General features: G+C 63.0%; 55 protein-coding genes (1 of these 55 cut by a window edge). 23 read left to right on the forward strand and 32 right to left on the reverse strand.

Annotated elements, in window-relative coordinates:
* Positions 1-136: 136 nt before the first annotated feature.
* Positions 137-2284 carry an ATP-dependent helicase gene (locus R2N11_RS25095; protein WP_316682798.1) on the forward strand — a complete coding sequence of 716 codons (2148 nt, stop codon included), beginning with the start codon at positions 137-139 and terminating at the stop codon, positions 2282-2284.
* 6 nt (positions 2285-2290) lie between these two features.
* Here the strand turns inward: R2N11_RS25095 and mdtD (R2N11_RS25100) are convergent, their stop codons facing one another.
* Positions 2291-3727 carry a multidrug transporter subunit MdtD gene (gene mdtD, locus R2N11_RS25100; RefSeq protein ID WP_316682799.1) on the reverse strand — a complete coding sequence of 479 codons (1437 nt, stop codon included), beginning with the start codon at positions 3725-3727 and terminating at the stop codon, positions 2291-2293.
* Positions 3728-3917: 190 nt separating this feature from the next.
* Here mdtD (R2N11_RS25100) and fumC point away from each other — a divergent pair, with 190 nt between their 5' ends.
* Positions 3918-5303, forward strand: a complete 1386-nt coding sequence (gene fumC, locus R2N11_RS25105; RefSeq protein WP_199032801.1) for a class II fumarate hydratase — start codon at positions 3918-3920, stop codon at positions 5301-5303.
* Positions 5304-5336: 33 nt separating this feature from the next.
* Here the strand turns inward: fumC and R2N11_RS25110 are convergent, their stop codons facing one another.
* From R2N11_RS25110 to R2N11_RS25140, 7 genes are all read right to left on the reverse strand, one after another.
* A complete protein-coding gene (locus tag R2N11_RS25110) occupies positions 5337-6629 on the reverse strand; it encodes an ATP-binding protein (protein WP_316682835.1) in 1293 nt (430 codons plus the stop codon).
* A 29-nt stretch (positions 6630-6658) separates the two neighbouring features.
* Positions 6659-7912: an alpha-hydroxyketone-type quorum-sensing autoinducer synthase gene (cqsA, locus tag R2N11_RS25115; protein WP_316682800.1), complete on the reverse strand. Its 1254-nt coding sequence runs from the start codon at positions 7910-7912 to the stop codon at positions 6659-6661.
* 127 nt (positions 7913-8039) lie between these two features.
* On the reverse strand, positions 8040-8459 hold the full coding sequence (gene speD / locus R2N11_RS25120; RefSeq protein ID WP_316682801.1) for an adenosylmethionine decarboxylase: 420 nt from the start codon (positions 8457-8459) through the stop codon (positions 8040-8042).
* A complete protein-coding gene (locus R2N11_RS25125; RefSeq protein WP_199032805.1) occupies positions 8456-8641 on the reverse strand; it encodes a hypothetical protein in 186 nt (61 codons plus the stop codon). Before R2N11_RS25125 ends, speD begins: the two co-directional genes overlap by 4 nt.
* Positions 8638-10089: a DUF4178 domain-containing protein gene (locus R2N11_RS25130; protein WP_316682802.1), complete on the reverse strand. Its 1452-nt coding sequence runs from the start codon at positions 10087-10089 to the stop codon at positions 8638-8640. The genes R2N11_RS25125 and R2N11_RS25130 overlap by 4 nt, the downstream gene beginning before the upstream one ends.
* Positions 10090-10177: 88 nt before the next feature.
* On the reverse strand, positions 10178-11221 hold the full coding sequence (locus R2N11_RS25135; protein ID WP_316682803.1) for an SPFH domain-containing protein: 1044 nt from the start codon (positions 11219-11221) through the stop codon (positions 10178-10180).
* Positions 11222-11259: 38 nt separating this feature from the next.
* A complete protein-coding gene (locus tag R2N11_RS25140) occupies positions 11260-11658 on the reverse strand; it encodes a DUF350 domain-containing protein (protein WP_316682804.1) in 399 nt (132 codons plus the stop codon).
* A gap of 187 nt (positions 11659-11845) precedes the next feature.
* On the opposite strand from R2N11_RS25140, the gene R2N11_RS25145 reads away from it, so the two are divergent.
* Positions 11846-13423: a polyamine aminopropyltransferase gene (locus R2N11_RS25145; protein WP_316682805.1), complete on the forward strand. Its 1578-nt coding sequence runs from the start codon at positions 11846-11848 to the stop codon at positions 13421-13423.
* On the forward strand, positions 13423-15045 hold the full coding sequence (locus R2N11_RS25150) for an NAD(P)-binding protein (RefSeq protein ID WP_316682806.1): 1623 nt from the start codon (positions 13423-13425) through the stop codon (positions 15043-15045). The genes R2N11_RS25145 and R2N11_RS25150 overlap by 1 nt, the downstream gene beginning before the upstream one ends.
* A 16-nt stretch (positions 15046-15061) precedes the next feature.
* Here R2N11_RS25150 and R2N11_RS25155 read toward each other — a convergent pair whose 3' ends face one another.
* A complete protein-coding gene (locus R2N11_RS25155; RefSeq protein ID WP_316682807.1) occupies positions 15062-15778 on the reverse strand; it encodes a dienelactone hydrolase family protein in 717 nt (238 codons plus the stop codon).
* 216 nt (positions 15779-15994) lie between these two features.
* Between R2N11_RS25155 and R2N11_RS25160 the strand changes: the two genes are divergently transcribed.
* From R2N11_RS25160 to R2N11_RS25175, 4 genes are all read left to right on the forward strand, one after another.
* Positions 15995-16369: a GIY-YIG nuclease family protein gene (locus R2N11_RS25160; RefSeq protein WP_316682808.1), complete on the forward strand. Its 375-nt coding sequence runs from the start codon at positions 15995-15997 to the stop codon at positions 16367-16369.
* Complete coding sequence (locus R2N11_RS25165; RefSeq protein ID WP_316682809.1) at positions 16366-16800, forward strand: helix-turn-helix domain-containing protein; 435 nt, start codon at positions 16366-16368, stop codon at positions 16798-16800. The genes R2N11_RS25160 and R2N11_RS25165 overlap by 4 nt, the downstream gene beginning before the upstream one ends.
* 79 nt (positions 16801-16879) lie before the next feature.
* Entirely contained in the window at positions 16880-17242 is a 363-nt protein-coding gene (locus R2N11_RS25170; RefSeq protein WP_064809001.1) for a DUF1304 domain-containing protein, read from the forward strand.
* A gap of 171 nt (positions 17243-17413) precedes the next feature.
* Positions 17414-17893: a YbhB/YbcL family Raf kinase inhibitor-like protein gene (locus R2N11_RS25175; protein WP_316682810.1), complete on the forward strand. Its 480-nt coding sequence runs from the start codon at positions 17414-17416 to the stop codon at positions 17891-17893.
* A 3-nt stretch (positions 17894-17896) separates the two neighbouring features.
* Here the strand turns inward: R2N11_RS25175 and R2N11_RS25180 are convergent, their stop codons facing one another.
* The 4 genes from R2N11_RS25180 to R2N11_RS25195 all read right to left on the reverse strand — a co-directional run bounded on the left by R2N11_RS25180 (position 17897) and on the right by R2N11_RS25195 (position 21281).
* Positions 17897-18424 (reverse strand): BON domain-containing protein, encoded by a 528-nt coding sequence (locus R2N11_RS25180; RefSeq protein WP_199029572.1) that lies wholly within the window; start codon positions 18422-18424, stop codon positions 17897-17899.
* A gap of 74 nt (positions 18425-18498) precedes the next feature.
* Complete coding sequence (locus R2N11_RS25185; protein WP_316682811.1) at positions 18499-19284, reverse strand: hypothetical protein; 786 nt, start codon at positions 19282-19284, stop codon at positions 18499-18501.
* Between the two features lie 122 nt (positions 19285-19406).
* Entirely contained in the window at positions 19407-20297 is an 891-nt protein-coding gene (locus R2N11_RS25190; RefSeq protein WP_316682812.1) for an NmrA family NAD(P)-binding protein, read from the reverse strand.
* 105 nt (positions 20298-20402) lie between these two features.
* Positions 20403-21281: an AraC family transcriptional regulator gene (locus tag R2N11_RS25195; RefSeq protein ID WP_430715478.1), complete on the reverse strand. Its 879-nt coding sequence runs from the start codon at positions 21279-21281 to the stop codon at positions 20403-20405.
* A 241-nt stretch (positions 21282-21522) separates the two neighbouring features.
* On the opposite strand from R2N11_RS25195, the gene R2N11_RS25200 reads away from it, so the two are divergent.
* A complete protein-coding gene (locus R2N11_RS25200; RefSeq protein ID WP_316682814.1) occupies positions 21523-21786 on the forward strand; it encodes a cupin domain-containing protein in 264 nt (87 codons plus the stop codon).
* A gap of 19 nt (positions 21787-21805) precedes the next feature.
* Here the strand turns inward: R2N11_RS25200 and R2N11_RS25205 are convergent, their stop codons facing one another.
* The 11 genes from R2N11_RS25205 to R2N11_RS25255 form a co-directional block, all read right to left on the reverse strand.
* On the reverse strand, positions 21806-22969 hold the full coding sequence (locus R2N11_RS25205) for an alkane 1-monooxygenase (RefSeq protein WP_316682815.1): 1164 nt from the start codon (positions 22967-22969) through the stop codon (positions 21806-21808).
* Between the two features lie 292 nt (positions 22970-23261).
* Positions 23262-24554 (reverse strand): glycerate kinase type-2 family protein, encoded by a 1293-nt coding sequence (locus R2N11_RS25210; RefSeq protein WP_316682816.1) that lies wholly within the window; start codon positions 24552-24554, stop codon positions 23262-23264.
* Between the two features lie 174 nt (positions 24555-24728).
* Complete coding sequence (locus R2N11_RS25215) at positions 24729-25622, reverse strand: LysR family transcriptional regulator (RefSeq protein WP_316682817.1); 894 nt, start codon at positions 25620-25622, stop codon at positions 24729-24731.
* 28 nt (positions 25623-25650) lie between these two features.
* Positions 25651-26454 carry an alpha/beta fold hydrolase gene (locus R2N11_RS25220; protein WP_316682836.1) on the reverse strand — a complete coding sequence of 268 codons (804 nt, stop codon included), beginning with the start codon at positions 26452-26454 and terminating at the stop codon, positions 25651-25653.
* A gap of 13 nt (positions 26455-26467) precedes the next feature.
* The gene (locus R2N11_RS25225) at positions 26468-27568 is read right to left on the reverse strand and encodes a branched-chain amino acid aminotransferase (RefSeq protein WP_316682818.1); all 1101 of its coding nucleotides are present in this window, start codon (positions 27566-27568) and stop codon (positions 26468-26470) included.
* A 262-nt stretch (positions 27569-27830) separates the two neighbouring features.
* Positions 27831-28982, reverse strand: coding sequence for a porin (locus tag R2N11_RS25230; protein WP_199029552.1), 1152 nt, complete (start codon positions 28980-28982; stop codon positions 27831-27833).
* Positions 28983-29149: 167 nt separating this feature from the next.
* Positions 29150-30811, reverse strand: coding sequence for a GMC family oxidoreductase (locus tag R2N11_RS25235; protein ID WP_316682819.1), 1662 nt, complete (start codon positions 30809-30811; stop codon positions 29150-29152).
* Positions 30812-30827: 16 nt separating this feature from the next.
* Positions 30828-32045 (reverse strand): mandelate racemase/muconate lactonizing enzyme family protein, encoded by a 1218-nt coding sequence (locus R2N11_RS25240; protein WP_316682820.1) that lies wholly within the window; start codon positions 32043-32045, stop codon positions 30828-30830.
* Positions 32042-33358, reverse strand: coding sequence for an MFS transporter (locus R2N11_RS25245; protein WP_316682821.1), 1317 nt, complete (start codon positions 33356-33358; stop codon positions 32042-32044). Before R2N11_RS25245 ends, R2N11_RS25240 begins: the two co-directional genes overlap by 4 nt.
* A 113-nt stretch (positions 33359-33471) precedes the next feature.
* Complete coding sequence (gene aldA / locus R2N11_RS25250; protein ID WP_316682822.1) at positions 33472-34896, reverse strand: aldehyde dehydrogenase; 1425 nt, start codon at positions 34894-34896, stop codon at positions 33472-33474.
* 277 nt (positions 34897-35173) lie between these two features.
* A complete protein-coding gene (locus tag R2N11_RS25255; protein ID WP_199029543.1) occupies positions 35174-36103 on the reverse strand; it encodes a LysR substrate-binding domain-containing protein in 930 nt (309 codons plus the stop codon).
* Positions 36104-36446: 343 nt separating this feature from the next.
* On the opposite strand from R2N11_RS25255, the gene R2N11_RS25260 reads away from it, so the two are divergent.
* Positions 36447-37352 carry a LysR substrate-binding domain-containing protein gene (locus tag R2N11_RS25260; RefSeq protein ID WP_199029541.1) on the forward strand — a complete coding sequence of 302 codons (906 nt, stop codon included), beginning with the start codon at positions 36447-36449 and terminating at the stop codon, positions 37350-37352.
* 4 nt (positions 37353-37356) lie between these two features.
* Here the strand turns inward: R2N11_RS25260 and R2N11_RS25265 are convergent, their stop codons facing one another.
* The 5 genes from R2N11_RS25265 to R2N11_RS25285 form a co-directional block, all read right to left on the reverse strand.
* On the reverse strand, positions 37357-38691 hold the full coding sequence (locus R2N11_RS25265; protein WP_316682837.1) for an MFS transporter: 1335 nt from the start codon (positions 38689-38691) through the stop codon (positions 37357-37359).
* Positions 38692-38841: 150 nt separating this feature from the next.
* On the reverse strand, positions 38842-40290 hold the full coding sequence (locus R2N11_RS25270; RefSeq protein WP_316682823.1) for an NAD-dependent succinate-semialdehyde dehydrogenase: 1449 nt from the start codon (positions 40288-40290) through the stop codon (positions 38842-38844).
* Between the two features lie 14 nt (positions 40291-40304).
* Positions 40305-41327: an aldo/keto reductase gene (locus R2N11_RS25275; RefSeq protein ID WP_199029535.1), complete on the reverse strand. Its 1023-nt coding sequence runs from the start codon at positions 41325-41327 to the stop codon at positions 40305-40307.
* A gap of 11 nt (positions 41328-41338) precedes the next feature.
* On the reverse strand, positions 41339-41863 hold the full coding sequence (gene fae / locus R2N11_RS25280) for a formaldehyde-activating enzyme (RefSeq protein ID WP_199029533.1): 525 nt from the start codon (positions 41861-41863) through the stop codon (positions 41339-41341).
* Between the two features lie 460 nt (positions 41864-42323).
* Positions 42324-42935 (reverse strand): DJ-1/PfpI family protein, encoded by a 612-nt coding sequence (locus R2N11_RS25285; RefSeq protein ID WP_199029531.1) that lies wholly within the window; start codon positions 42933-42935, stop codon positions 42324-42326.
* A gap of 81 nt (positions 42936-43016) precedes the next feature.
* Between R2N11_RS25285 and R2N11_RS25290 the strand changes: the two genes are divergently transcribed.
* The 4 genes from R2N11_RS25290 (at position 43017) to R2N11_RS25305 (ending at position 46578) form a co-directional block, all read left to right on the forward strand.
* Positions 43017-43571, forward strand: a complete 555-nt coding sequence (locus tag R2N11_RS25290; RefSeq protein ID WP_316682824.1) for a TetR/AcrR family transcriptional regulator — start codon at positions 43017-43019, stop codon at positions 43569-43571.
* Between the two features lie 10 nt (positions 43572-43581).
* The gene (locus R2N11_RS25295) at positions 43582-44376 is read left to right on the forward strand and encodes an enoyl-CoA hydratase (RefSeq protein ID WP_316682825.1); all 795 of its coding nucleotides are present in this window, start codon (positions 43582-43584) and stop codon (positions 44374-44376) included.
* A gap of 305 nt (positions 44377-44681) precedes the next feature.
* Positions 44682-45092 carry an HU family DNA-binding protein gene (locus R2N11_RS25300; RefSeq protein WP_199029525.1) on the forward strand — a complete coding sequence of 137 codons (411 nt, stop codon included), beginning with the start codon at positions 44682-44684 and terminating at the stop codon, positions 45090-45092.
* 127 nt (positions 45093-45219) lie between these two features.
* Positions 45220-46578: an ankyrin repeat domain-containing protein gene (locus tag R2N11_RS25305; RefSeq protein ID WP_316682826.1), complete on the forward strand. Its 1359-nt coding sequence runs from the start codon at positions 45220-45222 to the stop codon at positions 46576-46578.
* A gap of 27 nt (positions 46579-46605) precedes the next feature.
* Here R2N11_RS25305 and mdtD (R2N11_RS25310) read toward each other — a convergent pair whose 3' ends face one another.
* The gene (mdtD, locus tag R2N11_RS25310) at positions 46606-48018 is read right to left on the reverse strand and encodes a multidrug transporter subunit MdtD (protein WP_199029521.1); all 1413 of its coding nucleotides are present in this window, start codon (positions 48016-48018) and stop codon (positions 46606-46608) included.
* A 125-nt stretch (positions 48019-48143) separates the two neighbouring features.
* Between mdtD (R2N11_RS25310) and R2N11_RS25315 the strand changes: the two genes are divergently transcribed.
* The 3 genes from R2N11_RS25315 (at position 48144) to R2N11_RS25325 (ending at position 50611) form a co-directional block, all read left to right on the forward strand.
* Complete coding sequence (locus tag R2N11_RS25315) at positions 48144-49001, forward strand: LysR family transcriptional regulator (protein ID WP_199029519.1); 858 nt, start codon at positions 48144-48146, stop codon at positions 48999-49001.
* A 247-nt stretch (positions 49002-49248) separates the two neighbouring features.
* Positions 49249-49854 (forward strand): class I SAM-dependent methyltransferase, encoded by a 606-nt coding sequence (locus tag R2N11_RS25320; RefSeq protein WP_316682827.1) that lies wholly within the window; start codon positions 49249-49251, stop codon positions 49852-49854.
* Between the two features lie 88 nt (positions 49855-49942).
* Entirely contained in the window at positions 49943-50611 is a 669-nt protein-coding gene (locus tag R2N11_RS25325) for a dihydrofolate reductase family protein (protein ID WP_316682828.1), read from the forward strand.
* A gap of 69 nt (positions 50612-50680) precedes the next feature.
* Here the strand turns inward: R2N11_RS25325 and R2N11_RS25330 are convergent, their stop codons facing one another.
* Positions 50681-51418, reverse strand: coding sequence for an NIPSNAP family protein (locus tag R2N11_RS25330; protein ID WP_199029513.1), 738 nt, complete (start codon positions 51416-51418; stop codon positions 50681-50683).
* A gap of 86 nt (positions 51419-51504) precedes the next feature.
* Here R2N11_RS25330 and R2N11_RS25335 point away from each other — a divergent pair, with 86 nt between their 5' ends.
* Both R2N11_RS25335 and R2N11_RS25340 read left to right on the forward strand, forming a co-directional pair.
* Positions 51505-52476, forward strand: a complete 972-nt coding sequence (locus R2N11_RS25335; protein ID WP_316682829.1) for a helix-turn-helix transcriptional regulator — start codon at positions 51505-51507, stop codon at positions 52474-52476.
* 349 nt (positions 52477-52825) lie between these two features.
* Positions 52826-54412, forward strand: a complete 1587-nt coding sequence (locus tag R2N11_RS25340) for an isocitrate lyase (protein ID WP_199029509.1) — start codon at positions 52826-52828, stop codon at positions 54410-54412.
* A gap of 130 nt (positions 54413-54542) precedes the next feature.
* Here R2N11_RS25340 and R2N11_RS25345 read toward each other — a convergent pair whose 3' ends face one another.
* Positions 54543-55139 (reverse strand): hypothetical protein, encoded by a 597-nt coding sequence (locus R2N11_RS25345; protein WP_316682830.1) that lies wholly within the window; start codon positions 55137-55139, stop codon positions 54543-54545.
* A 609-nt stretch (positions 55140-55748) separates the two neighbouring features.
* Here R2N11_RS25345 and R2N11_RS25350 point away from each other — a divergent pair.
* The 4 genes from R2N11_RS25350 to R2N11_RS25365 all read left to right on the forward strand — a co-directional run.
* Positions 55749-56024, forward strand: coding sequence for a hypothetical protein (locus R2N11_RS25350; protein WP_316682831.1), 276 nt, complete (start codon positions 55749-55751; stop codon positions 56022-56024).
* 99 nt (positions 56025-56123) lie between these two features.
* Complete coding sequence (locus R2N11_RS25355) at positions 56124-56483, forward strand: hypothetical protein (protein ID WP_316682832.1); 360 nt, start codon at positions 56124-56126, stop codon at positions 56481-56483.
* A complete protein-coding gene (locus R2N11_RS25360; RefSeq protein ID WP_316682833.1) occupies positions 56477-56911 on the forward strand; it encodes a demethoxyubiquinone hydroxylase family protein in 435 nt (144 codons plus the stop codon). The genes R2N11_RS25355 and R2N11_RS25360 overlap by 7 nt, the downstream gene beginning before the upstream one ends.
* Positions 56912-57108: 197 nt before the next feature.
* Positions 57109-57292: the beginning of a hypothetical protein gene (locus tag R2N11_RS25365; protein ID WP_316682834.1), read on the forward strand. The gene runs 479 nt beyond the window's last position; only the first 184 of its 663 coding nucleotides appear in the window; its start codon is at positions 57109-57111; its stop codon lies beyond the right edge, outside the window.

The following is a 57292-nucleotide window of genomic DNA, read 5'->3' on the forward strand; positions in this document are numbered from 1 at the left end:
ACGTACGCAGATGTAGTGCACCGCGCCGAGACGGTGTAGCATACGAACACTGTATATCCATCCAGTTATCCTGGGCTGGTGGAGCTAAGTGGATACCCCACATATTCATACAGTTATTTTCTGCGACGCCCCCGCCGTGCTTTCCGCTTCTCCCACCCCCGACACCGCCAATGGCTCGGTCACTCCGGGTTACCTGGCCCAACTGAACGACCAGCAGCGCCAAGCGGTCGAATTCGGCATTTCCGGGGCGGATGCGGCCGCAACCGGCCCGCTGCTTGTGCTGGCCGGCGCCGGGTCGGGTAAGACGCACACATTGGGCTGGCGTGTCGCACACCTGGTGGCCAACGAGGCCGATCCGCAACGCATTCTGCTGCTGACGTTCTCGCGCCGGGCCGCGAGTGAACTGTCCAACCGCGCCGGCCACCTGCTGGCGCGTGCCATGCAGGGCGAGCGCGGCGCCAGCGCGCTGAATGCCGCCGGCACGTCATACCAGACCACCCTGCCCTGGGCCGGCACGTTCCACGGCATCGGCGCACGCCTGCTGCGCGAATACGCCGAACGCATCGGCCTCGCACCCGACTTCACCATCCACGACCGCAGCGATTCCGCCGATCTGCTCAACGTCGTGCGCCACGAGTTGAGCCTGTCGACCAAGGAGCGCCGCTTCCCGCTCAAGCAGACTTGCCTGGCGATCTACTCGCGGGCCATCAATGCGGAGAGCCCGCTCAACGCCGTGCTCAAGCATCACTTCCCGTGGTGCGCGATGTGGGAAGCGCAACTGCGCACGCTGTTTGATGGCTACGTAGAAGCCAAACAGGCCCAGCACGTGCTCGACTACGACGACCTGCTGCTGTACTGGCACGCGATGGTGTCCGACGCCGAACTGGCCGCCGAGATCGGCACGCGCTTCGACCACATCCTCGTCGACGAATACCAGGACACCAACCGGCTGCAGTCGTCCATCCTGCGGGCGCTGCGCCCCGACGGCCGTGGCGTGACGGTGGTGGGCGACGATGCACAGTCGATCTATGCATTTCGTGCGGCGACGGTGCGCAATATCCTCGACTTCCCGCGCCACTTCACGCGGCCGGCACACACAGTGCTGTTGGAGCGCAATTACCGCTCGACGCAGCCGATTCTGGATGCCTCGAACGGTGTGATGCGTTTCGCCACGGAGCGCTTTGCCAAGACGCTGTGGACGGACCGTGCGTCGACACATCGCCCACGGCTGATTTCGGTGCGCGACGAAGCCGAACAGGCGCGCTGTGTGGCCGAGCAGGTGCTGCATCAGCGCGAAGGCGGCTTGGCGTTGAAATCTCAAGCCGTGTTGTTCCGCACAGCCAGCCACAGTGCGCCGCTGGAGATCGAGCTCACGCGCCGCAACATCCCGTTCGTGAAATACGGCGGCCTCAAGTTTCTGGAAGCGTCGCACGTGAAGGATGTTCTCTCGGTGCTGCGCTGGGCCGAGAACCCCCGCAACCGCATCGCTGGGTTTCGCGTGATCCAGTTACTGCCCGGCGCCGGCCCTGCCACCGCCGCGCGCGTGCTCGACGCCATGGCCGAGGCGGTGGACCCGATTGCCGCGTTGCTCGCCTACGAGCCACCCGCCCGCCTCGCTGGCGACTGGGCCGCGCTGATGACGCTCATGCAGCTGCTGCGCATGCCCAAGGACAGCCTGGCGTGGGCGAGCGAACTGGAAGCCGTGGGCATCTGGTACACGCCGCACATGGAGCGCCTGCATGACGATGCCGCCGTGCGCCAGGGCGATCTGGACCAGCTTGCCCGCATGGCTGCCACCTACGCCACGCGCGAGCGCTTCCTGACCGAGATGACCCTCGACCCGCCCGAGCTGACCAGCGATGAATCCGGCGCCCCCTACCGTGATGAGGACTACTTGATCCTCTCTACGATCCACTCTTCAAAGGGCCAGGAGTGGAAAGCTGTGTACGTGCTCAACGCCGTGGACGGCTGCATGCCCGCCGATCTGGGCGCCGGCTCGCATGAAGAACTGGAGGAGGAGCGTCGCCTGCTCTACGTGGCCATGACGCGCGCACGCGAGCACCTGGACATCCTGGTGCCGCAGCGCTTTTACGTGACGCAGCAAACACCCAATGGCGACCGGCACATCTATGCGTCGCGCACGCGCTTCATTCCGCCCGCGCTGCTGCCGTTGTTCGAGGCTTGCGCATGGCCGCCGCCCGAGCCTGGTGCGGACCCTGCAGCCGAAGCACGCGCCGCCGCCAAGGTCGACCTCAGCAAGAAGATGCGCGGCTACTGGAAATAGACAGCGTTATTCAACATCGACCTCGGCGCGCTTGAGCACCTGCGCCGGCTCTGCGTGCGAAAGCTGCGCAAAGATCCACGCCGCCGCGCCGGTCATAAAGCCAACGCACACGAAGGTCTTGTGAAAGGCTGCCAGCGTATCGCGCCCTTCCGGCCCGACGGTGAAATCGGTAAAGCCCGTGAGAAGCGCACCCGCCGCCGCCACGCCCAGGCTCATCGACAGCATCATCACCATGGAGAGCATGCTGTTGCCCGCGCTGGCATGCGGCCCGCTTAGGTCCTTGAGGGTGAGCGTATTCATGGCGGTGAACTGCATCGAGTTGAACGTACCGAACAGCGCCAGCTGCACGACGCGCAGCCACACCGGCACATCGGGCGTCATCACCGCAAAACTGGCCATCGTCAGGCCCACCATGAGCGTGTTGATAAACAGCATGCGCCGATAACCAAAACGCTTGATCGCCCAGGTGCCCAACGGTTTGGCCGCCATGCCAGCCGCGGCCACCGGCACCATCATCAAGCCGGCCTGCAGGGGTGAGTACCCCAGGCTCACCTGCAGCAGCAGCGGGATCAGAAACGGCATCCCACCCGTACCGATGCGGGCAAACAGGTTGCCGAGAATGCCGATCGAGAAGCTCGGGATGGCAAACAGCGAGCGCGGAAACAGCGGTCCCGCCTTGCCCTCAACCGTGCGCCCCGCATGCAGCCAGTACGCGGTGAGCGCCGCCAGCCCGAAGATCAGCAGCACCAACACCGTCGCATGCTGAAAGCCCAACCCGGATAGCCCATCGAGCGAGAACGACACCGCCGCCATGCCAAACGCGAGCATGGCGTAGCCTGTCCAATCGAAGCGGCCCTCATCGTCCGCACGCACATCGGGCATGACCTTGAGTGTGACCAGCGCGCCAATCAGACCCACCGGCAGGTTGATGAGGAAGATCCAGTGCCAGGACACCGCCTCCACCAGCCAACCGCCCAGCGTCGGACCAATCAGCGGGCCGATCAGCCCCGGAATGGTGACGAAGCTCATGGCCGGCAGAAACTGCTCGCGCGGCACCACGCGCAGCACCGTCAGACGCCCGACTGGCATCAGCAACGCGCCGCCCACGCCCTGCACCACGCGCGAGGCAATCAGCATGTCCAGGCTGCGCGACTCCGCGCACAGCAGCGAGCCGATGGTGAACAGAAAGATGGCGGCAAAGAACATGCGCCGTGTGCCAAAGCGATCGGCCAGCCAACCCGAGGCGGGCATCAGCATGGCGGTCGTCAGCGTGTAGGCAATGATGACCGACTGCATCTTCAGCGGGCTTTCCGACAGGCTGCGCGCCATGGCCGGCAATGCCGTATTGACGATGGTGGAATCCAACGTCTGCATGAAGAGACCAACCGCCACCAGCCAGAGCAAGGGTTGGAGGGACTTGTCGACGGAAGCAGAGGTGGGCATGGCAGGCAGGGGAAGCAGACTTCGTACGGCGCCGAATTGCACAACGAGGCGACATTGTGGCGTGAGCAGCGCGGGCTCGCAAATGATGTAACGCTCCGGTCACCCTACAGCAAACGCGGGCACCGAGTTGCACACACCGGACGCCTATACTGGTGGGCGTTCGTCCCAGTCACCCTCGTGCACACCTGCCATGACCACCCGTACCGAACGCGATACTTTTGGGCCCATTGAAGTCCCCGCCAATCATCTGTGGGGCGCGCAGACGCAGCGCTCGCTGCAGAACTTCGACATTGCGGGCGATCGCATGCCGCGCGAGCTGATCGACGCGCTGGCCCGCATCAAACGCGCAAGCGCAGCCGTCAACCACCGCCTTGGGTTGCTGCCGGCCGAGAAAGCCAACGCCATCATCGCCGCTGCCGATGAAGTCATCGCGGGCAAACATCCGAACGAATTCCCGCTGGTGGTCTGGCAGACCGGCTCCGGTACGCAGAGCAACATGAACATGAACGAGGTGCTCGCCAACCGTGCCAGCGAACTGCTGGGCGGAGCGCGTGGCGAGAGCCGCCTCGTGCACCCAAACGATGACGTCAACCGCAGCCAGTCGTCCAACGACGTCTTCCCGACGGCGATGCACGTGGCGGCTGTTACCGCCATCACACGGCACCTGATCCCGTCGCTGCGCACACTGCGCGAAACGCTTGCCAAGAAGGCGGCGGACTTCGACGACATCATCAAGATCGGCCGTACGCACCTGCAGGATGCGACGCCGCTCACGCTCGGCCAGGAGTTCTCCGGCTACGTGGCGCAACTGCAGCACAACGAAACGCACCTGAATGCGGCGCTGCCGCATCTGTGCGAGCTGGCACTGGGCGGCACGGCAGTGGGCACCGGTCTGAACGCGCCGGCCGGCTACGCCGAACAGGTGGCTGCTGAACTGGCCGACCTGACCGGTCTGCCCTTCGTCACCTCGCCCAACAAGTTCGAGACCATGGCCTCGGCCGACGGCCTGGTGCACGCACACGGCACGCTGAAAACGTTGGCCGCCAGCCTCACCAAGATCGCCAACGATATCCGCTGGCTGGCGAGCGGCCCGCGCAGCGGCCTGGGCGAAATCTCCATCCCCGAAAACGAGCCAGGTTCGTCCATCATGCCGGGCAAGGTCAACCCCACGCAGAGCGAAGCCGTGACGATGCTGTGCGCACAGGTGTTCGGCAACGATGTCGCAGTCAACATTGGCGGGGCATCGGGCAACTTCGAGCTGAACGTGTTCCGCCCGATGATTGCCTACAACTTCCTGCACAGCACGCGCCTGCTGGCCGACGGCATGCGCAGCTTCAACGACCACTGCGCCGTGGGCATCGAGCCCAACCGTGCACGCATCGACGAACTTGTACAGCGCTCGCTGATGCTGGTGACGGCGCTCAACCCGCACATCGGCTACGACAAGTCTGCGCAGATTGCCAAGAAAGCGCACAAGGAAGGTACGAGCCTGCGTGAAGCGGCGTTGGCACTCGGCTACGTGACGCCCGAGCAGTTTGACGCGTGGGTGCGGCCGGAGAACATGGTCGGCCGATAAGCCGCAGGCTGCCGCGTGCCCGCGCTGACAGCCTCAGCGCGGGTTCGGGAAGCGGATGCGGAATTCTGTGTATTCGTGCTCGACCGACTTGCACGAAATGCTGGCGCCCCAGCCACGCAACACCTTACGGCAGAACATCAGGCCGATGCCCGTGCCGCGATGCGCCGGATAGGAAAAGAACGGTTCGAACATCCGCTTGAGCACGGTCGACGAAATGCCCGAACCGGTATCGCGCACGACGATCTCCACGGCACGCGGCGGCTTCTCATAGCTGATGTGGAGATCGCCCTTGCCCACACGCTGAATGGCCTCCAGCGCGTTCTTGGTCAGGTTGGTGATGATGTGCTCGAACAGGCTCGCGTTGCCTAGCACCCGCACACCGATGCTCGGTGCAATCGAGACCAGCTCCCGAGTACCGGCCTCGAACGGAAAGGCCGCGATGGCCGAGCAGATCGCCTCATGCGGGTCAAACCAATTGATGCTGACGGTCTGGGGGGCTTTCGAGTTAGCGACCAACAACTCGATGCTGTTATTGGCGCGCACGACATCCGTGCGCATCCGCTCAACCGCTTGCTGCAGTATCGGCAAATCGGGATAACTGACTTCTGCCAAGCTCGGCAAGCGATTCTGAATTCCCTGCGCAGTCAGTGCTAGGCTCGCCAGCGGTGTGCGCAACTCGTGAGCAACCGTGCCCAATGCTAACTCCATGCCCTGCCGCTTCTGCTCAGCGAGTATCTTACGATCCAGCTTGGTGATAACAAGCATTGCGATCAGAAACGCGAAGATCGGGAGTTGCACCGGCAACGTATGCCATGGGAATACCTCCCCTGTACCAGTCGTCAACCCAAACAACGCTATCGCAGCAATCCCTCCGGAAACCATCGAGATTAAGGCGAATGTCACGCCAAAGTGAAACAGAATCATGACTGCAATCAGTACGGATTCCGTCCATACCATCGACCCTGCGTTCTTCAGATAGAAGAAAGTAAAGGCAAAAGGTATTCCCGCCGTGATAACGAAGAGGGCATAGACGGGAAACCATTTGCGTTTGGACAGCGGCCCCGGAAACAGCAACGGGATAAACAGCAATGCACAAGCTAACCGCAGCCAGCCGTTCTCGTAGGGCTGCGGAAAAACATGCGTCCAGATCCAAAAATAAAGCGGATGGCCGACCACGCCCATCACCCCGAAGAGGCGTATGCGCTGCAAGCGCGCTGCGCTCTCGTCATCAAGGAGCGTGCCATGTACCAAGGACTTCTCTAGTTGCATCCAAATACGAACCAACCGTCGATTGGGCGCCTCTCGAAATGCACCACCCTGCTCTATCGTCATAACGTCACAGAAGGTTCGCTAGATTAGTCAGTTAACGCCGCTCGGCGTGTGGAGGACCATTCACGCAAATTCACTTGCTCACGAATATCGCCCAACACATCAAGTAAGCGTTCAATATCTGCCGCGACGAGCTTAGCGTGCAGAGTCAATCGCACCAACGACCGATTCTTAGATGTCGCTGGCGGACAAAAGACCGCGCCAAAAATACCACGCGCCTGTAAGGCGTCGCGCAATACCTTGACCTGTGGTTCGGTCCCAGTTTCGAGCGCAATAATTTGCTCTGTTCCATCCGCGATGTTGTAGCCCAGTTCGGCAATGCCGTCACGGACCAAACGTGTAATCGTGTGGAGCCTTTGCCGCCGGTCATCAGCCGCCGCAATGAAGTCCACCGCTGCATCAAACCAAGCCAGCTCATGGTGTAACAACCCCGAGCTAAAAATAGCCGGGCGCGCCTCCATTGCAAAGTACTCCTTGAACCTCTCACCGCAGGCGATGAATCCGGCACGGCCAGCAAACGCCTTCGCGAGCGAAGCGGTACGAAAATGAACGCGCTGTTCCAGACCAAGCTGCACGACAAGCCCAGCGCCGCCCGGGCCATGCGTACCCAATGAATGCGATTCGTCGACAACGAGCACCGAGCCGCTGGACTCGGCAACCTGAGCAAGTGCAGGCAGGGGGGCGACGCTTCCGTTTGTGCTGTAGAGCGAATCCACCAGAATCACGCCTGGCCCCATGTGCGCAATCTGTCGGTCGAGGTGCTCGATGTTGTTATGACGAAAGGGAATCGGCTGGGCGCCGGCGGCGGTGATGCCCTCCCACAACGAGGCATGCGCATTCATGTCAACAAAAACGGGAGTACCCGGACCTGCAATGGACTGAATCAATCCAACGTTGGCCGCCCAACCAGACTGGGCGATCAGCCCAGCCTCCGCACGCATCATGTCGGCCAATCGGCGCTCCAGCCGATGTTGAGGCGTATCTCCGTGCTGGAATATGGAAGACATCAGCAATTCACTCTCACACGCCAACAGCGTGCGCGCCTGAGCGCGAACCAAGGCGCGCTCGCCGAGCAGGCAAAGGTAATCGTTACTGTTCAGGAATAGTGCATCTGGCCCGGGTTCGCGACCGTGCAGTAGGTGGCCACCTCCCCAGAGTCTTGCTACACGATCGTTGAAGTAACGCCGCACACGGGCTTCGATCCAATCTGGTAGTGCTGGTGCAGCTACCGAAGGCGGTGGGACTAGTGAAGAAGGGACGTGCTTGGGCAGTGTGGTCATAGTGGCCTCGTCGGGTTGCCGAAAAGCCCGATGGCCTTGCATCACCACCGGGATGCAATCCGCACTACCACTCTTCCCTCCATGCGTGAAGTACCCATGGACGGTAATCCGAACTACACCAAAAGTCCTAAACCGATGATGAACCGCGCTGCGCAACACGTACGTCGACACGCTCCGGTGCCAGCGCACGTTCAAACACGGCACGCGCGCCATGCGTTGTGCCGGTGCCGCACATGAAGGCATCAATGGCGGCAAACCCGTGCTCGGGCCACGTGTGGATCGACAGGTGTGATTCCGCCAGCAACAGGACACCGGTCACACCGCCCGGCTCTGCCGCGGGTGCGCCCATACGCAGCGAATCAAAGCGGTGGAGATGTGCATGAAGAATGGTGGCGCCCAACGCTGCAGCTGCCTCGCGCAGCGTAGCTTCCAGCGCCTGGGCATCGCGCAGCAGCGCTGGCGCCACGCCATACAGATCGAGCAGCAGATGCTCGCCCACCGCAGCGGCGGTTGCTGCAGCATGCGGCGCAGCGTCCGTGCGCGTCACTTGTGGCCCCCGCTGAAGCCGCCACCGTAACCGCTACCGCCCGACGAGCCGCCCCAGTACGAAGACCCGCTGGTGCCGCTGCCATACGAGGGCGTGCGCGGCGCGGCAAAGCCGGCCTTCCAGTCCATGACCGTTGCGCCGATCACCACGCACACGGCGTACAACACGAACCAGCCTTTCATTCCCCACCCCCGACCTTGGCGACCAGCCATGCCGGCACGATCAGCATCAGCGCCGCAAAGAACGTGATCACGAACACCGAACCCGGCGCCATGAAGAACGGCACCAGATTAAACATGCCAAGCAGCACACAGGACACCACTGCCACCGTCATGTAACCCGAGCCCGATGCCTCCTTGACCGGCTCGGCCACCACCTTGCCGAACCACGCCTTGATCTGCGCAGTGCTGACCGGGGTGCTCCGGGACCAGCTCAATTCATGCGCATCGCTCTCTGCGGCAAGGCTTTCCTGGCCGGCCGTGTATTCGACCACGCGGGTCTGGTCGCCGGTCTGCACGCGCCAGTTGAAGGCGCCGGCAGCGTAGGTCACGCGTGCGGTGTAGTCCTCGTCGCGGGTGTACTGCGTATTGCCGAGCGTGGCCTTGCGGCCGTCGGTCTGCGTGGGCCAGCGGTCGAGCACGTTGGCGCGGAACCAGCCGTCGTCGGTTTCCACCATCCACGTGAAGCCACGCTTGGGGGTGTACAGCAGGTATTCGAACCACTCACCGCTGCCGTCAACCACCGTGCGACGCATCACGCCGATCACCTGCCACTGCTGGCCGTCGATCAGCGCCTTGTCGCCCAATTCCAATGTGGTCACAACCTGCGGCACCGACCGGGCGCGGGCGATGATCTCGCCGCGCGGCGTGGCGGCATCGATGGCCGCCCCACAGCCGGGGCACAGCACATGCCCGGTCACGCCGGGGCTGAACGGGATCGACGTGCCGCACTGCGGGCAGTCGAGATTGGTGAGCTTGCGGGGGACGCGCCCGGCGGTTTCCTTGATCTCGGCGTCGGTGCGCAGGAGTTGGCACTTGAGCGCTTCAAGCGTGGTCGCTTCGCCAAGGTAGAGCGTGGGCGCTGTGCCGTCGGAATAGTCGAGCGTGATGAAGGCATCCTCGCAGCGGCCGTCGGCTACGCGCGCATGCCAGCCCTCGCCTACCCGGAAGGGCAATTCGCCCTGGCCGCCGGTGCAGTCGGCCTCGCGCACATCGGACAGCGTGAACTGCTTGCCCTCAGCATCGTAAAGCTGGCCGGGGCGCAGCGTTTCAAACGCCACGGCATTGCGCGGCACGCCACGCGAGAAAGTCATGGTGACCTGGCCCGAAGCCTCGGCCAGCCAGCCGTCGGTGCTGTCGTCAAACAGCACGTACCACTCGTTCCAGAAGCCCGCGTCGTAGCGCAACTGGATGCGGCCCACAACGGTAAAGGCCTTGTTCTTGTAGCGCCCGGTGGTGCCGATCTGCACGCGCGCGTAGTCCTCCAGCACGGCAGACATCTTGCCGATGTCGGACAGCGTCTCGCCGTCGCGCAGCAGTGTGCTTTTGCAGAAGCTGCACACCGTCATCACGGCAGCGGCGGACTTCAGTTCCACCGGCGCGCCACACGCCGGGCAGTTGGCATGAAACATGGTCGGGTCGTTCGATTGCACAGCAAAACGGGCGGCTAAAGGGGCTGTGCCCCTTCGCCGCCCGGTCATTCGATCAGAGAAGCTGGACTCAGCCCCCGGTCAGTGCCTTGAGCACGGCGGCCTTGCCGGCATCAAAGTCGGCCTGGGTGATGAGGCCCTTGTCGAGCAGTTCCTTAAGCTTGGTCAGGCGTGCGGTCGGGTCGTCGGCAGCCGGAGCAACCGGTGCGGCGACAGCCGGTTGTGCGGCAGGTGCTGCACCGGCATTGCCCTGCACAGCAGTGCGCAGGCTCTCGGCCATCGTCTGGCCCATTGCCAAACCGGCTGCCAAACCTGCACCCGTGCCGGCGATGCCACCTTCGTTCTGTGCAGCCAGCGGCAGCGATTCCGCCGCCTGATACTGCGTGAAGCGCCCCATGTCGCCGGTCATGTCCATGCTGATGCGGCGGTCCATCGCGGCCTGCAGTTCGTCCGGCAGCGTGACGCTGGAGACCTGGAAGCTGTCGAGCGCCAGGCCGTACTGCGTGAACTGCGGCGCGAGGGTCTCGCGCACCTTGTTCGACATCAGCGTCTGATTGGCAGCCAGGTCCAGGAACGGCACACCGGATTCGCCAAACGCCGTGGCCATGGCGCCCATGATGACGGGGCCAAGCTGGGCTTCAACTTCATCCACGGTGTAGATGTCGCGCGTGCCGCTCACCTGCTGGTAGAACTGCTTCGGATCGGCCACGTGGTACGCATACACGCCAAAGGCGCGCAGGCGGATCATGCCGAAATCCTTGTCGCGCACCGTCACCGGCTGCGGCGTGCCCCAGCGGCGGCCAAGCTGCTGGCGCGTGCTGAAGTAGTAGACATCGGACTTGAAGGGGGACTCAAACAACTTGTCCCAGTTCTTCAGGTAGGTCAGGACCGGCAGCGTCTGCGTGGTCAGCTTGAAGGTACCGGCGCCGAACACGTCGGCAATCTGGCCTTCGTTGACGAACATCGCCATCTGCGAGTCGCGCACGACCAGCATGCCGCCGTTCTGGATTTCCATGTCCTGCATGGGATAGCGCCAGGCGAGCACGCCGTCTTCGCTCTCCGTCCACTGCAGGATGTCAATAAACTGCTTTTTGATAAAGCTGGACAGGCTCACAGGAAACTCCTTCGCGATGATTCGCGGTACAGGAACAATCAGGACAGGCAGGCAGCGTTGATCACACCCACCGCCAGCGCACTCACGCCAAACAGCATACCGGCGGCGGTGTTGTTGTGCTCGATCTGCAGGCGGTAGTCGGGCATCAGGCGCGTGAGCACCACGAAGACGATCAGCTGCACAACCGACGCCATCACCGACCAGAACAGGAACGGCAGCAGGCCATCGGCGTGCGCGATGCTCGATGCGATGGTCAGCACGAAACCGAGCAGCGCGCCGGCCAGCGACAGCGCTGCGGAAACGTTGCCTTCACGGATCAGCTTGAACTCGTCGTACGGCGTCAGGCGCAGGTAGACGAAGAAGAAACCAGCAAACACCACAGCACCCGCCAGCAGGTGCGAGGCATAGGCGATCACGGAAGCGGTCATATCGGGCATGGGCAGAAGGCAATCAGCCAGGGCAGTGCGCAAGTGGCGCCACTATAGCGGCTGATCCGTCGCTTGCGTACCCCCCGATGCGGCTGCGCACCACCCGCTCGCCGCGCCGCAAAAAAGGCGGCACAATCGCGCTCGCCCTTTGCGCCAGCCGTTTGTTAACACCCATTCATTTTTCTCCTCTCGCAGCATGTCGACGCCGCAGCCTGACGCCACGTACGAACCCACGCAGCCGGCCGGCCGCGGTAACGCCTTGCTGGTCCTTGCCGTGTTTGTGGTCGCCTCATGCGGGCTGGCTTACGAACTGATTGCTGGGGCATTGGCTTCGTACCTGCTGGGCGATTCGATCCTGCAGTTCTCTTCCATCATCGGCGCCTACCTGTTTGCGATGGGTATCGGCTCGTGGCTCTCGCGCTACGTGGCAGACGATGCGTTGCTCGCCCGTTTTGTCGATCTGGAACTGCTGGTGGGGTTGTTTGGCGGCGTCTCGGCGGCGGCGCTGTTTGCGTTGTTTGCGCTGGAGTCGGCGCCGTTCCGGTTGGTGCTATACGCGCTGGTGACAATCATCGGCGTGCTGGTCGGCATGGAGATTCCGCTGGTGATGCGCATGCTGCATCGCCGGCAAGCCAAGTTTTCCGATCTGGTCAGCCGCGTGCTGACGTTCGATTACCTGGGCGCACTGGCCGTGTCGCTGCTCTTTCCGCTGGTGCTGGCCCCGCGCCTGGGGCTAGTGCGCACGGGCTTCCTGTTCGGACTGCTCAATACGGCGATTGCGGTCTGGACGCTCTGGCACTTTCGCGCAGAACTGGCGCTCACCGCCCGCATGCGCAATGCGATGGCGTGGCGCGCGGGTGCCGTCGCTGCCGCGCTGCTGGCAGGCTTTGCGGCATCGGACAAGCTCACGCACTGGTCTGAACGCGCGCTCTTTGGTGACGAGATCATCCATGCGATTTCGTCGCCTTATCAGCGGCTGGTGGTAACACGCTGGAAGGACGACTTGCGCCTGTACATCAACGGCAACCTGCAGTTCTCCTCGCGTGACGAATACCGCTATCACGAGGCGCTGGTGCTGCCTGCGCTGGAATCCGTGCGCGGCGCACGGCGCGTGCTGGTGCTGGGCGGCGGTGATGGCCTCGCGCTGCGGCAGATCCTGAAGTACCCGCAAGTCGAACACGTCACCCTGGTCGATCTGGACCCGCGCATGACCAACCTGTTCTCGCATGCGGAGGCGCTGGTTGCGCTCAACCAGCATTCGTTCAGCGATCCGCGCGTGACGGTGGTCAATGCCGATGCGGGGCAATGGCTGCAGACCGCCACCGACATGTTCGACGTGGCCATCGTCGATTTTCCGGACCCGTCCAACTTCAGCATCGGCAAGCTGTATTCGGTGCCCTTCTACCGACTGCTGTCGCGGCACGTGGCAGACACGGGGCTGGTGGTCATTCAGGCCACCTCGCCCTATTTCGCGCCGCGCTCGTACTGGTGCGTGGATGCGACCCTGAAAGAAGCGGGCTACCGCACGTGGCCGTATCACGCGCTGGTGCCTTCCTTCGGTGAATGGGGTTTCATCCTCGCCGCGCCAGGCCGGGCAGATTTCCAGCCGCCCACGTCGTACCGCGTGCCGACACGCTTTCTGGATGCCGACACCACGCATCAGATGTTCAGCTTCGCGCCCGACATGCCGCGCCCGCAGGTGGAGCCCAACCGGCTGAACAACCAGTCGCTGGTGCGGTACTTTGAAGAAGACTGGCACGGCGTGCTGCGCTGATGGCAACACGACGCAGCTTTCTGATCGGTGCAGCCGCCGCCGGCGCGGCAGCGGCTGGCGCCGCCTCCTGGGCAGGCTTTCGCGCACTGACCGAGATCACGCCCAACGTGCGCATGCCCGGCCAGGCCGCCGGCCACCAACTGCGCGATCTGCGCGCGTTGCCCGCGCCATCGGAAACGCGACGCGTGGGCGTGGCCATCTGCGGCAGCGGCATCGGCGGATTGAGTTGCGCGTGGCGGCTGGCAAAGAGCGGACGACGCGATGTGGTGGTCGTGGAGGGGCCGGAGCGCTACGGCAATGCCGCCGGCGGCGCATTTGGCGCGCAACGCTTTCCGACCGGCGCGCATTACCTGCCGCTGCCGTCGATGGAATCGACACACGTGCGCGAGATGCTGGCCGACTTTGGCGTCATTGAGCGCAACCCCTTCGCACTGCGCCCGACCTATGACGAACGTGTGCTCGTTCACGCCCCAGATGAACGCCTGTGGCTGGGCAACCGCTGGCAAGACGGCTTCGTGCCGCATGAAGGCATTACCGAAGCAGAGCGCGCCGAGCACACCCGTTTCTTCGCTCAGATCGACCGTCTGCGCCAGACCACAGGCAACGACGGCCGCCGCCTCTTTGCCGTGCCGACTGCGCTCTCTTCAGCCGACCCGGCCTGGCGCGCACTCGATACGCTCACCTTCCGCGACTGGCTACACCGCGAGGGCTACCAGGCCGCCACGCTGCACTGGTACGCCGACTACTGCTGCCGCGACGACTACGGCGTCACCGCGGATCACGTATCCGCCTGGGCCGGCATCGCTTACTTTGCCAGCCGGGGCGGCATGGCCAGCAATGCGGAACAGGGCACCGTGCTCACCTGGCCGGAAGGGCTGGACTGGATGGCCGAACGTCTGTTCGAGACCGCCGGCCTGAACAATGCTGGCCGCCTGCTCCCGGGCAGCGCCGCGCGCATCGGCAAAACCAGCGAAGGCGGTGCACGCGTCTATGCCGACGTATTGCAAGCCGATGGCCGCGTGGTGCGCTTGCTGGCCGACCATGTGGTGAGCGCGATGCCGCTGCATGTTGCCAAACACGTCGTCGAGGGCTTTGATGTGCCGGCCACCGAGTTGCCCGAAGCCGCACCGTGGCTGCTGGCCAATCTGCTGATCGAAGGCTTTCCGCCCGAATACGACGACACGCCGCTCGCGTGGGACAACGTGGTCTATCGCGGCACGGGGTTGGGCTATGTGGTGGCCAATCACCAGGACATTCGCGTGGGGCCGCCCGCGCAAAGCGTGTTCACTGCCTACGTGGCGCTGTCAGACATGGCGCCCAAAGTGGCGCGTGAGTGGATGCTGAACGCATCGCCACAGGCATTGCTCGATCGCGCACTGGCCGATCTGGACAGGGTGTACGGCATCCGCCTGCGCACGCAGATCCGCCGGGCCGACCTGACCCTGCGCGGACATGCGATGGCGATTCCCACGCCGGGCTTTCTCTCGCGGCCGGGCATTGCGCGCCTGCGCGAAAACACCGGGCCGATCCACTATGCGCATGCGGATCTGTCCGGCTATTCCGTGTTTGAAGAAGCAGCGTGGTGGGGTGATCAGGCAGCGCGGGCCATCCTGGCCGCCTGATCCAAGAGGCAGCGCTTTAGCCCCTGTTCGGCCAGAGCGTACGGCCAAAGAACGTCAGTGCACGATCCCACGCGTGCTGCGCCCACACCGGATCGTACTGCGTGATGGCGATGCGATTTTCGCCCACGGCCGTTTCATTGGCAAAGGCGTGATGCGCGAGATAGCGGTGGAAGTCGACATCGACACCGGCATCGGCCAGCTTCTTCTCCAGCGCGTCCACCGTTTCGATCTTGAAGGCTGTGTCCTGCGTGCCCCAGTGGCCCTGCACCGGCACCTTGATCTTCGAGGCATCGATGTATTCCAGCGGCGGGAAGCCGTACCACACCACACCCGCTGCCGCTTCCGGCACATTGCACAGCGCCAGCAGCGTGAGCGCGCCGCCCATGCAGTAGCCCGTCACGCCCACGCGGTCGCAGCTCTGCTTGAGGTATTGCACGGCGCCGCGCACGTCCTGCGTGGCCGCATCGCCAAAGTTCAGGTTGCTCATCAGGTGGTGGGCTTCTTCCTCTTCCACCGTCATGGTGCCGCGATACAGGTCGGGCACCAGCGCCACGTAGCCGGCGCGTGCGAGGCGGTCAGCCACGCCACGAATCTGGTCGTTCAGACCCCACCACTCCTGGATGACGACCACCCCGGGGGCGCCCTCCGCTTTGGCCGGCTTGGCCAGATAGCCCTGGAGTTCCTGCCCATCCGGGCGCTTGAACGAGATCATGGATCCTTGCGGTGCAGTCATGCGTGGCTCCTTTGCCTGAAACGAAAGCGCACAGCATAGCTGCGGGCGGTGAAATTTGCAGCCGCCCCTCGCAACGGCCCAAGTGCGCGAAAGCACACGCATCACAAATTTAACCCGGGTATTATTGACCAATCATTATTACCCGGGTAATAATTCGCAGACGATGCCTGCCTATCAACGCAGGCCGCACCTACATGCATCGCACAAGGACCCACCATGACCGATCGACGGGAGCTGAAACGCCAGTACCTTGAGACCCGAAGCCGCGCGGGCGCGGGCTGGGGGGTTTATGCCATCCGCAACCTCATCACCGGCCGGGCGCTGGTCAAGGGCAGCACCGATGCGCAGAGCACGCTCAACCGCCATCACTTCGAGCTAAAGCACGGCACCCATGCCAACGCATTGCTCCGCAAGGACTGGGCGGACCACGGTGAATCGAGCTTCGTGTTTGAAGTGCTCGACCTGGTCAAACACCGCGAGGCGCCGGATTTTGATGCGGCGCACGAACTGGAAACGCTGGTGACGCTCTGGCGCCAGGAGATCCCATGCCAAGGCGCATCCGCCTATGAGAACCCGGAGCACACGGCATGAGCACCGCCGGATTCACGTTCTGCATGGCGGTGCAGCGCGCGCAGGCCAGCCTGCGGTGCAAACTCGACGACAAGCTCGGCACGCACTACGGGGTCGACTTTGCTGATTTCGTGCTGCTGGATTGGCTGGCCTCACATGCAGACGGCCATGCCAGCCTTGCGGAATGCGTGCAGCCACTCGGGCTGCCACGCCCTGCCGTGCTCAAGCGTGTGCTGGCGCTGGAGAAGATCGGCCTGGTCGAGCGCCAAAGCACCGACGCGGGCCGCCGGATTGCCATTCGCCCCGCTGGCAAGACGCTCGTGCACAACGCACGCGAGACCATCAACTGGCTCGGCGGCCAAGCGTTGGCGGCAATCGCGCCGGCATCCATCGCCTCGACAGAAACCGCGCTGCACACCTTTGCCAAGGCCCGCGCGCTGACGGCGCTCTGATACCCCTCCTTCTGGGAGCAGGCAGACAGCGCAAAATCTCTATCATGGCGGCACGCTCATTCCTGACATGACAAACACCATGATCAAAACCCTTGCCTTGATCGTCTATCTGCTGGTGCTGCTGATCCACGTCTACATCGTCGTGCTGGAGATGGTGCTGTGGAAGACACGCGGCCCGAAGGTGTTCCGCATTACACCGGAGAAGGCGGCAGAAACCGCGGCGATGGCGTCCAACCAGGGCTTGTACAACGGCTTCCTTGTGGCGGCGCTGGTGATCGGGCTGGTGGCGCCGGACCCGGTGGTCAACGCATCGTTCGCGCTGTTCGGGTTGATCTGCGTGGCGGTGGCCGGCATCTGGGGCGCAATCACGGTCAGCAAGCGGATTCTCTACGTGCAGACGGTACCGGCGGTGGCAGCTCTGGTGCTGGGGTGGTTCGCATAGGGTGATGCCAACCCGGCGGAGCTTGTCGGCTCCGCCATTGCGCACTAGCTTGAAGGGATCAACGGGATTGCAATCATGTCGCACGCAACCTGCCACAGAGGCTTCCTGGCGCTGCTGCTAGCAGGCGTATGCGGCCTTCCCGTCTCTGCTCAAGTGAACGCGAGAACCGCCATGACGCTGACCCTGACCTCACCCGCCTTTGTCACCGGTAGCGAGATCCCCAGCCACCTTACATGCGAAGGCTCGGACACCTCGCCACCACTGGCCTGGAGCGGCGCGCCGGCGGGCACACGCAGCCTGGTGCTGATCGTCGACGATCCGGACGCGCCAGACCCCGCCGCACCGAAGATGACCTGGGTGCACTGGCTGCTCTACAACATCCCGCCCAGCGCAACGGCCATCGTCGAAGATGCGGCACGCAAGGGGCTACCACCCGGCACGCGCGCCGGCACCAACGACTGGCAACGCACCGCGTACGGCGGCCCCTGCCCACCCGTCGGGCGCCATCGCTACTATCACAAGCTCTATGCGCTGAACGTGGAACTGCCGGAGATGGGCGCACCCGACAAGGCTGCACTGGAACGTGCCATGCGCGGTCACGTCATCGCCGAGGCGGAGCTCGTCGGCACCTATCAGAAGCACAAGCCCTGACGATCAGGGCTTGGCAACCGCGCCCTTGTGGAACAGCGCATACGGCACGCCGCGCTCCGGGTGTGCCGTCGTCTCGTTGATGAAGCGCTCGACATCCGGCACGTCGCGCAGCGCGGTCATGAACGGCTCGAACGCATAGCCCGGCGCCACGCACCCCTGCACGAGCATCCAGCGCTGCCACACCGTCACCCACAGCGTCGTGCTTTGCTTCCATCCGGGCACGTGAATCGCCATCCACTGCAGGCGCCGCTGCGCCGTCTCGGCAATCTCGTCGTCGTAGGCAAAGGCGTTGGGCAACCGGCATCGGCCCTCGACCCAGCAGTGGTTGCCGTGCTCGATGCGGTGGTGGGAATCGCGCTTCCATTCGGCCTCGCTGATGCGCGGGCCGGCAGGCTCGGGGCAGTTGGCAACGCCTGACGAAATCTGGAAGAACGGATCGTGGCCGCGATTCTGCAGGTCGTCTTCTGCATGGAGGGCCGGCGTGCCGAGCAAGAGCAGTACCAGTGCTATGCAGCGGATGTCGATCGTCATGGTGGCCTCCCTGGAAGACCCGGCGCAATCGGTTGCTGCCAAGCATAGGTGCTGCAGGGCGGCGCGGCCAAGGCTCAACTGAACGGGATCTCAAAGATCCACTTCAACGTCCAGCGGTCCGTTGCACGTGTCAGGCCGCGCCCGATGCCAAAGTTGAAGACGAAGGGCTTGAGGTCGACGTCGAATGCCAGAAACACCGTGTGCTGCTGCTCGTGCAACGGCGCGATGTGGTTGATAGGCCCAAGACCCGCGTAGTACTCCATGCCGGCACGCACACCCGTTGTTACGGTGCGTGCGATCTTGAAGCTTGGCGCGGCCTCTGGCACGCCACTGCGGCCCGGGCCGGACAGGTTCCAGTCCAGCACCGGGTTGACGGCCCACAGCCAGCGCGCATCCTGGTACCCATAGATGGGCCGCAGCTCCAGCGCGTTCTGCGATTGCTCGAAGCGCCCGGCAACGTGAGCCAGTTCCATGTTGATACCGGCGAACTGGCCCACATCATCCTCGGGGCGGATCGGCATCCACTTCAACCGCACCTTGGGGCCCGTCACATAGGTCGTGTTTTCGCGCGTCAGCGTGGTGGGCACGTACAGCCCAAGCTCCAGCGACGGCGTCAGCCCGTAAGAGAATTCCGCCGTGGCACGCCACCCGTGCGGTGTCGTCACCTCACCCGGATAGCTGGGCTCGCTGATGCCGCTGGGCGTGGTGTTCAGATGCAGTTCCAGGCCGAACTGTCCGGGGGCGTTGATGTCGCCGGTGTAGACCTGGATCTCGTCGGGCAGGACCGCGCGCGCGGGCAGCGCTGCACCGCCGAGCACGACCACCATCAAAACAGCGCGTGTGACACGTCCAAACAGCATGATGACCCCAGGGAATTTCCGAGATCATAGTGGCGCAACGCGCGCTGCGCGGAATAACCGGAAGGCGCAGACAGAAATCCGCATAAGAGGCATTCGCATTTGCGGGCTGCCGCGCCATCGGGTCATCTCGATTTCACGTGTGCGACCAGCATCGCAGTGAACGCTTCCGTCAGCTCGGTCTTGCCAAAGCGCTGCTCGGATACGCCCTTCTCGACATCGATCTGCCCCGCGTTGACGGCGTCGTACAACTCGGTGAGCAGTTGCACGTGGTTCTCGCTCAAGCCGGCCCGTTGCAGCATCGGCGCCCAGGCCTCGCGCGGCACGGCGTCAGCAGTGACCTCACGGCCGACAACGGTGCTGAAGGCGCGCGCAACGTCGATCAGGCTCACGCGGCGCGGGCCCTCCACGCTGACGATGCGTGGCGACTTGGCCGGTGATGACGCCAGCAGCAGCTCGGCGGCCAGTGCGCCCACGTCCTGCGTGGAGACGGTCGCAAAGGCTCGGTCCAACGGACTGTGCAGACTCGGCAGCCGCCCTGTCGCCAACATCACGGGCAACATCGCCGCCCAGTTCTGTGCGTGCTCCGCCGAGCGCAACAGCGTCAGGTGCGTAGGCAGCGGCTTGAGCCGCTCTTCCAGCAGATGGAACAGGCGTGTCAGGCCGGTGCCCTGGTCAAGCTCCGCACCGTAGTCCGATAACGCCAGCACGGCCGGTGGCGGGTTGGCGCGCAGCGCATCGGCGGCAACATCGATCATGCGTTGCATGGTCGCCGCCGGATCCGAATCGCCCACCGGCACCGGACACAGGATCTGCACCGCCGTGGCGCCCTTGATGGCAGACGCAACCGTGGTGGGGGCGGTCAGATCGGCGGAGACGATTTCGCAGCCGATCCTGGCCAGTGCCTCGCCCTGCTTGGCCTGGCGCACCACCGCACGCACGGGGCGACCCGCGTTGCGCAACGCGGTGGCGGTGGCGCGCCCGACCTTGCCCGATGCCCCAAAGATGACGTACATGTTCGCGCTCCTTTCAGATGAGAAACGCGAGCTTAGGCTGGCCCCGCCAGACGAACTTGCAGAAACGGAGGAATCTGGCAGGGATGGAGGATCGGGTTGTGCCGGCTATGCGGCGAGCGTGTCGGCAACGGCCGCCGCTGCCCGGCCTGCCCGGATGATTTCACGCGGTGCCACGCCAAGCAGCCGCTGCATCCACTGCGTCATGTGGCTCTGATGTGCAAAGCCAACTTCCAGCGCGATCTGCGAAGCGCTGCGCCGGCCTTCCAGCAGCAGCACCTTTGCGCGCTCCACCCGGCGCTGCACAACGTAACGATGCACCGGCACACCCAGTGTTGCGCGAAACAGCACCTTGAAATGCGGCGTGCTCAAGCCCGTCAGTGCCGCCAGCTCTGCCAGCGTCAGCCGCTGATGCAGATTGGCCTCGATGTAGTCGATCACGCGTGCGGCCACACGGGGCGCCAATGCGCGCGCGCTGGCGGCCGCACTAACGGCAACGTCCCTGCTGCTGTTCAGCAAGCGCACTACCAGCGCGGTGCACAGGCTTTCCGCATACAGCGCGTCGGAGGTGTCTTCCGCTTCCAACTCAGCACCGAGCGCCGCAGCCAGATGGTGCACGCGCGCATCGCGCCATTGCAGATGCGGCGCGATCTGCGCCGCCGGCACCCCAACCTGCTCGCCGATGCTGCGTACGAACGCGTCACTGATGGCGATCCGGAGGATGCGGCAGTCGGCGTCGTCCGTCCACATGCCGGGCAACCCGGCGGGGATGACGTCCGCATCGCCATGCGCCTGGATGCGGGAATAGCGGCGGCCGTCACACACGCAGTTCGCCCGAACAGGCGCACCGACATGCACATTGACGCGGTGCGCCTCCATGGCCGGCACGCGGTACGTTCCCGGGCGGATACCGAGCAGCGTGGCGGCAAAGCCCTGCCAGCCGAGGCCTTCACTGGATCGCAGGCTGACGGGTGCAGGTTCTGGCATGGAGGCAGGCAAGGCAGCGGGCATAGCGTGGGCAGACGGTACGGTAGTCGCCCGACATTCTGCGCTCTATTGCCGCCATAAGAAGGATCAATTTGATGATGCCCGTCGATAGCCGGATACTTGCCGCCGTTGCATTCGGCCGTCCCAGCCGATTTGACCAACGGCGGCCAGCGGGCCGTCTTTGTCTTCCCGCGTACAAAGCCTAAGGTGAAGGCTCCAGCGGCCATCAAGGAGATCCGCCATGAACCGCGATGCGTTTGAAAACGCGCTCACCGCCGAGGGCTTTACCGAGTTCGTCCTCGTCACACGCGAGGCAGGCGAGCTGGAGGAGCACACGCACCCGTTCGAGGCAAAGGCGCTCATTCTGGCGGGGGAAATCACCATCCGCGTCGGTAACGACGAGCGCATCTTCCAGCCCGGCGACATCTTTCACCTGGGTGCCAACGCACCGCACGCCGAGCGCTACGGCCCGCAAGGCGTGCAGTACCTGGTCGGCAGACGTTAGCGCATCTGCAGCCGCCGCATCAGGCGCGCGCCGGATACTGCGCCACCACCCGTTCGCGAATCGACGGCTTGATGTTCGCCTGCGACATGTCCCCCTGGTAGTGCGCAATCACGCGCGGGTTCATCACGCGAAACCACAACGGCGGCACATAGGCCAGCAGCACCATCGCGGCATAGCCGGCAGGCAATTGCGGTGAATGCTCGAAGTGACGCAGCGCCTGAAACGAACGCGTCGGGTTGGCGTGATGATCGGCATGACGCTGCAGTTGATACAGGAACAGGTTCGTCACCACGTGATTGCTGTTCCACGAATGCTGCGGCGTGCAACGTTCGTAGCGGCCGCTGGGCAATTGCTTGCGGCACAGGCCGTAGTGCTCCAGATAGTTCACCACCTCCAGCAGCGACGCGCCGTACACCGCCTGGATCAACAGGAACGGTACGACCTTGATGCCGACAAAGGCGATGCACGCAGCCCACAGCACCACCGTCATCGCCCAGGCATTGAGCACGTCATTGCGCCACGACCACACCGAGTGCCCGTTGCGCTCCAGGCGCTGCTTCTCCAGCGCCCATGCCGATTTGACGCTGCCCACCACGGTGCGCGGCAGGAACTCCCAGAACGACTCACCAAAGCGGGCACTCGCCGGATCGGCCGGTGTGGCCACACGCACGTGGTGGCCGCGGTTGTGCTCGACAAAGAAATGTCCGTACGCCACCGGCGCGAGCGTGATCTTGGCTAGCCAGCGCTCAAAACCGTTGGTCTTGTGGCCGAGTTCGTGCGCGGTGTTGATTGAGATGCCCGTCACCACGCCCAGTGAGAACGCGAATGCAATGTAGTCGTACCAGGTGAGCTGATAGGTGTGCAGCACCCACATCGCCATGGCAAAGCTCACATAGAGCACAGTGGTCGCCAGATAGACGATGCGGCGGTAGTAGCGCTGCTTCTCCAACTCGGGGACGACCTCTTCGGGCGGGTTGTCCCGGTCGTCGCCAATCAGGTAATCAAGTAGCGGAATGATCGTAAACACGATGACAGGCCCGGCCCACCATAGCGGATGCCACCCGGTCGACAGCGCCAGGGCGGCGGCAATCATCGGCAGCGTGATCGTCAGCGCGCCGAGCATCCAGAGATACCGCTTGCTGTCGGTCCACTCAATGGACGCGACGATGCCGGGTGTAGCCATTGTCTTCCTCCTGTTTGCCCCGCTTGATTCGGTTGGCTTGTGTACGCACACGCGTGCGCCGTCGGGTCCTGCCCAACGCCTGTTTTATAGGACCAGCAGGAGGGGGGTGCCAACGCCTCGATTTAGGCGGGCACTTCCAAACAAGAACACCCGTGGCATGGCGCGCACGGGCGGGAAAAGCGCTGGTGATTGAAACCGGCGTTTTACTAACGATCGTTCGATTTTGGTGCGATGCAAACACGCACGCTGCCTGACAAGCGCCGCAACTAGCACATCAGGCAGCACGTTCGCCTTACGCCGCGCCGGTCGGCGTATCGATGACGATGGCGCGGAAGTCGTTGACGTTGGTCAGCGTCGGGCCGGTGATGACGGAGTCGCCAAGTGCCTGAAAGAAGCCATGGCCGTCGTTGTTGTCGAGGCTCTTGCGCGGTTGAATGCCGGCTGCCCACGCACGGGCAAGCGTGTCGGGCGAGATGATGGCACCGGCAATCTCTTCGGCGCCGTCCACGCCGTCGGTATCACCGGCAATGGCGTGCACGCCGGGCAGCCCGTCCAGCGCCACGGCCAGCGAGAGCAGGAACTCCACGTTGCGCCCGCCGCGGCCGCTGCCCGTGACGGTGACAGTCGTCTCGCCACCCGACAGCAGCACACACGGCGTCTTGAACGGCTGGCCGCGCTGTACCACCTGACGCGCGATACCGGCCATCGCCAGGCCCAGGTCGCGTGCCTCACCTTCCAGGCTGTCGCCGAGAATGTACGGTGTGTAGCCCGCCGCCTCCGCCACCTTTGCTGCAGCCTCCAGTGCAATCTGCGGTGCCGTGATGATGCGTGTGGTGATGTTCTGCAGGCGTACGTCGCCCGGCTTGATGCTTTCTGCTTCCTCCTTGGCGAGGAATGCGCGCACGTTGTTGGGCACAACAATCCGATAGCGCTCGATGATCGCCAGAGCGTCTGCACGCGTGGTCGGATCGGCCACCGTGGGGCCGGAAGCAATGTCGACCGGGTTGTCACCCGGCACGTCGGAAATCAGCAGCGTCACCACACGCGCCGGATGGCAGGCCGCCGCCAGCCGCCCGCCCTTGACCTGCGACAGGTGGCGCCGCACGCAATTCATCTCGGCAATGTTGGCGCCGCTCTTGAGCAGCGCTGCGTTCACGGCCTGCTTGTCGGCCAGGCTGATGCCCTCGCCCGGCGCCACCAGCAGCGCCGAACCGCCGCCGGAAATCAATGCGATAACGAGGTCGTCTTCGGTCAGCCCCGACACCAGTTGACGCACGCGCGCCGTGGCCTCCAAGCCCGCCGCGTCAGGCACCGGGTGTGCGGCTTCGACAATCTCGATACGCTCGCACGGCACGGCATAGCCGTAGCGTGTGACGACCAACCCTTCGAGCGGCCCAGGCCAATGCGCTTCAAGCGCCTGGGCCATGGCTGCCGATGCCTTGCCCGCACCGATGACGATGGTCCGGCCCTTGGGCGCCGGCGGCAGATGCTGCGCCAGACAGAGCGACGGCTGGGCGCTGGCCACAGCGGCATCGAACATGGCACGCAGCAGCGCGGGTTGGTTGGCGGGGGACGTGGGTTGCATGAGACGCCTCGAACGGGTTGAACAGGTTGGAGGCAGTCTACGGAGCGGCGCGCAAGTCGCCTATTGGAGAATCTTCAAGACCGCCTGAACGCGCAGGAAACCCTGATGGAGCAACGCCTTGCGGCTGACGGTCAGGATTCCTGTCCGGACAAACCCTAGGATGGAATGCCCGATTCAGGCGACGTCCGCTTCGGGTTGCCAGATCATCGGCAAGGTTGCCAGCAGGGCCTGCACCATGGGGTTGTCCGCACTGGCACGACGATGCAGCAGGCACAGCGGGCATGGCAGACGGGCGCCATCCCAAATGACGGCCTGGCCGCTCTGCACCATGCCGGCGGCCAGGCGCTCGCGCATGATCCCCAGGGCCACACCGGACTGCACCAGTTCAATCATCGACGCCTCCTGATCGGCCTCGACGACGGTGTTGTGCGACAGGCCGCGTTCAGCAAACATCTGCGCGACCATGCCGTGCTGCGAGCTGCCGGCGGGCGTCGCCAGCCACGGCATGGCGGCAAGCTCCTGCAGGCTGGCTCCGCGCAGCTTGGCCTCCCACGCGGCGGGCGCCACCACCACGTAGTGCTCCACGGCAAGCGGGTGCACGGTGATCTCCGGATCGTGCAAGGTGCCCAGGTAAAAACCGGCATCGATCTGGCCATCACGCAGCATCTGCAGCACGCTGCCGGAAATGCCATGCGCCAGCGTCACGTCGATGTGCGGATAGAACTGCAGCAGCGCCGCCAGCAGCGGCCCCAGGCGGATCGACTCCGGATCGATGATCGTGCCCAGGCGCAACACACCGGACACATTGCCGCGCAGCGACGATGCCAGTGCGGCCATCTCCTGTGTGGCGTCCACCACGCGCCCGGCAATCGGCAGCAAGCGCCGGCCCGCTGCGGTGACGGGCATGCCGGTGGGCGTGCGGTCGAACAGCAGCACGCCCAGCTCATCCTCCAGCCCCTTGATCTGCTTGGAGATGGCGGACTGCGTCAGATGCAGCTGCTCCGCAGCCCGTGCGAGCTGGCCCGTGCGTGCAACAGCGAGTACGGCCTTGAGTTGATAGAGTTCCATGGGGCAGCGTCAAATGGCCGATCGTGGATCAGTGTGACGCCGTCACAAACGCCCTCACCGCATCCAGCACCGTGGCTTCCTGCTCCCGATGCGGCACGTGACCGCAGCGCTGCAGCAACGCCAGCCGAGCCGGCGCGCCGGCCAAGGTCACGATGCGCTCGGGCTGCGCGGTCGAGCCATACTCGTCTTCCGTGCCGTGCATGGCGAGCACCGGGCAGCGGACACCCAGCAGTTCTTCATCCAGGCACCAGTCGGCAAACGCGGGTGACAACCACGTGCTGACCCAGGCATCCAAGACCCAATGTGCCTTGTCACCGTGATACCGCTCCAGGCGTGACATCTGGCCGGGCTCGGCAAACTGGGCCTGGGCCGTGCGGATGCCCTCGCGCGTCTGCGCTTCGACAAATGCTTGCGCAGACTCGGTAATCAGCCCAACGCAACGGTCCGGATACGCGGCAGCAATCGACACCGCCATGCCGCCACCCACACTGTGGCCAAAGGCAATGAAACGCTCCACGCCAAGCTGGTCGATCAGGGCAGAAAAGCCGGTATGCGCTTCCTGGCGGATGAAATCCGCACCGATCGGGCCCCGGTGCGGATCCGACTGGCCGAAACCTAGGCGATCGTAGGCAATCACCGCACGCCCGGTCGCCTGCGCCAAGCGCTGCGGAAAATCGCGCCATAGCTCAACGCAGCCGAGCGAGTCATGCAGCAGCACGATGGGCGGCAACACGGCGCCATCCGCCGTGCCACCCCAACGCTTGGCATAGAGACGGCCGTTGACGGTGGTGATCCATGTCTCGGCAGCGTCCAGGGAGAGCGACTCCGTCATATTCGCGTCAGCTTCAGAACACGCGATCGAGCCAGCCATGCGGATCCGGTGCGCGGCCGTTCTGCAGGTCGACCAGCGCGGCCTTCAGCTTGGTGGTCAACTCGCCCGCACCACCATTACCGATGGTGAAGTTGTGCTTGTGGCCCTTGACCTTGCCGATGGGCGTAACCACGGCGGCGGTACCGCACGCAAAGGCCTCACGCAGACGGCCGCTCCGGGCGTCAGCCTGCCATTGGTCGATGGAATACGGCTCTTCACGCACGGTCAGGCCCATGTCGCGTGCCAGGGTGATCAGCGAATCGCGGGTGATGCCCGGCAGAATCGTGCCCGTGAGCGGCGGCGTCTGCAGCGAGCCGTCTTCAAAGACGAAGAACACGTTCATGCCGCCGAGTTCTTCAATCCAACGGCGCTCCACCGCATCGAGGAAGACCACCTGGTCGCAGCCCTCGCGCGTGGCTTCAGCCTGGGCGACCAGGCTGGCGGCGTAGTTGCCGCCGCACTTGGCTTCGCCCGTACCGCCGGGCGCGGCGCGCGTGTAGCTGTCGGACACCCAGATCGTGACCGCCGCCGATGCGCCGCCCTTGAAGTACGCGCCCACCGGGCAGGCAATCACGCAATAGAGATACTCCGCTGCGGGCTTCACGCCCAGGGCGACCTCGGTCGCCATCATGAACGGCCGCAGATACAGCGCCGAGCCCTCGCCCGACGGAATCCACTCGCGATCCAGTCGCACCAGTTCACGCACAGACGCCAGAAACAGATCCTCAGGCAACGATGGCATCGCTAGACGCTTGGCGGAGTTCTGGAAGCGGCGCGCATTGGCGTCGGGGCGGAACAGCGCACCACCGCCGTCCGGCAGCCGATACGCCTTCATGCCCTCGAAAATTTCCTGCGCGTAGTGAAACACCTGCATGGCCGGATCGGACGGGATAACACCGCGCGGGCCGACCTTCGCGTCGTGCCAGCCTTTGCCCTCGGTGTAACGGATGGTGGCCATGTGGTCGGTGAACACGCGGCCGAAGGCCGGGTTTTCAAGGCGGCGCGCGCGCTCATCCGCCGGAACAGGGTTCGGGTTCTTTTCGATCGAAAGGGTCGATTCGACAACGTTGTTCATACCGTCTCCATGGGGTGCGAGGGGCGCAAAAACGCCCAAACCGCTATTTTGCGCCATCGGCGGTGCAATTGGGTTGCGTATTTCGGCAACCCTTGTTTCCATGGCCGGCGGCGTACCCGCCCCGTTGTGGTCACTAACCAGAGCGGGGACCCGGGGCAGAGCGAGGCCGGAATCCAAAAAAAAGGCCGCCCCGACGTCAATCGGAGCGGCCTTTTCGGGCCTTAGCTGACCAGCAGTTGGTCAGCGCCGTTGTTGCGGCGCATTAGAACAGGTGGCGCAGCGCGACGCGCACGACCGTCTGGCTTGTGGTGGACGAGGGCCCCGCCGTGCCCACGATGTACGCCTGGTCAAGCACCGACCCCGTCTTGCCGCCTGCCACGTGCTGGTACACGGTCTGCAGGTAGATGTCTGTTCGCTTGGAGAAGTTGTAATCGGCCATCAAGCCGACCGAATGGATCTTCTGTTGCGGGCTGGCGGTCGAGGCGTCGTACTTGCCCAGCGTCAACACGTACTGACCACCCACGAAGAACGCTGGCGTGAACTGGTACTTGGCGTTCACCTCGAAGTTCTGATACTTGATCGCGCCCAGCGTTGCACCCGGGGCGATGATGTCACCGGGCGTGCCGAGATAGCCGTTGCCGGTGGGGTTTTGGTAGTTCGAGTTCGTGTAGACGAACCCCACGGTGGTGGGCCCCAGTGTGTAGTTCACGCCCGCGCCAAACACGCGCATGCGCTGTGCCATGAAGCTCGCATCATTGGTGGCGAGTGCACCGACGTCGGTCATGCCGGGCTGGTCAACCTGCATGTATGCGGCGCCCAGGGCAAGGCCACCGTTGTTGTACTTCGCGCCCACGCTATAGGCACGGTTGGCCACAAAGTTGGTGCTGTTGCTGAAGGCATACGCGCCGCCAAACTGGAAGCCGTTGAAATCCGGGCTGGCGTACTTGATCGACTGGCTCAGGCGAAACGAGTTGTCGGTGTTGTCGTTGTCATACGGGTGCGCCAGCAGCCAGCCGCTCCAGTTACCGTTTGTTGTGAGCGGCGCCACGTAGTTGACCACCGAGTCGTACTGACGGCCCAGCGTGACCGTCCCCCACTCGTTGCCGCTCACGCCCACGTAGGCCTGGCGGCCAAACATCCGCCCGCCTTGTGCCGCGGCACCGTTGCTGATATTGAAGCCGTTTTCCAGTTGGAAGATGGCCTTGTTGCCACCGCCCAGATCCTCGCTGCCTTTGATGCCCCAACGGCTGCCGTAGGCGTAACCGCTGGCCAACTCGAAGAGGTGGTTGCCCCCCGTGTTGTTCGTGTAGTTGATGCCTTCGTCCAGGATGCCGTACAGCGTGACACTGCTTTGCGCGAAAACGGGGCTCGCGCAGCAAGCGGAAGCGGCCAGGGTGATGAGATGCTTCTTCATTGTGGTCTCCAACGACATTGGCAAATGCTGTTCCGGTGCCAAGCGGCACAGGGATCGCCGATCTGCCTTTCTTTTAGGGATAGGCGGCGGCAACAGCGCCGCCTCGGGGTTGACTGCCGTGGGGCACACCTGCGTGCCGCACGGCCATACGGCGACACAGCGTGTAGCTACACCACCGCTGCTTCGCGCGCCTCAGCCGGCGCGGTTGCCGTGCGTTGTGCATCGCGCAGAATCAGGCCTGCGCCCTTCTCGGCCACCATCATCGTCGGCGCGTTGATGTTGCCGGCAGTGATGTTCGGGAAGATCGAGGCATCGACGATCCGCAAGCCTTGCAGCCCGTGCACGCGCAGCGAGGCGTCGACGACCGACGTGGCGGCATCCGGGCCCATGGCACACGATCCGCACAGGTGATAGATCGAACCCGACTGCTCGCGGAAGTACTGCAGCAGCGCCTCGTCAGACGTGACCTGCGGCCCCGGCGAGATCTCCTCGGCAGTCATCGCCTTCAACGCAGGTGCACGCATCAGCGAGCGGATCACCTTGCTGCCCTGCACAGCTTCTTCCAGATCCTTTTGCGTCGTCAGCGCGTTGATGTGGATCTTCGCCGCGTCTTCCGCGCGATTCGACACAATCTCGATCGTGCCGCGGCTCGTCGGCCGACACGGGTTGAACGCGATCAGGAAGCCCGAATATGGCTCCGGCTCGATGTTCGCGTGCTCGCTCTTCGGAATCCGGTACGACAGCGGGTTGAAGTAGAGCTGGATGTTCGGCTCCAGCACATCCGGTGAACCGCGGAAGAAACCGCCCGCCTGGTTCACACTCATGGCGAGCGGACCACGCTTGCTCAGCAGGTAGCGCAGGCCGATCTTCATCTTGCCGAAGAGCGTGCCCATCTCGTCATTGAGCGTTGGCCGATTGGCCTTGAAGTAGAAGCTCACGCATAGGTGGTCCTGCAGGTTGCGGCCCACAGCAGGCAGCGCGTGCACGAGCGGCACGCCATGGCGGCCCAGCAGCGTAGGATCGCCCACGCCCGAGAGTTGCAACAGCTTGGGCGTATCCACCGCGCCGGCTGCCATGATCACTTCGCACGTCGCGGCGATCGTCTCATCGCCATGTTGGCCAGCCACCACTACGCCAACAGCGCGCTTGCCCTCAAACTGCACGCGACGCACCAGGGTGCTGGAGCGGACCGTCAGGTTCGGCCGGCTTTCCGCCGGGCGCAGATAGGCAAAGCTGCTGGAGCAACGCTCGCCGTTCTTCGTGTTCAGATCGTAGATGCCCGCGCCTTCAAAATTCGCGCCGTTGAAATCATTGGTGCGCGGCAGCTTCAACTGCTCGCAACCCTTCAGGAACTCGTGCACGATCGGGTGCACGTCGTTCTTCATCGACGTGATATGGATCGGCCCCGTGGCTCCGTGATGCTGCGGGTCGGTTGCCGCGGCCGCGTGCGTCTCCAGCTTGCGGAAGTACGGCAGCACGTCGTCGTACCCCCAGCCTGGATTGCCGGCGGCGGCCCAATCGTCATAGTCGCTGCGCTGGCCGCGCACGTAGACCATGGCGTTGATCGAACCCGAGCCGCCCACGACCTTGCCGCGCGGGCAATACAGTTGGCGGTTGGCAAGCTGCGCTTCGGGCTCGCTGTAGTACATCCAGTTATAGCGGCGGTTGTAGTACGTCTTGGTAAAACCAACGGGCACCTTGAACCAGAAGGAGCTGTCGCGCTCGCCTGCTTCAAGCAGCAGCACCGAGTGCTTGCCCGATTCACTCAGACGGTTTGCCAGAATGCAGCCTGCTGAACCCGCGCCGACGATGATGTAGTCGTAAGTCATGTTGCGCCCCATCCAGTCAGCCCTTGGCAGGCGCCAAGTCCTTCACGTCGACGGGCTTCTCGCCCATCTGCAGGTGCAGCCGCTGGCCCGTGTACGGTGTGTTCGCACGCACAACGTCCATGTTCAGTTCGATGCCCAGGCCCGGCTCGCTCGACGGGATGATGTAGCCGTCTTCCCAGCGGATCGGCGTCTTGACGACTTCGGCGTGGAAGCCGCCCCACGTCATGATGCTTTCCTGGATCAGGAAGTTGGGCGTGCAGGCCGCAAGCTGGATACTCGCGGCGGCGCCCACCGGGCCGTTATATAGGTGCGGTGCGATCTGCGCGTAGTGCACCTCGGCCAGCGTGGCGATCTTCTTGGCTTCCAGTAGGCCGCCAACACGCGCCACGTTCAATTGAATGATGGAGGCAGCGCCCGCTTGCAGCAGCTTGTGGAACTCGTACTTGGTGGTCAGGCGCTCGCCGGTGGCAATAGGAATCGATGTGTGCTGGGCGATGGTGGCCATGGCCTCTTCCTGGCCCGGCGGCACCGGCTCTTCAAACCACAGCGGGTCGTACTTCTCCAGGCGCTTGGCCAGGCGGATAGCCGACGACGGCACCATCTGGCCGTGCGTGCCGAACAGCAGATCAGCCTTGCTGCCAACCGCCTCACGTACGCGGCGGCAGAACAGCTCGCAGCGGTCGAGCACTTCCATCGACAGTTGGTGACCTGAGTACGCCGTGTACGGGCCAGCCGGATCGAACTTGACTGCCGTGAAGCCAAGCTTCACGTTCTCGGCCGCGCACTCTGCAGCGAGGTCCGGATCGTCGTAGTCGTATTCGCCTTGCGCGTTCTTCGGGTACAGGTACGTGTACGAACGCAGGCGATCGTGAATCTTGCCGCCGAGCAGTTCATACACCGGCTTGTTGGCCGCCTTGCCGACAATGTCCCAGCAGGCCATTTCCAGACCACTGACGACACCCATCATCGTCAGATCCGGGCGCTGCGTGAAGCCGCTCGAATAGCACTGGCGGAACAGGCGCTCGACGTGGTGCGGGTCGTGGTTGAGCAGATGACGCTCGAACACGTCTTCAATGATCGGCACCATCGCCTTCGGGCCGAACGTCGCCGAATAGATTTCACCAACGCCTTCGATACCGTCATCGGTCTTCAGTTTGACGAAGATCCAATACATCCCGCCGACATGCGGCGGCGGCACAGCAACGATGTGGGTTTCAAGCGAAACGATCTTCATACGGACTCCTTGCGGTTGAGGCGGTATTTGAGGAACGCGGCGGCGCCTGCGCCACAGAGCGCGATGGCCGTGATGTAGCCAAAGTAGAGTTGGTAGCCGGATGCACCAGGGTGGTGCTGCGTCACGTAGCCGTTGATGAGCGGCAGGAAGATGTCCGGCGAATAGCCGAGCACCGAGATCAGGCCGATCGCAAGCCCCGCGCAGTGCGTGGGCACCTTGCAGTCGTCCAGCAGCGACCAATACAGGCCACGGATCGCATAAGTCAGGATGCCGATGAACAGCACCAGCACGACGAGCATCGCCTGTGGGCTGTGCGGCGGCGCGAGGATCAACCCGACGAGCGAAAGCGCCGCGAACACCAGTGCCCAGAACAGCACGGAGACCTTCGAGAGACGGTCACCCAGGAAGCCACCACCGATGCCACCGATCGGGCGCATCCACAGCTTGAGCGTGGTGATGAAGCCGGCCGCTGTCGCACTCAACCCGAAGTTGCCTTCGTGCAGATACGCCGAGAAACTGTAGGTGGCCCAGAACACCTGATAGCCGCAGAACACGATGGCGGCAACGAGCCACAGCTCGGGAATCGCCGCAAGTGTTTTCAGGTCAGTCAGCACGCTGCCTTCGCGGTGCTTGGCCGCCTTCACCTGGCCTGCGCGCACAGGCTCCTTCACCAGCGCGAGCAACACGCCCAGCGCGATACAGAAGAACGCGTACAGGTGCACGACCAGCCGGAAGCCTTCGGCTTCGGTGCCGTTGCGTGTTTGCGTAACGTAGGCGAACAGCGAGATGGCGATGGTCGCCAGCAACGCTTCGATCAGGCCGCGGCCGCCATCCAGCAGGCCGAAGAAGCGACCCTGCTCGTCCTGGCTGGCGATGAGGTTCACGCGCTTCATCACGGCAGCCCAGAAGGTGAGCCCGGTCGTCAGGCCCCAGCCGCAGAAGATGATCATCAGCGTGTCGAACGACGGGCCCGTTGCGTAGAGCAACCCGAGCGCGCCGGTGGCAAGCAACGAAAAGCAGATCAGCCAGCGCGGCGACATGCGGTCGGCCAGCCAGCCGCTGGGCAGGTAGCTGATGAAGAAGATGGTACCGAGCGCGGAATACAGATAACCGAGTTGCGCGTCGTCGATGTGGAAGAACGCGAGCATCGTCGGCTGGTACACCTGCCGGAGATACAACATCGGATAGATCGCGCCTGCGGCAATCACCAGCAGCAGCAGTTGCAGATAGCGCTGCGTGCGTGAACTGCTTGATGTGCGTGTATCAGTTGAGGCCCCCAGCGATGGGGCGGTTGTCGACGATTGAGTCGGCATGGTGTCGTCCTCCATCAGACTTCCGATGTGGAGGTCTGCAGATCTTGTTTTGTCGTGATTTGGGGAACGGCGCGCGTGCTGCGGCGCGCGCCGGAAACAGGACGCCCGCCCCGTCAGTACTTCATGACGACGAGGCGCGTTTGCGTGAACTCGAGCATCCCGTGCTTGCCGTCGTCGCCGCCCAGGCCCGAGCGTTTCCAACCCGCGTGGTAGCCCTGGTACGGGTCTGCCGGCGTGCGGTTGACGTACAGCTCACCCGATTCGATCGCGTTCGCAACCTTCATCGCGTTGCGATAGTTCTCGGTGTAGAGCACCGATGCCAGGCCGAACTGGTGGTCGTTCGCCAAGGTGATGGCTTCGTCAATGGTCGAGTAGCGCAACACCGGCAGGATCGGGCCGAATGTTTCCTCCTGCACGATCTCCATGTCCTGGCGGACGCCGGTCAGCAGTGTGGCCGGATAGAAGAAGCCGGCGCCTTCCGGAATGACACCGCCCGTTTCGAGCGTTGCACCGGCGGCAATCGCGCGTTCAACCATGCCGTGAATCTGCATGCGCGCCGAGGCGCTGACGAGCGGCCCCATGCGTGACGGATCGACTGCGCGGTCGCCAATCTGCACAGCCGCCATCTTTTCCTTGAGCAGCGCGACAAAGCGATCGTGCACGCTGTCATGCACGTAAATGCGCTCAATGGCAGTGCAGCGCTGACCGCAGTGCGCCGTCTTTGCCGCGACCAGATCGGCGGCGGCGCGGTCAAGATCGGCATCAGGCTCGATGATCGCGGGCGTCTTGCCGCCCAGCTCGAGCGACGGCCGTGCAATGTTCGCCTTGCAGTAGTCGAGCACCTTGCGGCCGGCGTTCACGCTGCCCGTGAGCGTGATCATGCCGACGGCCGGATGCGTGCACAGCGCCTCGGCAGTGGCGTGGTCCATCGTCAGGATGTTGATCACGCCCGGGGGGAAACCTGCGTCTTCCACAGCCTTCGCAATCTCGAAGGCCGACACCGGCGTGTTGTTGCTCGGGCGCACGACGACCGTGTTGCCGGTGATCAGCGCCGGCGCGACCTTGCGCAGCAGCGTGTAGACGGGGTAGTTGAATGGGATCAGACAGGCGACAACGCCAATAGGCTCGCGCTGCAAGAACAGGTTTTCATCAGGCGTGTCGCTGGGGATGACTTCGCCTTCGATGCGGCGTGCCCATTCTGCGTGATAGCGCGTGATCTGGGCCGCGTAGACGGCTTCGTTTGAGGCGTCTTCGACGCTCTTGCCGGATTCCTGCGCGAGCGCTGCTCCGATTTCCGGAGCGCGTGCGGTCAATGCATCGGCGAGCTTGTGCAGGTAGGCCGCGCGCTCGGTGCTGGGCAGCTTGCGCCATGCCTTCTGCGCGGCCGCGGCCACGTCGACTGCAGCGATGGCTTCGTTGGCCGTAACAGCGTGCACACGGGCAAACGGCGCCTCGGTGGCGGGGTTCTTAACAACGATGAACGTGTCGCTTTCGGAAGCGACGAACTGACCGTTGACGTAGTTGCGTTCGGTACGCATGCAGAGGCTCCTCCGAGTGGACGGGCGGAGCGCTTCGACTGGCGTCCCCCGTTGCTGGACTGGAGCGCATTCTGTGCATGCGACAAACGCACGACAAACGACTTATTCGCGCACGTAACATGCAAAAAACTCATGTTTATCCGCGAATCTTCTGGAAACCCAGACAGTGCAAGGGAGCGCATTCGTGTGCTGCATCACAGCATGGACGTGCGCCCAGCAGCATTTTCCGACTGGTCCTAAAGCCGGGCCCAACTACGGCGGATAAGGGCTTGCCCTTTCAGCGTCGCGACGGCGGTGACGAGGGCTCGAGATGGCGCTTGGCCAACCACACTTCCTGCTGCAACCATTCGCGAAACTGCACGATGTGCGGCAGGTTGGTCTGCTCCGGGCGCGTCACAAACCAATACGATTGATGACCATCCACATGCACGTTGAGCACCTGCATCAACTGGCCTGCCGCAAGCTCGCGGGCGACCATGTGGCGATCGGCAATGGCAATGCCAAGCCCATCGATGGCGGCGCGGATCACGTGGTCAAGCAGGTCGAATTCGTAGCCGCCGCTGGTGTCGACGCCGGTGATGCCGGCCTCCTTCAACCAGTGCTGCCAGGTCAGGTAGCGCTGATCGTCGGTCGCGAGCACATGCAGCAGCGTGAAGCGGTTCAGGTCGATGGGCTCACTGCCCTGCCGCAGCCTCGCATACAGCGCCGGTGAACAGACGGCAATGTGTTGCTCCTGCATCAGCAACACGTTGTCAAAGCCATCCCACTCGCCATCACCAAAGCGGATGGCGCAATCGAGCACGCGTGACTCTCCCAGGCTGTCGTGGATGCGCGTGGTAAGACTGAGCTCGGATTCGGGATAGGCCTCGCATAGCCGCCCCAGGCGCGGCATGAACCAGCGCACAGCAAAGGTCGGCGGCACATTCACGCGCAGCCGGTTCAGGTGCGTTTTCTCCTGCAGGCTGCGCACCGTCAACTCGATCTTGTCGAACGACTGCTGCAGCGCGTGCAGCAGCACGCGGCCGGCCGCCGTCAGCTCCAGCTGATGATGGCGGCGCTCGAGCAGGGATTCACCGAGCTGGCTTTCGAGCTGCCGGACTTGGCGGCTCACCGCGCTTTGCGTCACGTTGAGCAGTTCCGCCGCACGCGTAAAGCTGCCGGTGCGACCGGCCATTTCAAAGGCTTTGAGCGCATTCAGCGCCGGCATCTTGCGTCTCACGGGGCGGGAGCATTCAGTGTCGGAAGGCGTATTGTAGGGTCAGCCCGCGTGCTCGGCATGGGCGATCCCCCCATCGAAGTAGCCGACTGCCGCGCGATGAAGATGGCTGACGGCTGCCAGTCAGTATTTTCAGACACGTCTCAATGCTGAACGGGGGCAAAGCGAATATGGTCTGGCCGCGCCAGTACAGTGGCGATACCAACGACACCGGACGGGACCGCTCAAGTGGCGTGCCACACTGCGGATCGGCAGCCATCAATGCGTGCATCGCGGATGCACCGACCAGCCATCAGGACCTGAGCCCCGCACGAATCCAAACCAAGGGAACACCATGCGACGTTTGCCATCGCTCATCGCCCTGCGATTTTTTGAGGAAACCGCGCAGCACCTGAGCTTCAGCCGCGCGGCAACGTCGCTGTGCGTTACCCAGAGCGCAGTCAGCCGGCAGATCCGGCTGCTGGAGGATGCACTTGGCGCACAGCTCTTCGAGCGTGACCACAAAGGCGTGTCGTTGACCGATGCGGGACAGCGCCTGTTGCCATTCGTGGAGCAGGCATTCGACGCCATCGAACATGGCATCGGCGAAATTGCCGTCGAGCGCCCAGAAACAAAACAGCGCCTCACGGTGTCGCTGCCGCCCACACTTGCGACCCAGTGGTTCTCGCCGCGCCTCGGTACGCTGTCAGAGGCCCAACCGGATGTTGAACTGTCGATCCGCACGACCGCCACGGACGACTGCGATTGCCACATCCGCTTCGGACGCGCAGCACAGACCGGCATGCATTCGGAACTGCTGATGATGGAACGGCACGCCCTGGTCGGCGCACCACGCTTGGCAGATGAGCCGCTGGACAGGCTACTCGCCAGGCTGCCGCCGCTGCACGTGCTGCATGAAGGCAAGCGCCTGACGATGTGGGCGGACTGGTGCGCGCAGGCAGGCATCCCGTTCAAGCGCATGGGCGACGGCATCGAATTTTCAACACTCGAACAAGCGATTCATGCAGCGCGCAAGGGCGCAGGGCTTGCCATCGTCGATGTGAACATGATTGAAGAGGAAATCGGCGAAGGCAGCCTGGTACAGCTCTCGCCGGAGCAAGTGGTCGGGCCATTCGGCTATTGGCTCGACGTTGCGCCGGAGAACGTCGCGGCCGAACATGTGCGCGCGTTCACCGCATGGTTGCGGGAGCAAGTGGCAGAGCGGGCCAGACCGGAAAACGCTCCACCACGTATGTGCTGATGCCTCAGTGGCCCGCCGCCTGGTTGAGCGTCAGGTGCTTCGTCTCGGGTGCCCACGCAATCGACACAATCATTCCAACGAGCAACACACCGGCAAGCGCAAACATCGTCGCCTGAAAGCCGAGCGTCGTGATGCCCACCGGCAGCAGGAACGTGCCGACAGCCGAACCCAGCCGGCTGCACGCAACCGAAAGGCCAACGCCGCTTGCCCGCACTTCCGTCGGAAAGCACTCAGGCGGAAACACGCCAACGAGGTTGCTAAATGCCGACATGGTGAGCGTGAAGATGGCGAACGCGATGATCATGGCAACCGACGCGGTGGACGGCAGCAGCGCCAGCGCCAGCAGCGACACACAGGTCACGGCAAACGAACCGATCAGGAAACCGCGCCGCGACAGCACGATCGTGAGCCAGATGCCGATCAAAGCACCCAACACAAGAAAACCGTTGAGCAGCAGATCCGTGCCAAAGCCTTGTGACAGACCGATCGTCCAGAGGATCGTCGGCAAGAACGTGTAGATCGCGAAGTACGGGATCACCAGGCACATGAAGAACACGCAATTGAAGATCGTGCGGCGAATCAGATCCGGCTGGAACAGGCGCCCGAAACCCGCGTTCTCATGACGTTCACCCACGCCGTCCAGCACCACATTCGGGCCAAAGAGCTTCGTTACGATGTCACGGGCTTCTTTTACGCGGCCCTTGCCGGCAAGCCAGCGCGGCGATTCCGGCGTGCCCATGCGCAGGAGCAGGATGATTGCAGCAGGCAACGCGGCCGAGGCCAGCAACCAGCGCCAGGAATCTGGCGTGGCGTGCGCGTAGACCATGCCGAGCACGTTGGCGATGACGTAGCCCACGGTCCAGATCACACTGAACGAACCCAGCAAAACCCCACGATGCTTGCGCGGCGAGAATTCGGCCAGGATCGCATGGCCAACCGAGAAGTCACCGCCCATCCCGATGCCAATCAGGATACGCAGCAGCAACAGCTCCATCGGTGACGTCACGAAGAACTGCGCTGCCGAAGCGAGGGTGATGATCAGGAAGCTCGTCAGGAAAATCTTCTGACGGCCCATGATGTCGGACAAGCGGCCAAACAGGAGGCTACCCAGGAAGATGCCGATCAGCGCGGAGCTGCCAAGCAGCCCCATCCAGAACGGATCAAGCGGCATCTGCGTGCCCATGGCGCTGAGCGCGTAACCAACAGTACCCAGCACGTAGCCTTCGGTCAGGTGCGCGCCGAACGTCAGTCCAGCAATCTTGATATGGAAGCGGTTCAGCGGCACATCGTCGAGGTTGACCCGACCTTGCGGGCGTTCAACCGCAGATGACTGCGGCATCGCGCCGTCCGCCACATACTGAGCATTCGACTGGCTCATGGCTCCTCCTGAATTCTTATGGGTGATGCGTGGGCGTGGGGCGCCCCGCCAAGGGGAAACGGGCGCCGCGCAGCCAGACAAGGTGCGCGGCGCAATCGCTGGGGAAGCGACTTAACGGCCGAGACCGGCCATCAGCGTGTACTTGAGCTCGACGTACTCGTCGATGCCGTACTTCGAGCCTTCACGGCCGAGGCCGGATTGCTTCACGCCGCCAAAGGGGGCGACCTCGGTGGAGATAATGCCGTCGTTGACGCCAACCATGCCGCTTTCCAGCGCGCCCGAGACACGCCATGCGCGACCGAGGTCACGCGTATAGAAGTACGCGGACAGGCCAAACGGGGTGTCGTTGGCAACGGCAATCGCTTCTTCCTCGGTCTGGAAGCGGAAGCACGCGGCGACCGGGCCGAAGGTTTCCTCTTCCGCGATCAGCATATCGGGCGTCATGCCCGTCAGCACGGTCGGCTCGTAGAACGTGCCGCCGAGCGCGTGACGCTTACCACCCGTAACTGCCGTGGCACCCTTGGCTGTTGCATCGGCAACGTGCACCTCCACCTTGGCGAGTGCTGCCGAGTTGATCAATGGCCCCTGATCGACATCGCCCGTGAGCGCATTGCCCACACGCAGCTTCCTGACCGCCGCCGCCAGCTTCTGTGTGAACGCGTCATACACGCCGTCTTGCACCAGGAAGCGGTTCACACACACGCAAGTCTGTCCGGTGTTGCGGAACTTGGAAGCCATGGCGCCTTCAACCGCAGCATCGAGATCGGCATCGTCAAACACGATGAACGGTGCGTTGCCGCCCAGCTCCAGCGACAGCTTCTTCAGCGTGTCGGCTGACTGCTTGGCAAGCAGCTTGCCCACCCGCGTCGAGCCTGTGAACGACAGCTTGCGCACGACCTCGGACCCGGTAAGCACCGCACCAATGGCCACCGCATCGCCCGACACGACATTGAAAACCCCGGCCGGCACACCTGCACGCTCGGCCAACACGGCCAGCGCGAATGCCGACAGCGGCGTCTCTTCCGACGGCTTGAGCACCATCGTGCAGCCGGCTGCCAGCGCGGGGCCCGCCTTGCGCGTGATCATCGCCAGCGGGAAGTTCCACGGCGTGATGGCCGCCACCACGCCAATCGGCTCACGGGTGACGACAATCTGCGCGTTCGGCTTCGGGCTCGGAATCACGTCGCCGTACATGCGCTTGGCTTCTTCGGCAAACCATTCCAGGAAGCTCGCGGCATACGCCACTTCGCCCTTGGCTTCAGCCAGCGGCTTGCCTTGCTCGCGCGACATCAGCTCAGCCAGCGCATCGCGGTTCTCGAGCATCAGTTCGCCCCAACGCTTGATGCGTGCGCCGCGCTCCTTGGCGGTGAGCGCGCGCCAGGCGGGCAGCGCGCGCTCGGCGGCATCAATGGCCTGCTGGGTTTCGGCAGCGCCACCCTTTGCAACCTGTGCAATGGCCTCGCCCGTTGCAGGGTTCAGCACCGCGTAGGTGGCTGCGCCGCCCTGCGGCTCGTACCACTCGCCACCAATATAGTGGCCGGTCTTGAGAAATTCGCTCATGGTGTCGTGCTCCTTTACTCTGTCGCAAACACGCCTTGCGACGGACGCGCCTCACGCGCGCAGCGCTTGCCGGCCGTGTAGTCGTTGATCAGGTCGCATGGTGTGTAGTTGCGGTCCAACTCGTACAACTCGTCTTCGGTCAGCTTGGTTTCGAGCGCGCCGAGTGCGCTGTCGAACTGCGCAACCGAATCCGCGCCGACCAGCATGCTGGCAATCCCCGGGCGACTGAGCACCCATGCCTGCGCAATCTGCGCGGGCGGCACACCGCGACGCTTGGCCACTCTTGCCACCGATTCCGCAATCGCCAGCGATGCCGGATCGCCATACATCTGCGCGGTAAAGAAATCGGTCTGGTTGCGGGTGGATTTCGGCTCGCAAGTCAGCAGACCGCGTGCCAACGGGCTGAACACCGACACACCAACGCCCTGGTCGATGCAGTACGGCACCATCTCGCGCTCTTCTTCGCGGTAGGCGAGGTTGAGCTGGAGCTGCATGTTGATCGGCTTGTGCCAGCCGTTGCGCTCGCACACTTGCATGATCTTAGCGAACTGCCACGTGTACATGGTCGACACACCGAGGTAACGCGCCTTGCCGGCCTCGACAACGTCATGCATCGCGCGCATGGTTTCCTCAACAGGCGTGTTCACGTCGAAGAAATGCAGCATGTAGACATCGACGTAGTCCATGTCGAGCCGCTTGAGCGACGCATCAATGCCATCGAGGATGTGCTTGCGCGAATGGCCACCCGCATTGGGGTAGTTGCCCATGTCATAGCCAACCTTGGTGGTCACGACCAGCTCTTCACGGCGCGCAAGGCGCTTCAGGATGCGGCCGACAACCTCTTCGCCAACACCGGTCGAGTAGAAATCGGCCAGGTCGATGAAGTTGACACCGGCTTCCAGCGCGTGGCGCACGATCGGCTCGCTTTGCGCCTCATCAAAAATCCACGGCTTCCACTGCGGCGTGCCCATGTTCATCGTGCCCAGGCACAGGCGCGATACCTTCAGGCCGGATTGGCCCAGGCGGACGTATTCCATCTTGGGTCTCCTCAGCCCTTCTTCGGGGTGTAGAACGGATTGGAGACTTCACGCGCGGCGGCAAACACGGCTTCCTTGCGCGGCAGGCCTTCCATGGCGGCGATGATCGCGTTGCGGCAGGCCTTGTAGTTGTTCTCGAACACGGCGTCGAGGTCGTCAGTCTTGGGGTTCACCCAGTTGGCCGACACGACCACCCAGTCGTTCTCCGCTTCCGGCGGCAGCGTGCCGTTTTCCAGCGCTTCGGCAACAGCCTTGGCGATGCCTGCCTGCGAGGCGCCCCATGTAGCGTTGCCATGGAAGTCGCTCTCGATCGGCGCCTTGTTCACGTACAGCGTGAGCGGCTTGGTCGGCACGCCCGGCTGCGCAATGATGACGAACGGTGCATGGCCAGCCGACGGGGTTGCCAGTGCGGTGGAAAACGCCTGGCCGGCAGGACCGTTGCGGGGGCCAACCAGCACGTTGATGTGCGCGAGATTGACACCGGGGCCTTCAAAGCCTTCGCCGATGTAGAGCTGCTTTTGGGTGGAGGAAGTCATTGCAATGTCACGTCCAAGAGGGTTATGCGTGGCCATTGTGTCGGCGCGCGAATCCACCCGGGAAGCGACAAATTTCGATGACGGGGTATGCGGGGGCCGCATATCGGGACTAGCCCCAAGCTGCGGCGCGGCAGAGATTCCGCGGAAGGTATGCGTACCCTCGTGGCGGGCCGGCCGGTCGGGAAAGCGCAGAGTAGCCTTGCCAGATGGGCTCTCATGAGAGAAGGAATGCCAGGCGGCTTCGCGCTGACGTTGCCGCCATGGGCCAGGGCGTAAGTGGTCTTTGCTTCAGTTGCGGTTGTTGTCGTTGAACAGCCGCAAGAACGCCTGTGACAGCGGCACTCCGGTATCAACGAAGATGGAACATGAAGTCATGCGTCGTCGACATAACACAAGCCTCATCCGGTGCCGCACCGGCATCGCGCATCACAAGTACGAATGCATAGCCCGACACCGAGGCTCAAGCGTGCTGCGCTCGGCCCTGCTCCAGGCTGGACACAATCAACTTCTCATACACGCTGTACTGACCTGAAGGCAGCACTGGCCGCAGCGTCTCCAGGCATTTCTCTGTGCCGTACAGGCGCTGCGCAACCCAGCCAACGAGGTAGAGCGCAGCAAGACACCCGCCAGCCGTGGCGACATTGCCATCGTTCACGAATGGCCGCTCGTCGGGTTCCACACCTTCTGCACGCAGCGCCTCACGCGCGTCAGGATGCGTCGTCGCCAGGGGATGCGCAAGCAGGCCAAGCCGCGCAAGAATGAGCGCCCCCCCGCAGATGGAGCCGATCAACTGGCGACTCGGGTCCAGCTGAAATGCGCCCATGAAGGCGGCATCCGACATGGCGGCAGGTACGCCCTCCTTGCCGCTGGAGAAGAGCACGACATCGGCCCGGCTGGCCTCTTCAAGCCGGCCATGCGTCGGAATCAGCAGACCATGGGCCGATCGGAGTTCCGGTTGCTTACCCAGAATCCGAACTTGCCAATCCTTCCTGTTGCGACCCAGAATGTCCCACATCAGGAACAGGTCGATGTCGGTGAATTGCTCAAAGGCGATCAGTGCGATTTGCTTCATTGGCGGCTCCAGAATTGAAGCCGCAGTCTAGAGACGCCGGCACGGCCATACACAGTCTGTACGTTATCGTTACCCCCACCCATGCTGACGCGAGATCAATGGATTGCCGCCGCACTCGATGCGCTTGACCACGAGGGCTACTCCGGCGTGTCTGCCGAGCGCCTGGCCCGGCGCCTGAAAGTGACGCGCGGCTCGTTCTATCACCACTTCCGCAGTCGCGAAGCCTTTGTCCGCTCCGTGCTCGCGCAATGGGAGCAGGACTACACCGAGCGGATGCTCGCCCATGCGGCGGAAGGTCTCACCCTGGAAGATGTGCTCACGCGCTATCTGGCGGTGGCCGCCGACAAGCACCCGCAGCGGGAGATCGCGATTCGGGCATGGGCACGCCGGGACCGCGTGGTCGCTGAGTACCAAGAGCGGGTCGACCGCACCCGATTGTCATTCGCCATCTCGACCTGCCGCGCGAGGATGGACAACCCTGTCGACGCAGAGATCGTGGCACGCTTCGCACACCTGTGGCTCATCGGCGGACAGCAATCGGGGGAGCGTAACCAGCCGGCGTCGTTTGCGCAGCTTGCTCAGATGGCGATTGCGCGGCTGCGGAGCGGCGGACTTCCGCATCGACTCCCTGTGTAGGAGATGCTGCATGGATTCCCACTCCACAACAACGGATGAGCTGGTGCTGCAGGAAGCGCACGCAGGCGTCGTCACCCTCACCCTGAACCGCCCGCTGCAATTCAACGCACTGTCTGAAGCCATGCTGGATGCTTTGCAGCGCGCCCTTGACGACGTGGCGACAGACAACGGCGTACGTTGCGTGGTGCTCGCCGCCGCAGGCAAGGCGTTTTGCGCCGGACACGATTTGCGCGAAATGCGCGGCACACCGCAGCTCGCCTACTACCAGGCGCTGTTTGCGCGCTGCAGCGTGGTAATGCAGGCCATCCAGGCACTGCCGGTGCCGGTCATCGCGCGGGTGCATGGCATTGCCACTGCGGCGGGCTGCCAGCTCGTTGCCAGTTGTGACCTGGCGATTGCGTCCGACGCGGCACGGTTTGCAGTATCAGGCATCAATGTTGGCCTGTTCTGCTCAACGCCTGCCGTAGCGCTGTCGCGCAACGTCTCGGCCAAGCGCGCATTCGACATGCTGGTAACGGGCCGCTTCATCGACGCGGCCACGGCTGCCGACTGGGGCCTCATCAACGAGGCCGTGCCTGACGCGGCGCTTGACGAGGCCATCGCGCGCAAGGTGGCCGACATCCTGTCAAAGAGCCCCGCCGCCATCCGCTATGGCAAAGCGATGTTCTATCGGCAGCGGCAGATGGCACTGAGCGACGCCTATGCCTACGCCGGCGATGTCATGGCGCGCAACATGATGGAAGAGGATGCCGGCGAAGGGATTGACGCGTTTCTGGAGAAGCGGCCGGCCACGTGGCAGCGGTGAGCGGATTCAGTTTTGCACCTGAATCCCCGCACCGCCTGTGCCTCAATGCCGGGGATCGCAGATCGAACAGGGGCGTTTCTTCAGAAGGAACGGTTCGGTCTCGGCTTAAGTGTGGGCGATGGTCTTACCTGCCCAGCGGATGAAAAACCCCTTGGTGGATGGCCTCGCGAGCAAGCCGGCTGCAGTCAGCACCCGTGATTTCCACATTCGATCCGTGCGAGTTTTGCTATCCTTTCTTGCGGCGTATCGCGCTGTGCGATACGCTAAAACCTTGCTGGCCCATTCACCTACTTCTGAATACTCCTATGGCAACCAAAGCTAAAACAGCAGCAAAGAAAGCAGCACCGAAGAAGGCCGCGCCGGCAAAGAAGCCTGCCGCCACCACGGCATCGGTCAAACCGTTGAAGAACACGTTCACCAAATCGAGCCTGGTGACCCATCTGGCCGAACAGGCACAGGTTGACGCCAAGGCGGTGAAGGCGGTTCTGCTGCATCTGGAAAACACCATCACAGGCGCACTGCACAAGAAGGGCGCCGGCGAGTTCACGCTGCCGGGCCTGTTCAAGGTGACGTCCGTGAAGGTTCCGGCAACCAAGCGCCGCTTTGGCAAGAACCCCTTTACTGGTTTGGAGCAGTGGTTCGAAGCGAAGCCGGCATCGGTGCGCGTGAAAGTCCGCGCCCTGAAGAAGGTCAAGGATGCGGCCCTGAACGGGTAACACGCCGCAACAGGAATACAGGGGGCTTCGGCCCCCTTTTTTCATGCTGCGCCGGAGCGCACAAGCCCTGCCATACACTCAACACGCTAAATCGTCCGGTATCTCCACCTGATCAAGGAACATTTAAGTGACGCCATTCACATCTGCCTGGTTGCGCCGAGTGGCCCAGCTATCCGTGGTTTTGAATATGGCGCTCGGAAGCGCAACACTAGCCGTGGCGGCGCGATCAGCAGAGCCGACAACCGCGGAAGCATCTGAAAAGCAATGTGAGGCCGTCATTGATGGCGATATTCAACGCTTGCGCGCATTGAACGAACCGCTGCAGCCTTTCCTCAAGTGCCCGCATACCGTATTCACGCAGGCGAGCATCGCCACCGAAAACCTCCGGCAGGAGGATTGGCTAGCGTTCCGTGATCTTGCCCGCCCGGAAGACCGGGCAGAACTGAATAACATGCGCCTGGATTTCTTTATCGGTCTGGCGCCAAACCAGCTGCATGTGAAGCCGGTCTTGCGCGGGATCGAGTTGCTGCTTGACGACGGCGCCGCGCCAACGCGAGACGGCAAGTACGCCTGGGGAGAAGTTGGGCGCCTTCTGCAAGTGCTTGGTAACGGCCGCGTCACGCCTGAAGAATCAGCGCAAGTGGCTCACCTCTTTCTCGATCGCCTGCTCGACAAGGCGCCTGCGGAGCAGACGGCAGATCTATCGTCACTCTGGTCGGGCATTGTCGATTTACCGGAACCGCAGCGAGGGGAAGCCCTGCAACGGCTGAAAGCAAAGTTCAGCCAGTTCACCCCAAGCCGCGATGCATGGCAGCGCGATCCTGGGGTTACCTATCCGCTCAGAAGCGCGGATATTACGGTTGCCATCCGCAAGCGCGCGCCCATCGACGTCGTGCGCGACCTGCTTGACCTGCGAGAGCCTGCCCCGCCCGAGATGGCCGCCTGGGATGCCGCCATCCATGCCGGCCGCCTGGACATCGTCGAAACCTTGATCCAACGCGGCTATGCGCTTCCCGTGCAACGCCACGCAACCGGCGTCTGGACATCGCCGCTGATGAGCAGCGCCCAGGTTGCCATCAAGGGAGATACCCGTGCGCTGGAGATGCTGATCGGCATGTCGCCGCAGCCGCTGATTCCGGATGAGGTCAACCAGCGCATGAAAACCGTGCTGTTTGAGGCGTTGAATAAGATTCACGAAGTCCAGCTCCGGCATATCAATGACCAGCTGAACGCGATGTCGCCGTCGAGCCGTCTTGTTGATATCAACGCGCGGGATCCTCGTGGCTATAGCTTACTGGTCCGCGCCGCGGCCTATGGCGACCTGCCGTTGACGAAATCACTTCTGGAGGCGGGCGCGGACCCAAATGCCAAATCCCCCGCAGGCTTCACCGCACTTGCCTACGCACGCTGCCATGGGCACCCGGATGTTGCACAACTTCTGCAGCAGAAAAGTCACTCAGCCCAAACGGACGACTGCCCGCGCTGAGTACCGGCACAGCCAACGTCAACCGCACTAGCGTGCCTGCACAGCTTCGGACTCCACGCGATCAGGTTGGAACGGTCTGGCATCCAACCGGCGGAAGATCAACGCAGACAGCACCGTCACCAAGCCCATGGTGAGGAAGGCGAGCTGGTAAGCCGGAGCGGCCACGCCGAGCTTCACCGAGAAAAGACTGACGAGCCCGCCGCCAATCGTCACCCCCAGGCCGATCGCCAGCATCTGCACCATCGAAAACAAGCTGTTGCCGCTGCCAGCATCCTGGTGGGACAGCCCCTTGAGCGTGATGCTGTTCATGGCGGCAAACTGCATTGAATTCGCCCACCCGAAAATCGACAGTTGCAGGATCGACAGCGCCAGCGGCCAGCCCGGCGACATGGCCGCAAACGATGCAATGGATACACCGACGATCAACGTGTTGATCAGCAGGAATCCGTCATACCCGAACCGGTTCACAAGGGGCACGACCCAGCGCTTGGCAAGCATGCCCGCAATGGCAATCGGCAACAGCAGCAACCCCGAATGGAACGGCGAATAGCCAAGCTGCAACTGAAACAGCAGCGGAAGCAGAAACGGCACAGCGCCCGAGCCAATCCGGCAGAACAGGTTGCCGATCAGGCCAACACTGAAGTTGGGCTCCCGGAACAGCGATAGCCGGAACAGCGGAGAGACACGCCGCCTTGCATGCGGGATATAGAGCAGTGCACTGACGAGACTGACGGCAACGAGTAGCGCACTCCACGGGCTATCCGCGCCGCTCTCCAACGCCAGTGAAAACGTCACCATGCACATCGACAGCAGACCGCAGCCGATCCAGTCGAATGGCGCCACCGCGTTGGATGCGTCCTGCGGCAGATAGCGTCGTACCGCGAGCAGGCCCACCAGACCGACCGGCACATTGATCAGAAAAATCCAGTGCCAAGAGGCATCCTGCACGAGCCATCCGCCCAGCGCCGGCCCCAGGAGCGGCCCCACCTGCCCGGCCACCGACACGAAAGCCAGTGCCGCGATGTACTGCTCGCCCGGAATATTGCGCAACACCGCCAGCCGGCCAACCGGCAGCAGCATGGAGCCCCCAATACCCTGCAAAACGCGGGCGATGACGAGTTGCGGCAGCGTGTGGGCCGTGGCACAGAACACTGAGCCGATCACGAAAATCAGGATGGCGCTGAAATAGACGCGACGCGTGCCGAACTTGTCAGCCAGCCAACCCGACGCCGGCGTCAGCAGCGCCATGGTCAGCGTATAAGCCACCACGACCGATTTGAGGTCGAGCGGTTTCTCGCCCAGGCTGTGCGCCATCGAGGGCAGCGCGGTATTGACGATCGTCGTGTCCAGCGCCTGCATGAAGAAGCCTGCAAAGACGATCCACAGCATGGCCTTCTGAGACACATCCTGTTTGGCGACGGCGGAAGAAGCGGTGTGCATGCGCAATCCTGGGAGTACCTGCCCAGAACGTTCCGGACAACACCCGCAATGCTACGCATGGTTGACCAATCGGGAACCCCTCTGGAGACGTTGACTGTCATCGGAAAATCCGATGACAATGCGCCATGCTCAATCCCGTATGGATTCAGACCTTCGCCACCGTGGCCGCGGCACGCAGCTTTACCGATGCCGGGCGCCAGCTTGGCTTGTCGCAATCGTCGGTCAGCGATCACATCCGCCGCCTGGAACAGAGCGTGAACCGACGGCTGTTTGTGCGCGACACGCACTCCCTATCACTGACGCCCGATGGCGAGGCGCTGCTCGTCCACGCAAGGCTGATCCTCGAATCGCTGGCGCGCGCCGAGCTGCAGTTCAGCGCGCCTCGGCTACAGGGGCGCGTTCGGCTGGGAACATCGGAGGACCTGGCCTCCGGGCCACTGCCCAATCTGCTGGCGGCATTCCGTGCCACGCACCCGGACGTCGAGCTTGAGATCACGATGGGGATGACCAGCAAGCTTTACGAGGGCATTGAAGACGGCTCGCTCGACCTGATCATCGGCAAGCGCCGCGAAGGCGGGCGGCGCGGTGTACCGCTGTTCCGTGGTCAGCTCGAATGGCTGGCGCGGCCCGGCACCGCAGTCGATGTGGGTCAGCCGCTGCCGCTCATCCTCGTCAATGAGCCGAGCGTGACCCGCTCGGTGGTGCTGGACACACTGGCGGCGGCAGGCTGGCTCTGGCGCGTGGTGTGCACCAGCAGCAGCCATTCCGGCTGCATTGCCGCAGCACGCGGCGGCCTAGGCATTACGGTGCGTGCGCAAGACCTGACCGGGGGCGGACTGGTGCCGCCCGTCAACGTCGATGCGCTGCCGCCCCTGCCGGCAATCGAATTCATCACGCTGTCGGCGCGGCGGCTGACCAAGCCTGCGGAAACGCTCCTGCAGCTCATCCGCAAGAGTGACCTGCGCGCAGGGCGGGCGGACTGAAAGCGAAAGGCGGAATACCGCCAGGACGACAGCAAGCGGTAAAGGGTAAGGCGATCGACGCCCACCGCGGAGTGCAAGGCGGCACCTCTCCCCTGCAAATGGCCGATGGAACGTAATTTGGCCGCGCGATGGGCTCACGACCATGCTGCTCCATCTGCAAGGCCAGCCAGCTACCCGGGGTGGTTGATCTCCATCAGAATGCAGGTTTCAAATCGCGTGGGTTGTCCCTCGCGCCCCCGGAGACTTCATGAATGCTCCCGCAGGAACCGCCGGCTATGGCAGCCGTGCGACTGAGTTGGTTGCGCAGTATGAAAGCATTGCGTTTGAGGCGGTTCACCGAGATGTCATCCACCTCTTTCCGCAACATGAAGCCGATGTGCTCGACATCGGTGCCGGCTCCGGCCGCGATGCTGCCGCACTGGCTGCACGCGGGCATCGCGTCGTCGCGGTCGAGCCAACACCGGAGTTACGTCAAGAAGGAAAGCGGCTGCATCCGTTGCCCAATCTTGAATGGGTGGACGATCACCTGCCGATGCTGCGTGTGATGCGCAACAGCGCGCGGCGCTTTGATCTCATCCTGCTCACCGCGGTCTGGATGCACCTTGACGAAACGGAGCGGAAGGTTGCAATGTCTGCCGTGGCCGGATTGGTGCGCGCTGGTGGCGTAATCGTCATGTCGCTTCGGCACGGTCCGGTTCCGGAGGGGCGGCGAATGTTCGATGTGTCCGCAGACGAGACGATCGCTCTTGGTCGACAAGCCGGCTTGCAAGAACATCACCGCAGCACGCGCGAAGACATGCTTGGCCGGGGTGATGTGACGTGGAGTTTCCTCGCCCTGAAGCGGGAATCCTGAATTACCGCAGCCGGCATGACGCCATGCCCTTCCTCAGGCATGGCACGTCTGCGGATACCCTGTTGGACGTCTACACGGAGGCAAACCGATGGCACGCGTTCGAGTTGCAGGCTTCACCATCTCGCTCGACGGATATGGAGCGGGTCCGCATCAAGACATCAACAATCCGCTCGGCGTTGGCGGGATCGAACTGCACCAGTGGCTGATCCCGACACGCACATTCCAGCAGGCCCTGTTCGGCAGGGACGGCGGTACGACCGGGGTGGACGATGATTTCGCTGCCCGTAGCTTTCAGAATGTCGGCGCCTGGATTCTCGGGCGGAACATGTTCGGCCCCATTCGCGGGGACTGGCCAGACATGAATTGGAAAGGCTGGTGGGGAGACAGCCCGCCGTATCACGTTCCGGTGTTCGTCCTGACCCACCATGCTCGCCCCTCTATTGAGATGGAGGGCGGCACGACGTTCCACTTCGTCACAGGAGGCATTCGCGAGGCGCTTGACCGTGCACGTGAGGCTGCTGCCGGAAAGGATGTGCGGATCGGTGGTGGACCGAACACCATCCGGCAGTATCTTCGTGAGGGTCTGATTGACGAACTGCACATTGCGATCTCGCCTGTCCTGCTCGGCCAGGGGGAGCCGCTGTTCGAAGGGCTGGACTTGCGGGCGCTGGGGTACGCATGCGTTCAATCTGTCGCGTCGGAGAAGGCCACGCATGTCGTCCTGCAGCGCCAGGCGCGGGCGGACGCTAGCGCTTGAGGCTTCTCCGATCTGACGGCGTCATCCGAACCTCGGGGGCCGGAAACGATTTTCATGACCACGCTCGGCCTACGCATGGATGGCCGAGCGCGCCGTTGGCAACAGCCGGTGCGTCTCGGTCGACCGAATCGGCCACTGCGCCAACTGCGGGGCAATCTCACGCGCCCATAGATTCGAGCGGCCGAATGCCTCAAACCGTGCGAGGTCGGGAAACACGGCAACGCCCACCAGCACGTGCTCGCTTGCACGCACGGGCAATCGGGGGAAGTTGTTCTCACGGGGCTCTGTGGTGTACCAGCCCTGAGCGCCCGCGCCACCGACGTTGAGAACGTAGGTCATGCGTTCGCGGCAGAACGCCAGAAGCTCTGTTGACGCCGGCGCCTCCAGATAGAAGACCGTGATGTCGACAAACCCTGGCGGGATCGCCACCGCATCACGACTCGCGCGGTGCATCACATCCGTGGGCAGGTGTGCGCCCTCCCAGGCGGGGCGCAGCAACAGTACGTTGTCCGAATCCAGCATCGTGGCGTTGGCCGCCTCGGCATGCGCCTGCCAGGTGGCGCCGCCATAGAAGGCCTGCAGGCCGCTCAGACGGGTCTGCATGCTCTCAAACCCACGCAGCCAGACAAACAGATCCGGATGATCCAGGTCGCGGAACTGTCCCATGATCGTCATCCCGACCGCTTCCTGCGGCTCGACCAGCTCACGATCAAAGAGGTCAATCAACGCATCGCGCTTGTTGGGGCGAAGCGTGTATTGGCGCAGCTCGATCACCTCCAGTTGCCTGTCTTGAATGCTCGCGTTCATGTTTGACCTTTGCTTGGGGGAATGCACCCACGATATGTCCATTAACATGACACCTCATGTCATGTATTTGAGGTCGTAGGACATTCATGAAAGCGAGCCGGCTGCTGTCGATCATGATGCTGCTGCAAGCGCGCGGGCGGATGACTGCACCGGCACTGGCTGAAGCACTGGAGGTTTCCGAACGCACGATCCTGCGGGATATCGATCAGCTCTCCACTGCCGGCGTGCCCATCTGGGGAGACCGCGGTCGCAACGGCGGCTTTCAGCTGCGTGAGGGTTGGCGCACCGACCTCACCGGCCTTACCCAGCAGGAAGCGCACGCGCTGTTTCTGGCAGGTTTACCCGGCCCAGCAACGGAGCTTGGCCTGGACGACATGGCGACCTCCGCGCGGCGGAAGATGATTGCAAGCCTGGCCCCAGACTCGCGCGAGCACGCGGATCGCGTCGCCAGCCGGCTGCATATCGATACGGTGGATTGGTACCGCGCACAGGAAACGCCGGTGTTCCTGCGTGAAGTGGCCGACGCGGTGTGGAGCGCGCACCGTATCGAAGTGAAGTACGAAAGTTGGCGCGGCGTATCCAATCGCGAACTTGAACCGCTCGGCCTGGTGCTCAAAGGCGGGGCCTGGTACCTGGTTGCCAAAGTGGTGGGCAAGCCCAGCCCATTGACCTTCCGGCTCGCGAAGATCGTCGAACTCAAGCCCTCGCGCCGCCGCTTCAAGCGGCCCGCACGGTTTGATCTGGCCAGGCACTGGCATGACGCCATGCACCGGTACGAAACCGATCTCTATCGGTTGACGGCGCACATTGCTGTCTCGCCGCGTGGCGAGAACTGGCTCATCAACGCGCGCGTCAAGACGATGCCTGTCGCGCAGGATGCCGGGCATGCCGAGGTGCCATCCGGCTGGAAGGCGTGTCTGATGCCCATCGAATCCATCGAGCACGGTGCGCGAAAGTTGCTGGGATACGGCGCCCACGTAAAGATACTGGGGCCGCAGGAACTCAAGCATCAGTTGATGGAAGAGCTGCTGCAGTTGAAGGCGCTCTATAAGAAGTAAGCCCGCGCAGCTACGCCAGCGCACCTCCACACAGTCCCCAACGGTCGTCGCTCGCGCTATCCAAGCCCCCATCTCCGGCGACTGAAAGCCCGTTTCACATTGCGAAATTCGTCTGGAATTTCCGCGCCACCTCGTTTTCGCTCCGCGAAAACACTTTCCGCATTGCAAAAAACAGTACGTAACCCGTTGAAAAATAACCATAAACAAAGTCTTATGTCTTATATAAGACCTTGTTGCGACGCATCAAGGCAGCACTACAATTTGGTCATGCGGTTCGCTTCGAGTTTCGACAAACGTGGCGACACACCCACCCAGTTACTCAAACACGTTTTGCCCTTAGGAGAGACACATGGCCCAGTACCAAGACGACATCAAGGCAGTTGCCGGTTTGAAAGAAACCCACGGCAGCGCATGGAATGCGATCAACCCCGAGTACGCAGCCCGCATGCGTGCGCAGAACAAGTTCAAGACGGGTCTGGACATCGCCAAGTACACCGCCAAGATCATGCGCGCCGACATGGCTGCCTACGACGCTGATCCGGCCAAGTACACCCAGTCGCTGGGCTGCTGGCACGGCTTCATCGGTCAGCAGAAGATGATCTCCATCAAGAAGCACTTCAACAGCACCGAGCGCCGCTATCTGTACCTGTCGGGCTGGATGGTCGCTGCGCTGCGCTCGGAGTTCGGCCCGCTGCCGGACCAGTCGATGCACGAGAAGACCTCGGTCAGCGCACTGATCCGCGAGCTGTACACCTTCCTGCGCCAAGCGGATGCCCGTGAACTGGGCGGCCTGTTCCGCGAGCTGGACGCCGCCAAGGATGCCGCTACCAAGGCCGCCATCCAGCAGAAGATCGACAACCACGTGACGCACGTGGTGCCCATCATTGCCGACATCGACGCTGGTTTCGGCAATGCTGAAGCCACCTACCTGCTGGCCAAGCAGTTCATCGAAGCCGGTGCATGCTGCATCCAGATCGAAAACCAAGTGTCGGACGAGAAGCAGTGCGGCCACCAAGACGGCAAGGTCACCGTGCCGCACGAGGACTTCCTGGCCAAGATCCGCGCGATCCGCTACGCGTTCCTGGAGCTGGGCGTGGACGACGGCATCATCGTGGCCCGTACTGACTCGCTGGGCGCCGGCCTGACCAAGCAGATCGCCGTGACCAAGGAGCCGGGCGACCTGGGCGACCAATACAACGCGTTCCTCGACTGCGAAGAGCTGTCGGCAGATCAACTGGGCAACGGTGACGTGGTCATCAAGCGCGACGGCAAGCTGCTGCGCCCCAAGCGCCTGCCGAGCAACCTGTTCCAGTTCCGCGCTGGCACGGGCGAAGCACGCTGCGTGCTGGATTGCATCACCTCGCTGCAAAACGGCGCCGACCTGCTGTGGATCGAAACCGAGAAGCCGCACATCGCGCAGATCGGCGGCATGGTGAAAGAGATCCGCAAGGTCATCCCGAACGCCAAGCTGGTGTACAACAACAGCCCGTCGTTCAACTGGACGCTGAACTTCCGTCAGCAGGTGTATGACGCAATGAAGGAAGCCGGCAAGGATGTGTCGGCCTACGAGCGCGGCGCGCTGATGAGCCCGGAATACGACGACACCGAACTGGCCAAGATCGCTGACGAGAAGATCCGCACCTTCCAGGCCGACGCATCGCGCGAAGCCGGTATCTTCCACCACCTGATCACGCTGCCGACGTACCACACCGCCGCGCTGTCGACCGACAACCTGGCCAAGGAATACTTCGGCGACCAAGGCATGCTGGGTTATGTGGCTGGCGTGCAGCGCAAGGAAATCCGTCAAGGCATCGCCTGCGTCAAGCACCAGAACATGTCGGGCTCGGACATCGGCGATGACCACAAGGAATACTTCAGCGGCGAAGCAGCGCTGAAGGCTGCCGGTAAGGACAACACGATGAATCAGTTCCACTGATACGGGTCTTGCCTCAAGCAAAACGCCAACCCTAGGGTTGGCGTTTTTTTTTGGAGGCGCCGAGAAGACTCACCAGCCGGAGCACCCTACGACAGCAAGCGCGCGTGTAGGCCTGCCTGAGCGAAAGCATTCAATAGCAAATGCCGGTAGCCGTAGAGTTGGCATTGATGGTGGGTGTATTGAAATTGACGATATGCGGAGCCCCACTCGCGCAGGCCATCACCCAGGCTTTCTGATTTTGCACGGCGGTGCCCAGAAGGATGTCCGTCTGCCCAGGGCTCAACGAGTCAGCACCTTGCTCATACACATAACCGGTTGGGCTGTAGGAGGCTGAATGGCCCTGGCAGACAAATAGCGAACCCGTTGAGCTGGGCGCCGTTGCGTAGAGGTTGCAGAAGGAATAGCCAATTCTGGCGTTGCAGGTATTCGTCACGGTAATCGAGCCCTGTGCGTTGGTGCCCATGCGCAAGCAATTGACGGCGCTCGTGCCGGAATTGGTGCTGATGCTGCCGCTACTGCCACCGCTGCTGCCGCCGTTGTTTCCGCCCCCATTGCCCGGCGTGCCGCCGTTGGAACCCGCCCCCACGTAGACGTAAAGGCCTGCGTGGTCGCCGCCCGCGCAGTTACTGTAGGCAAAACCGTAGCCCGTTGTCGTGCTCGGGTTGACGGTCACGTTCAGGCCCTTGGCAAACGTCTGCGCATTGGTGAACCAATCCGCTTGCGTCACGCCCGTGCTGCAACTTGCGCTGAGTACGACGTTGGTCCCGGCCGGCAATGGACTGTTTGCCGTGGATGCCGGAGACGCAGACACCGTGCATTGCGGCTTGACGGCACTGCAGCTTGCGCCATCGCCGGTGAGGGAACCTCCAGACCCGGATGCATTGCTGCCACGACTTCCATCATCGCCACCGCCGCATGCGGCGATCATCAGAGCGGCGCTTGCGCATAAGAGCAAGGTCGCCAGCCGGTTGGTGCGTTTCATTGTGATCTCTCCCTGTTTTGAACATGACCTGAGCCGTAGAAAGGGGGATCGCTCAGGTAGGCGCAGAAATAACAAACCGGGTGGGCGCAAACATCCCCAAATTTAGGGGCACAGCGGGACAGGGAAAGACGTTGATAAGGAAGACGCTTCCTGAAAGGCCGGCACTTGATCGGTATTGCAGACCTTGCCGTGTGCCCGCCCACCCTCAACGGTGGGCGGCTCCCCTACTCAACCAGTTAGAGGGCAAGACGATGGCATTACTGATTCAAGCTATTCCCTTCTCTTGCGGACGCTGCTCCGCGTATTTCCCTTCCCCGCCTTGTACAGATCGCACGCTATTTGCGGAGGTGCACGATGGCGCTTGAACGTAACCGAGACTATCTGCAAGGTGCGCTGGCAGCTCGCGATTTTCTGCGGCGGACGCAGGCGGGGTTGAAGCTGCATCGGCAGTTTGAGCCGAGGGTGTTTCGGTGGGAGTTTCAGAGTTACGCCTGCGAAAAATCGGCGGAGTACCACGCGGGGCTTTTGGATGGGATTGGGGTGTATCTGCTCACCACGTTGGAGGGGGTGCTGGTGGAGTTGTATCGGTGGGAGTTGTTGGGGGCGTTGGAGCGGGGGCGGGGTAAATAAGAAGGTGTAGTTGCGTTCCGCTGGGATGGGCGGGGAAACTTACGGCGAGGCATCACTCACCACATTCGACTTGGCCAGCAGAGACTGATTTTGTACATCTTGTACAGCATCCCGCTTCTTCTATATGGCATTCCTTTTGCCGTCGCGCTGCTCATGCCGGGACGCAAATCCCTGCTTGGCCTTGCGGTGCTGATCGGGGTGCCGGCAATTTGGTTGTCAATTCTCGCGTCGAACGAACTTAACGATCCTGATACCAACGGTGGTTTGGGTGCAGTCATTGGCGCCGCGTTGATCTGGTACGCCAGCGCCGGCCTTTGGGCTGGGATCGTAACGCGCACAATACTGCTATGGATGCGTCGGTTCAATGCGGGTTGGGTGGCATGGCATGCTGTGGCGATCTGCGGTCTGGTTGCGCTACCTGCCGTACTGACGGTGTCGCAATACTGGCGCAAATGGTAAGCACCGAACAACGCAACCTCGGCGATCGATACCTCAAAGTCGATCATGCCGGCGAGCACGGCGCCATCTGCATATACACGGGCCAGATCGCGATAGCTCGACTCTTCTTTCCCGACCTCGTCCCCGAACTCATCCAATTTCGCTCGGACGAGCGCAATCACAGGGCGATCTTCGGTGCAGAGCTAGAGCGCAGGGGCCTACGTCGTTGCAGAAGTTACTGGCTGTGCGGTGCAGGTGGACTTGCGCTTGGCGTGCTTACCGGGCTACTGGGACGCACAGCGGTTTCTGCAACGACCGTTGCTGTAGAAAGCGTTGTGCTCAGGCATTTGGAACAGCAGCTTGCAGCGTTGACCAGGCAGCCGCTTCCGCAATCTCCGCCATTGTTTCGGAAGAACGACGGCACCACGACGATGCGGCTGACCGCATAACAAATGGAAACGTGTGGACGGGTGTTCTGACGCCTATCGTGTCTGGCGCTACAGAGGCCGTCATTTGGCTTGGTATGCGGTTGTAACCGCGGAGGGGATACTTGTTGTCAGCCTTGGGGTTTCTCCTGCTTTGTCTGTGCTACCTCAGCCCGTTCATGCTCCCGCCACTCGTGTTGGGATGGGGCCGGCGGCTTGAGGTGAGCATCTGGCTGTTCGTTGCCGCATCTGTCGTCCTGAGAATCACCACTTGGTATGACGCGTGTCAGATTGACGCAAAAGACTACCCAGACAATACATCGCTCGGGTCTTGGTATTGGATCCTGCTCATTGGGTGGTTTGGCCTGGGACTTGGACTGGCTCTAAGAGTCGTGATCATGTTTT

The sequence above is a fragment of the Ralstonia flaminis genome (genome assembly GCF_958415495.1).
In the GTDB taxonomy this organism is placed as follows: Bacteria; Pseudomonadota; Gammaproteobacteria; order Burkholderiales; family Burkholderiaceae; genus Ralstonia; species Ralstonia flaminis.

Coding starts and splice junctions, on each gene's coding strand:
- R2N11_RS25200 (WP_316682814.1), top strand. CDS start 21,523: ATGAACCGCGATGCGTTTGAAAACGCGCTCACCGCCGAGGGCTTTACC.
- R2N11_RS25145 (WP_316682805.1), top strand. CDS start 11,846: ATGTCGACGCCGCAGCCTGACGCCACGTACGAACCCACGCAGCCGGCC.
- fumC (WP_199032801.1), top strand. CDS start 3,918: ATGACCACCCGTACCGAACGCGATACTTTTGGGCCCATTGAAGTCCCC.
- R2N11_RS25225 (WP_316682818.1), bottom strand. CDS start 27,568: ATGAACAACGTTGTCGAATCGACCCTTTCGATCGAAAAGAACCCGAAC.
- R2N11_RS25220 (WP_316682836.1), bottom strand. CDS start 26,454: ATGACGGAGTCGCTCTCCCTGGACGCTGCCGAGACATGGATCACCACC.
- R2N11_RS25140 (WP_316682804.1), bottom strand. CDS start 11,658: ATGCCCGATATGACCGCTTCCGTGATCGCCTATGCCTCGCACCTGCTG.
- R2N11_RS25350 (WP_316682831.1), top strand. CDS start 55,749: ATGGCGCTTGAACGTAACCGAGACTATCTGCAAGGTGCGCTGGCAGCT.
- R2N11_RS25240 (WP_316682820.1), bottom strand. CDS start 32,045: ATGAAGATCGTTTCGCTTGAAACCCACATCGTTGCTGTGCCGCCGCCG.
- R2N11_RS25155 (WP_316682807.1), bottom strand. CDS start 15,778: ATGACTGCACCGCAAGGATCCATGATCTCGTTCAAGCGCCCGGATGGG.
- R2N11_RS25285 (WP_199029531.1), bottom strand. CDS start 42,935: ATGAAGCAAATCGCACTGATCGCCTTTGAGCAATTCACCGACATCGAC.
- R2N11_RS25315 (WP_199029519.1), top strand. CDS start 48,144: ATGCTCAATCCCGTATGGATTCAGACCTTCGCCACCGTGGCCGCGGCA.
- R2N11_RS25125 (WP_199032805.1), bottom strand. CDS start 8,641: ATGAAAGGCTGGTTCGTGTTGTACGCCGTGTGCGTGGTGATCGGCGCA.
- R2N11_RS25205 (WP_316682815.1), bottom strand. CDS start 22,969: ATGGCTACACCCGGCATCGTCGCGTCCATTGAGTGGACCGACAGCAAG.
- R2N11_RS25275 (WP_199029535.1), bottom strand. CDS start 41,327: ATGGAATACGTCCGCCTGGGCCAATCCGGCCTGAAGGTATCGCGCCTG.
- R2N11_RS25260 (WP_199029541.1), top strand. CDS start 36,447: ATGCGACGTTTGCCATCGCTCATCGCCCTGCGATTTTTTGAGGAAACC.
- R2N11_RS25340 (WP_199029509.1), top strand. CDS start 52,826: ATGGCCCAGTACCAAGACGACATCAAGGCAGTTGCCGGTTTGAAAGAA.
- R2N11_RS25265 (WP_316682837.1), bottom strand. CDS start 38,691: ATGCCGCAGTCATCTGCGGTTGAACGCCCGCAAGGTCGGGTCAACCTC.
- R2N11_RS25160 (WP_316682808.1), top strand. CDS start 15,995: ATGACCGATCGACGGGAGCTGAAACGCCAGTACCTTGAGACCCGAAGC.
- R2N11_RS25170 (WP_064809001.1), top strand. CDS start 16,880: ATGATCAAAACCCTTGCCTTGATCGTCTATCTGCTGGTGCTGCTGATC.
- R2N11_RS25270 (WP_316682823.1), bottom strand. CDS start 40,290: ATGAGCGAATTTCTCAAGACCGGCCACTATATTGGTGGCGAGTGGTAC.
- R2N11_RS25210 (WP_316682816.1), bottom strand. CDS start 24,554: ATGCAACCCACGTCCCCCGCCAACCAACCCGCGCTGCTGCGTGCCATG.
- R2N11_RS25320 (WP_316682827.1), top strand. CDS start 49,249: ATGAATGCTCCCGCAGGAACCGCCGGCTATGGCAGCCGTGCGACTGAG.
- R2N11_RS25230 (WP_199029552.1), bottom strand. CDS start 28,982: ATGAAGAAGCATCTCATCACCCTGGCCGCTTCCGCTTGCTGCGCGAGC.
- aldA (WP_316682822.1), bottom strand. CDS start 34,896: ATGCGTACCGAACGCAACTACGTCAACGGTCAGTTCGTCGCTTCCGAA.
- mdtD (WP_199029521.1), bottom strand. CDS start 48,018: ATGCACACCGCTTCTTCCGCCGTCGCCAAACAGGATGTGTCTCAGAAG.
- R2N11_RS25245 (WP_316682821.1), bottom strand. CDS start 33,358: ATGCCGACTCAATCGTCGACAACCGCCCCATCGCTGGGGGCCTCAACT.
- R2N11_RS25185 (WP_316682811.1), bottom strand. CDS start 19,284: ATGCTGTTTGGACGTGTCACACGCGCTGTTTTGATGGTGGTCGTGCTC.
- R2N11_RS25175 (WP_316682810.1), top strand. CDS start 17,414: ATGACGCTGACCCTGACCTCACCCGCCTTTGTCACCGGTAGCGAGATC.
- R2N11_RS25235 (WP_316682819.1), bottom strand. CDS start 30,811: ATGACTTACGACTACATCATCGTCGGCGCGGGTTCAGCAGGCTGCATT.
- R2N11_RS25330 (WP_199029513.1), bottom strand. CDS start 51,418: ATGAACGCGAGCATTCAAGACAGGCAACTGGAGGTGATCGAGCTGCGC.
- cqsA (WP_316682800.1), bottom strand. CDS start 7,912: ATGACCACACTGCCCAAGCACGTCCCTTCTTCACTAGTCCCACCGCCT.
- fae (WP_199029533.1), bottom strand. CDS start 41,863: ATGACTTCCTCCACCCAAAAGCAGCTCTACATCGGCGAAGGCTTTGAA.
- R2N11_RS25150 (WP_316682806.1), top strand. CDS start 13,423: ATGGCAACACGACGCAGCTTTCTGATCGGTGCAGCCGCCGCCGGCGCG.
- R2N11_RS25180 (WP_199029572.1), bottom strand. CDS start 18,424: ATGACGATCGACATCCGCTGCATAGCACTGGTACTGCTCTTGCTCGGC.
- R2N11_RS25290 (WP_316682824.1), top strand. CDS start 43,017: ATGCTGACGCGAGATCAATGGATTGCCGCCGCACTCGATGCGCTTGAC.
- R2N11_RS25190 (WP_316682812.1), bottom strand. CDS start 20,297: ATGTACGTCATCTTTGGGGCATCGGGCAAGGTCGGGCGCGCCACCGCC.
- R2N11_RS25360 (WP_316682833.1), top strand. CDS start 56,477: ATGGTAAGCACCGAACAACGCAACCTCGGCGATCGATACCTCAAAGTC.
- R2N11_RS25165 (WP_316682809.1), top strand. CDS start 16,366: ATGAGCACCGCCGGATTCACGTTCTGCATGGCGGTGCAGCGCGCGCAG.
- mdtD (WP_316682799.1), bottom strand. CDS start 3,727: ATGCCCACCTCTGCTTCCGTCGACAAGTCCCTCCAACCCTTGCTCTGG.
- R2N11_RS25335 (WP_316682829.1), top strand. CDS start 51,505: ATGAAAGCGAGCCGGCTGCTGTCGATCATGATGCTGCTGCAAGCGCGC.
- R2N11_RS25215 (WP_316682817.1), bottom strand. CDS start 25,622: ATGGAACTCTATCAACTCAAGGCCGTACTCGCTGTTGCACGCACGGGC.
- R2N11_RS25195 (WP_430715478.1), bottom strand. CDS start 21,281: ATGCCAGAACCTGCACCCGTCAGCCTGCGATCCAGTGAAGGCCTCGGC.
- R2N11_RS25325 (WP_316682828.1), top strand. CDS start 49,943: ATGGCACGCGTTCGAGTTGCAGGCTTCACCATCTCGCTCGACGGATAT.
- R2N11_RS25130 (WP_316682802.1), bottom strand. CDS start 10,089: ATGTTTCATGCCAACTGCCCGGCGTGTGGCGCGCCGGTGGAACTGAAG.
- R2N11_RS25255 (WP_199029543.1), bottom strand. CDS start 36,103: ATGCCGGCGCTGAATGCGCTCAAAGCCTTTGAAATGGCCGGTCGCACC.
- R2N11_RS25295 (WP_316682825.1), top strand. CDS start 43,582: ATGGATTCCCACTCCACAACAACGGATGAGCTGGTGCTGCAGGAAGCG.
- R2N11_RS25300 (WP_199029525.1), top strand. CDS start 44,682: ATGGCAACCAAAGCTAAAACAGCAGCAAAGAAAGCAGCACCGAAGAAG.